The 56,669-nt window shown below is 60.3% G+C and carries 49 protein-coding genes, 1 tRNA gene and 4 pseudogenes (1 of these 54 running past the window's edge); 32 read left to right on the forward strand and 22 right to left on the reverse strand.

The window, feature by feature from the left end; all coding sequences use genetic code 11:
* Positions 1 to 213: 213 nt before the first annotated feature.
* The 5 genes from K7431_RS24565 to K7431_RS24585 form a co-directional block, all read right to left on the reverse strand.
* Positions 214 to 585: a glutathione S-transferase N-terminal domain-containing protein gene (locus tag K7431_RS24565; protein WP_015885111.1), complete on the reverse strand. Its 372-nt coding sequence runs from the start codon at positions 583 to 585 to the stop codon at positions 214 to 216.
* Positions 586 to 687: 102 nt separating this feature from the next.
* Complete coding sequence (gene folE, locus K7431_RS24570; protein WP_003442011.1) at positions 688 to 1,233, reverse strand: GTP cyclohydrolase I FolE; 546 nt, start codon at positions 1,231 to 1,233, stop codon at positions 688 to 690.
* Between the two features lie 78 nt (positions 1,234 to 1,311).
* A complete protein-coding gene (locus K7431_RS24575) occupies positions 1,312 to 1,869 on the reverse strand; it encodes a Smr/MutS family protein (RefSeq protein ID WP_015885110.1) in 558 nt (185 codons plus the stop codon).
* A 75-nt stretch (positions 1,870 to 1,944) separates the two neighbouring features.
* Entirely contained in the window at positions 1,945 to 2,265 is a 321-nt protein-coding gene (locus K7431_RS24580) for a hypothetical protein (protein WP_015885109.1), read from the reverse strand.
* A 141-nt stretch (positions 2,266 to 2,406) separates the two neighbouring features.
* Entirely contained in the window at positions 2,407 to 2,997 is a 591-nt protein-coding gene (locus K7431_RS24585) for a cysteine hydrolase family protein (protein WP_015885108.1), read from the reverse strand.
* A gap of 239 nt (positions 2,998 to 3,236) precedes the next feature.
* Here K7431_RS24585 and prmB point away from each other — a divergent pair, with 239 nt between their 5' ends.
* On the forward strand, positions 3,237 to 4,145 hold the full coding sequence (gene prmB, locus K7431_RS24590) for a 50S ribosomal protein L3 N(5)-glutamine methyltransferase (RefSeq protein ID WP_015885107.1): 909 nt from the start codon (positions 3,237 to 3,239) through the stop codon (positions 4,143 to 4,145).
* A 69-nt stretch (positions 4,146 to 4,214) separates the two neighbouring features.
* Here prmB and K7431_RS24595 read toward each other — a convergent pair whose 3' ends face one another.
* Entirely contained in the window at positions 4,215 to 5,021 is an 807-nt protein-coding gene (locus tag K7431_RS24595) for a hypothetical protein (RefSeq protein WP_015885106.1), read from the reverse strand.
* 98 nt (positions 5,022 to 5,119) lie between these two features.
* Positions 5,120 to 6,082 (reverse strand): alpha/beta hydrolase, encoded by a 963-nt coding sequence (locus K7431_RS24600; protein ID WP_015885105.1) that lies wholly within the window; start codon positions 6,080 to 6,082, stop codon positions 5,120 to 5,122.
* A 143-nt stretch (positions 6,083 to 6,225) separates the two neighbouring features.
* Between K7431_RS24600 and aroC the strand changes: the two genes are divergently transcribed.
* The 4 genes from aroC (at position 6,226) to K7431_RS24620 (ending at position 9,573) form a co-directional block, all read left to right on the forward strand.
* The gene (gene aroC / locus K7431_RS24605; RefSeq protein ID WP_015885104.1) at positions 6,226 to 7,317 is read left to right on the forward strand and encodes a chorismate synthase; all 1,092 of its coding nucleotides are present in this window, start codon (positions 6,226 to 6,228) and stop codon (positions 7,315 to 7,317) included.
* An 85-nt stretch (positions 7,318 to 7,402) separates the two neighbouring features.
* Entirely contained in the window at positions 7,403 to 8,566 is a 1,164-nt protein-coding gene (locus K7431_RS24610) for an MFS transporter (RefSeq protein WP_015885103.1), read from the forward strand.
* The gene (locus tag K7431_RS24615; protein WP_015885102.1) at positions 8,563 to 9,093 is read left to right on the forward strand and encodes a 1,2-dihydroxy-3-keto-5-methylthiopentene dioxygenase; all 531 of its coding nucleotides are present in this window, start codon (positions 8,563 to 8,565) and stop codon (positions 9,091 to 9,093) included. Before K7431_RS24610 ends, K7431_RS24615 begins: the two co-directional genes overlap by 4 nt.
* A 210-nt stretch (positions 9,094 to 9,303) precedes the next feature.
* Positions 9,304 to 9,573 carry a response regulator transcription factor gene (locus tag K7431_RS24620; protein WP_015885101.1) on the forward strand — a complete coding sequence of 90 codons (270 nt, stop codon included), beginning with the start codon at positions 9,304 to 9,306 and terminating at the stop codon, positions 9,571 to 9,573.
* Positions 9,574 to 9,631: 58 nt separating this feature from the next.
* Here K7431_RS24620 and K7431_RS24625 read toward each other — a convergent pair whose 3' ends face one another.
* The gene (locus K7431_RS24625) at positions 9,632 to 9,910 is read right to left on the reverse strand and encodes a DUF3509 domain-containing protein (protein ID WP_003172952.1); all 279 of its coding nucleotides are present in this window, start codon (positions 9,908 to 9,910) and stop codon (positions 9,632 to 9,634) included.
* A gap of 395 nt (positions 9,911 to 10,305) precedes the next feature.
* Between K7431_RS24625 and K7431_RS24630 the strand changes: the two genes are divergently transcribed.
* The 5 genes from K7431_RS24630 (at position 10,306) to K7431_RS24650 (ending at position 16,045) form a co-directional block, all read left to right on the forward strand.
* Entirely contained in the window at positions 10,306 to 12,132 is a 1,827-nt protein-coding gene (locus tag K7431_RS24630; protein ID WP_015885100.1) for a long-chain-acyl-CoA synthetase, read from the forward strand.
* Between the two features lie 113 nt (positions 12,133 to 12,245).
* Positions 12,246 to 12,761, forward strand: a complete 516-nt coding sequence (locus K7431_RS24635) for an ankyrin repeat domain-containing protein (RefSeq protein ID WP_015885099.1) — start codon at positions 12,246 to 12,248, stop codon at positions 12,759 to 12,761.
* A gap of 41 nt (positions 12,762 to 12,802) precedes the next feature.
* Positions 12,803 to 13,333, forward strand: coding sequence for a hypothetical protein (locus tag K7431_RS24640; protein ID WP_015885098.1), 531 nt, complete (start codon positions 12,803 to 12,805; stop codon positions 13,331 to 13,333).
* Positions 13,334 to 13,401: 68 nt separating this feature from the next.
* Positions 13,402 to 13,593, forward strand: a complete 192-nt coding sequence (locus K7431_RS24645) for a PLDc N-terminal domain-containing protein (protein WP_015885097.1) — start codon at positions 13,402 to 13,404, stop codon at positions 13,591 to 13,593.
* A 364-nt stretch (positions 13,594 to 13,957) separates the two neighbouring features.
* Positions 13,958 to 16,045 carry an LTA synthase family protein gene (locus K7431_RS24650; RefSeq protein ID WP_015885096.1) on the forward strand — a complete coding sequence of 696 codons (2,088 nt, stop codon included), beginning with the start codon at positions 13,958 to 13,960 and terminating at the stop codon, positions 16,043 to 16,045.
* Positions 16,046 to 16,099: 54 nt separating this feature from the next.
* Here the strand turns inward: K7431_RS24650 and K7431_RS24655 are convergent, their stop codons facing one another.
* The gene (locus K7431_RS24655) at positions 16,100 to 16,252 is read right to left on the reverse strand and encodes a DUF3309 family protein (protein WP_015885095.1); all 153 of its coding nucleotides are present in this window, start codon (positions 16,250 to 16,252) and stop codon (positions 16,100 to 16,102) included.
* A gap of 330 nt (positions 16,253 to 16,582) precedes the next feature.
* Here K7431_RS24655 and K7431_RS24660 point away from each other — a divergent pair, with 330 nt between their 5' ends.
* Both K7431_RS24660 and csrA read left to right on the forward strand, forming a co-directional pair.
* Positions 16,583 to 17,398, forward strand: coding sequence for an SDR family oxidoreductase (locus K7431_RS24660; protein ID WP_015885094.1), 816 nt, complete (start codon positions 16,583 to 16,585; stop codon positions 17,396 to 17,398).
* Between the two features lie 129 nt (positions 17,399 to 17,527).
* Positions 17,528 to 17,731, forward strand: coding sequence for a carbon storage regulator CsrA (csrA, locus tag K7431_RS24665; protein ID WP_015885093.1), 204 nt, complete (start codon positions 17,528 to 17,530; stop codon positions 17,729 to 17,731).
* A gap of 2 nt (positions 17,732 to 17,733) precedes the next feature.
* Here csrA and K7431_RS24670 read toward each other — a convergent pair whose 3' ends face one another.
* From K7431_RS24670 to K7431_RS24685, 4 genes are read right to left on the reverse strand one after another with little or no spacing between them, the layout of a single operon-like run.
* Entirely contained in the window at positions 17,734 to 17,961 is a 228-nt protein-coding gene (locus tag K7431_RS24670) for a YheU family protein (protein ID WP_003236706.1), read from the reverse strand.
* A gap of 59 nt (positions 17,962 to 18,020) precedes the next feature.
* The gene (locus K7431_RS24675) at positions 18,021 to 19,205 is read right to left on the reverse strand and encodes an osmoprotectant NAGGN system M42 family peptidase (protein WP_015885092.1); all 1,185 of its coding nucleotides are present in this window, start codon (positions 19,203 to 19,205) and stop codon (positions 18,021 to 18,023) included.
* Between the two features lie 24 nt (positions 19,206 to 19,229).
* Entirely contained in the window at positions 19,230 to 20,963 is a 1,734-nt protein-coding gene (gene ngg, locus K7431_RS24680) for an N-acetylglutaminylglutamine synthetase (protein ID WP_015885091.1), read from the reverse strand.
* A gap of 3 nt (positions 20,964 to 20,966) precedes the next feature.
* Positions 20,967 to 22,739, reverse strand: coding sequence for an N-acetylglutaminylglutamine amidotransferase (locus tag K7431_RS24685; protein WP_015885090.1), 1,773 nt, complete (start codon positions 22,737 to 22,739; stop codon positions 20,967 to 20,969).
* A gap of 231 nt (positions 22,740 to 22,970) precedes the next feature.
* Here K7431_RS24685 and K7431_RS24690 point away from each other — a divergent pair, with 231 nt between their 5' ends.
* A complete protein-coding gene (locus tag K7431_RS24690; protein ID WP_080567209.1) occupies positions 22,971 to 27,788 on the forward strand; it encodes an NEL-type E3 ubiquitin ligase domain-containing protein in 4,818 nt (1,605 codons plus the stop codon).
* Positions 27,789 to 27,793: 5 nt separating this feature from the next.
* Here K7431_RS24690 and mnmC read toward each other — a convergent pair whose 3' ends face one another.
* Entirely contained in the window at positions 27,794 to 29,773 is a 1,980-nt protein-coding gene (gene mnmC, locus K7431_RS24695) for a bifunctional tRNA (5-methylaminomethyl-2-thiouridine)(34)-methyltransferase MnmD/FAD-dependent 5-carboxymethylaminomethyl-2-thiouridine(34) oxidoreductase MnmC (protein ID WP_015885088.1), read from the reverse strand.
* A 157-nt stretch (positions 29,774 to 29,930) separates the two neighbouring features.
* Between mnmC and pap the strand changes: the two genes are divergently transcribed.
* From pap to K7431_RS24710, 3 genes are all read left to right on the forward strand, one after another.
* On the forward strand, positions 29,931 to 31,445 hold the full coding sequence (gene pap / locus K7431_RS24700) for a polyphosphate:AMP phosphotransferase (protein ID WP_015885087.1): 1,515 nt from the start codon (positions 29,931 to 29,933) through the stop codon (positions 31,443 to 31,445).
* Between the two features lie 319 nt (positions 31,446 to 31,764).
* The gene (locus K7431_RS24705; RefSeq protein ID WP_015885086.1) at positions 31,765 to 32,949 is read left to right on the forward strand and encodes a thiolase family protein; all 1,185 of its coding nucleotides are present in this window, start codon (positions 31,765 to 31,767) and stop codon (positions 32,947 to 32,949) included.
* A 265-nt stretch (positions 32,950 to 33,214) separates the two neighbouring features.
* Positions 33,215 to 34,171, forward strand: coding sequence for a DMT family transporter (locus K7431_RS24710; protein ID WP_015885085.1), 957 nt, complete (start codon positions 33,215 to 33,217; stop codon positions 34,169 to 34,171).
* Position 34,172: 1 nt separating this feature from the next.
* Here the strand turns inward: K7431_RS24710 and K7431_RS24715 are convergent, their stop codons facing one another.
* Positions 34,173 to 35,555 (reverse strand): class II fumarate hydratase, encoded by a 1,383-nt coding sequence (locus tag K7431_RS24715; RefSeq protein WP_043205696.1) that lies wholly within the window; start codon positions 35,553 to 35,555, stop codon positions 34,173 to 34,175.
* A 193-nt stretch (positions 35,556 to 35,748) separates the two neighbouring features.
* On the opposite strand from K7431_RS24715, the gene K7431_RS24720 reads away from it, so the two are divergent.
* The 7 genes from K7431_RS24720 (at position 35,749) to K7431_RS24750 (ending at position 43,511) form a co-directional block, all read left to right on the forward strand.
* Complete coding sequence (locus K7431_RS24720; RefSeq protein ID WP_015885083.1) at positions 35,749 to 36,267, forward strand: DUF2059 domain-containing protein; 519 nt, start codon at positions 35,749 to 35,751, stop codon at positions 36,265 to 36,267.
* A gap of 6 nt (positions 36,268 to 36,273) precedes the next feature.
* Positions 36,274 to 36,567: a BolA family protein gene (locus K7431_RS24725; protein WP_015885082.1), complete on the forward strand. Its 294-nt coding sequence runs from the start codon at positions 36,274 to 36,276 to the stop codon at positions 36,565 to 36,567.
* Positions 36,568 to 36,754: 187 nt separating this feature from the next.
* The gene (gene trhO, locus K7431_RS24730; protein WP_015885081.1) at positions 36,755 to 37,696 is read left to right on the forward strand and encodes an oxygen-dependent tRNA uridine(34) hydroxylase TrhO; all 942 of its coding nucleotides are present in this window, start codon (positions 36,755 to 36,757) and stop codon (positions 37,694 to 37,696) included.
* Positions 37,697 to 37,732: 36 nt separating this feature from the next.
* Positions 37,733 to 38,335 (forward strand): DsbA family protein, encoded by a 603-nt coding sequence (locus K7431_RS24735; RefSeq protein ID WP_015885080.1) that lies wholly within the window; start codon positions 37,733 to 37,735, stop codon positions 38,333 to 38,335.
* Positions 38,328 to 40,130, forward strand: a complete 1,803-nt coding sequence (locus K7431_RS24740; protein ID WP_015885079.1) for an ABC transporter ATP-binding protein — start codon at positions 38,328 to 38,330, stop codon at positions 40,128 to 40,130. Before K7431_RS24735 ends, K7431_RS24740 begins: the two co-directional genes overlap by 8 nt.
* A gap of 71 nt (positions 40,131 to 40,201) precedes the next feature.
* On the forward strand, positions 40,202 to 42,664 hold the full coding sequence (locus K7431_RS24745) for an EAL domain-containing protein (RefSeq protein ID WP_015885078.1): 2,463 nt from the start codon (positions 40,202 to 40,204) through the stop codon (positions 42,662 to 42,664).
* 79 nt (positions 42,665 to 42,743) lie between these two features.
* A complete protein-coding gene (locus tag K7431_RS24750; protein ID WP_252120936.1) occupies positions 42,744 to 43,511 on the forward strand; it encodes a TenA family transcriptional regulator in 768 nt (255 codons plus the stop codon).
* A gap of 57 nt (positions 43,512 to 43,568) precedes the next feature.
* Here the strand turns inward: K7431_RS24750 and K7431_RS24755 are convergent, their stop codons facing one another.
* Both K7431_RS24755 and lldD read right to left on the reverse strand, forming a co-directional pair.
* A complete protein-coding gene (locus K7431_RS24755) occupies positions 43,569 to 44,495 on the reverse strand; it encodes a GGDEF domain-containing protein (protein WP_043205693.1) in 927 nt (308 codons plus the stop codon).
* A gap of 302 nt (positions 44,496 to 44,797) precedes the next feature.
* Complete coding sequence (lldD, locus tag K7431_RS24760; RefSeq protein ID WP_043205692.1) at positions 44,798 to 45,940, reverse strand: FMN-dependent L-lactate dehydrogenase LldD; 1,143 nt, start codon at positions 45,938 to 45,940, stop codon at positions 44,798 to 44,800.
* Positions 45,941 to 46,040: 100 nt separating this feature from the next.
* Here lldD and K7431_RS24765 point away from each other — a divergent pair, with 100 nt between their 5' ends.
* The 6 genes and pseudogenes from K7431_RS24765 (at position 46,041) to K7431_RS24790 (ending at position 50,938) form a co-directional block, all read left to right on the forward strand.
* The gene (locus K7431_RS24765) at positions 46,041 to 46,937 is read left to right on the forward strand and encodes a LysR family transcriptional regulator (protein ID WP_015885074.1); all 897 of its coding nucleotides are present in this window, start codon (positions 46,041 to 46,043) and stop codon (positions 46,935 to 46,937) included.
* A 60-nt stretch (positions 46,938 to 46,997) separates the two neighbouring features.
* Positions 46,998 to 47,073: transfer RNA gene (locus K7431_RS24770), tRNA-Asn, on the forward strand.
* A 121-nt stretch (positions 47,074 to 47,194) separates the two neighbouring features.
* Positions 47,195 to 47,914, forward strand: a pseudogene (locus K7431_RS24775) (methyl-accepting chemotaxis protein); the annotation flags it as partial.
* Positions 47,908 to 48,069, forward strand: a pseudogene (locus tag K7431_RS24780) (POTRA domain-containing protein); the annotation flags it as partial. The pseudogenes K7431_RS24775 and K7431_RS24780, both read left to right, overlap by 7 nt.
* Positions 48,070 to 48,071: 2 nt before the next feature.
* On the forward strand, positions 48,072 to 50,483 hold the full coding sequence (locus K7431_RS24785; RefSeq protein WP_052308686.1) for a DUF637 domain-containing protein: 2,412 nt from the start codon (positions 48,072 to 48,074) through the stop codon (positions 50,481 to 50,483).
* Positions 50,480 to 50,938: a DUF4279 domain-containing protein gene (locus tag K7431_RS24790; protein ID WP_198409082.1), complete on the forward strand. Its 459-nt coding sequence runs from the start codon at positions 50,480 to 50,482 to the stop codon at positions 50,936 to 50,938. Before K7431_RS24785 ends, K7431_RS24790 begins: the two co-directional genes overlap by 4 nt.
* A gap of 486 nt (positions 50,939 to 51,424) precedes the next feature.
* On the opposite strand, the pseudogene K7431_RS24795 reads toward K7431_RS24790, so the two are convergent.
* Positions 51,425 to 51,775, reverse strand: a pseudogene (locus K7431_RS24795) (IS66 family transposase); the annotation flags it as partial.
* Between the two features lie 35 nt (positions 51,776 to 51,810).
* Here K7431_RS24795 and K7431_RS31305 point away from each other — a divergent pair.
* Both K7431_RS31305 and K7431_RS24805 read left to right on the forward strand, forming a co-directional pair.
* The gene (locus K7431_RS31305; RefSeq protein WP_232504881.1) at positions 51,811 to 51,939 is read left to right on the forward strand and encodes a hypothetical protein; all 129 of its coding nucleotides are present in this window, start codon (positions 51,811 to 51,813) and stop codon (positions 51,937 to 51,939) included.
* Positions 51,940 to 52,457: 518 nt separating this feature from the next.
* Positions 52,458 to 53,000: a hypothetical protein gene (locus tag K7431_RS24805; RefSeq protein WP_148270929.1), complete on the forward strand. Its 543-nt coding sequence runs from the start codon at positions 52,458 to 52,460 to the stop codon at positions 52,998 to 53,000.
* A 32-nt stretch (positions 53,001 to 53,032) separates the two neighbouring features.
* Here the strand turns inward: K7431_RS24805 and K7431_RS24810 are convergent.
* A pseudogene (locus K7431_RS24810) lies at positions 53,033 to 53,131 on the reverse strand (LysR family transcriptional regulator); the annotation flags it as partial.
* 222 nt (positions 53,132 to 53,353) lie between these two features.
* On the opposite strand from K7431_RS24810, the gene K7431_RS24815 reads away from it, so the two are divergent.
* The gene (locus K7431_RS24815; protein ID WP_015885070.1) at positions 53,354 to 53,812 is read left to right on the forward strand and encodes an Hsp20 family protein; all 459 of its coding nucleotides are present in this window, start codon (positions 53,354 to 53,356) and stop codon (positions 53,810 to 53,812) included.
* A 223-nt stretch (positions 53,813 to 54,035) separates the two neighbouring features.
* On the opposite strand, the gene K7431_RS24820 is transcribed toward K7431_RS24815, so the two are convergent.
* From K7431_RS24820 to K7431_RS24830, 3 genes are all read right to left on the reverse strand, one after another.
* The gene (locus K7431_RS24820; RefSeq protein ID WP_015885069.1) at positions 54,036 to 55,331 is read right to left on the reverse strand and encodes a cation:dicarboxylate symporter family transporter; all 1,296 of its coding nucleotides are present in this window, start codon (positions 55,329 to 55,331) and stop codon (positions 54,036 to 54,038) included.
* Positions 55,332 to 55,426: 95 nt separating this feature from the next.
* On the reverse strand, positions 55,427 to 56,632 hold the full coding sequence (locus tag K7431_RS24825) for a pyridoxal phosphate-dependent aminotransferase (RefSeq protein ID WP_015885068.1): 1,206 nt from the start codon (positions 56,630 to 56,632) through the stop codon (positions 55,427 to 55,429).
* A protein-coding gene (locus K7431_RS24830; protein ID WP_015885067.1) for an RraA family protein crosses the window boundary here: on the reverse strand, positions 56,629 to 56,669 show its end. Its footprint extends 625 nt past the window's final position; the window shows 41 of its 666 coding nt (coding positions 626-666); the start codon falls outside the window, past its right edge; the stop codon is at positions 56,629 to 56,631. Before K7431_RS24830 ends, K7431_RS24825 begins: the two co-directional genes overlap by 4 nt.

Consider the following 56,669-nt stretch of genomic DNA (forward strand, 5'->3'; position numbering starts at 1 on the left):
TGGGATTTGTACCTGTGTGATTATCCCTTGGGGAGGCTTGGACGAGGTATGACCCGCGTCCAAGCCTCAAATGTGTAAACGATGTCCCCGGTTTCAGATGTAAACGATGTCTACGGTTCTACACCCCGATGGCGGTGTATCAGTCAACTTATGTGTGACTGACACTCTGCTATCGGGGGCAAGCCCCCTCCCACATTGGTTATCCAGTGTCTGTCAGACCGCCGCGAAACGTTTGTCGAGGTAATCAATGATCACCTTGGAGTCATACATCCAGGTGGTCTGGCCGTTTTCTTCAATGCGCAGGCATGGCACCTTGATCTTGCCACCTTGCTCCAGCAGGGTCTGGCGGTCTTGCTCATTATTCTTCGCATCCTTCAAGGCCACCGGTACGTTCAGGCGGTGCAGGGTGCGGCGGGTCTTCACGCAGAACGGGCAGGCGTGGAACTGGTAGAGGGTCAATTCCTTGGCCGCTGCGTTCACCTGCGCCTGCTGTTCGGCGGGACGCTGTTTTTTGCGCGGGCGGGTCAGGTAGTCGCCCGCGATGATGACGTGGCCGAGGCCGACTCGAAGTGCTTTGACGAACATGGCTGAAACCTCTTGCCCATGACAGATGGGGCCGCAGCTTACCTTAATTCTGCAGGCGAAAAAAAACCGGCGATGAACGCCGGTCTTTTCCTACGCAGCCTGTTACTTGATCAGGCTGAGGAATTCGCTACGGGTGGCCGCGTTTTCGCGGAACTCACCCAGCATCACCGAGGTGATCATTGACGAATTCTGTTTTTCCACGCCGCGCATCATCATGCACATATGCTTGGCTTCAATCACCACGGCCACGCCCAGGGCACCCGTCACTTGCATCACCGCGTCGGCGATCTGGCGGCTGAGGTTTTCCTGGATCTGCAGGCGGCGCGCATACATGTCGACAATCCGCGCGACCTTCGACAGGCCCAACACTTTGCCGCTCGGGATATAGGCGACATGAGCCTTGCCGATAAACGGCAGCAGGTGGTGTTCGCACAGCGAGTACAACTCGATGTCCTTGACCAACACCATTTCGCTGTTGTCGGAGCTGAACAAGGCACCGTTGGTGACTTCTTCCAGTGTCTGCTCATAGCCGCGGCAGAGGTACTGCATGGCCTTGGCGGCACGTTTTGGCGTGTCGAGCAGGCCCTCGCGGGAAACGTCCTCGCCGAGTTGGCCGAGGATCGCGGTGTAATTCTGTTCCAGGGACATGAAACTACCTGTGGGATTTTCGCAAAGCGCAAGGTTACGGTGGCGGACACATCGCTGCAAGCCTGACGATGGCACTTGTTACTCGTCGCGCCCTTCCATCATGGTGCGCTTGAGCATCACATACACCGCACCCGCGCCGCCGTGGCGGGCCTGGCACGAGGTAAAGCCGAGCACCTGCGTGTGCTGGCGCAACCAGGTGTTGACGTGGCTCTTGATCATGGGGCGTTTGCCGTCCAGCCGCACCGCCTTGCCGTGGGTAACACGTACGCAGCGGATTTCGAACTTGGTCGCTTCGGCGAGGAAGGCCCACAGGGTTTCCCGTGCTTTCTCCACGGTCATGCCGTGCAGGTCGAGGCTGCCCTCGAACGGGATCTGGCCGACTTTGAGCTTGCGCATCTGGCTTTCCTGCACGCCGTCGCGGGCCCACATCAGCTCGTCTTCGGGGCCGACGTCGATCACGAACTGGTCCGACAGGCCGTCCACCGTGGTGGCATCGGTGCGTACGGTCGCGGCCTGGCGCAGCTTGGCGATCTGCGCACGGTCAGCCTTGGGTTTGCCCGTGTCGGCGCGGTCGTGTTTGATCGGCTTGACGCCGCGCAGCTCATTTTTGAACAGGGAAAAATCGTCGTCTTGCATGTCAGCCTCCGCGAAGGGCGGGCAGTTTACCTAAATCGCGGCGGCCAGGGCGCAGGAAACGCTATCCAAGCGCCATCAGTCGTGCTTTTTCATCAGGTGTGAAGCGATGTTCAGCGACAACGGCTGACGCATCTTCCGACGGCTACGGCGCCACAACCACACGCCCAACCACAGCACCAATAGTCCGATCACTGCAAGGATTGCCGAGCCGCCTGGGCTGGCATTCAGTTCGCCAAGGGCTGGCGAGTGACCGAACAGACCGGCGCCACCAGCGCCGGCCAACAGCACACCTACAATCGCCAGCAGCGCGGCAATGCCGGCCACCAGGCGCAGACGCCAGTTGCTCGGGCCCTTGGGGCGCAAGCGACGAGCATCAAAACCATCGGATATCTTCATTCCGACCTTTCCTCCAGGGTATCGGCCCTTCGACCGGACAATACACAGGTTGTTCCTGTACCCGAGGCAATTGCAGCAAATGACAGGCATTTGCTGATGAGCGGAGACATAAACAGGTCGCGCCGCTCATCAGAAGGACGATCAGATCAGATCTTTGGTCAGCGCCAAGGTGGCGAAGTTGTCGGCCATGATGGCCATTTCGGTCTGTTGCACATGTTCGGCGCTCAGGATGCCGCCTTTGTAAGGCAGGTCACGGGTGGCGCAGGCGTCTTCCACCAGGGTGCAGCGAAAGCCCAGGTTCTTGGCGGCGCGCACGGTGGTGCTGACGCTGGAGTGGCTCATGAAACCGCAGACGATCAGGTCCAGCGAGCCGAGGTCCTGCAGGTGCTTTTCCAGCCCGGTGCCATGGAACGCGCTGGGCAGCAGCTTGCCGATGATGGTTTCGTCGCCTTCAGGCGCGAGCCCCGGGATGAACTCGCCGCGCTCGCCCTGCGGGTCAAACAGGCCGCCAACGGTGCCCAGGTGGCGCACATGCACGATCGGGCGCCCGGCGTTGCGGGCTGCGGCGACCAGTTGCTTGATATTGCCAACCGCTGCGTCCATGCCCGAGAGGGCGAGTGGACCGCTGAGGTATTCCTTCTGGGCGTCGATGATCACGAGGGTCGCATGGCTGAGGTTCGCTGCTGCGTAACCACGACCGCTGAGTTGAAACATCGTCTTTGGAACGGACATTCTGGGGCTCCTGTGAGGGGGGCTTTTGTGACATTGTCCACTGGCTGAGCGGTTCTGTGAATCGCTACCATCGTAAGGTACGCCGTTGTTGGCGTGCAGCCATGTCAAGAGGTGTGCGTGTTTAACCCAATGATGGCAATTTGGATGAATTCCGACGGATGGCGAAGGGGTTTCGTACATCGTCGGTACCGGTGAAGACTGTTAGAATCGCCAGTCGTTTTTTCCAGGAGTTTGCCCCCGTGATCACTTCCCGCCTGCGCACCTTGCGCGACCACATCCGATGGGCTGTCAGCCGTTTCCATGGGGAAGAGCTGTTTTTCGGGCATGGTACCGACAATGCCTGGGACGAAGCCCGGCAATTGGTGCTCGGCGCCTTGCACCTGCCGTGGGAAATTGCCGACAGCTACCTGGATTGCAACCTGGAAGAAGAAGAGATTTCCCACGTTCAGCGTTTGCTGCATCGCCGTATCCACGAGCGCGTGCCCACCGCTTACCTGCTGAAAGAGGCCTGGTTCTGTGGCATGTCGTTTATCGTTGATGAGCGCGTGCTGATCCCGCGTTCGCCGATCGGCGAGCTGATCGAAAACCGCTTCGAACCCTGGCTGGCCCAACCGCCGGCACGCATCCTCGACCTGTGCACAGGCTCCGGGTGCATCGGCATCGCTTGCGCCTATGAGTTCCAGGACGCCGAAGTGGTGCTGGGGGACTTGTCCTTCGAAGCCCTGGAAGTGGCCAACCAGAACATCGAGCGCCATGGCGTCGACGAGCGCGTGTACACCGTGCAGGGTGATGGTTTCGACGGTCTGCCGGGCCAGCGCTTTGACCTGATTGTGTCCAACCCGCCGTATGTGGATGCCGAAGACTTCGCCGACATGCCGGATGAATACCAGCACGAACCGGAACTGGGCCTGGCCTGCGGTGATGATGGCTTGAACCTGGTGCGGCGCATGTTGGCCGAGGCGGCGGACCACTTGACCGAGAAGGGTTTGCTGATTGTTGAAGTGGGCAACAGCCAGGTGCATGTCGAGGCGCTGTACCCGGAAGTGGACTTCGCCTGGCTGGACTTCCAGCGCGGTGGGCACGGGGTGTTCATGTTGACGGCGGAGCAGTGCCGCCAGCATCAGGCCGTCTTCGCCGCCCGCGTTTAAACCGGTCAATGTGGGAGGGAGCAAGCCCCCTCCCACCGTTGGAACCGGTACAGTCAGGTACGCCCCGACTTACCGGTGCGTGGCAATCCAGATCAACAGCCCGGCCTGAAACACCGTAAACGCCACCAGGCACGTGATGGTAAAGCGCAGCCCGCTGTCTTCACGCTTGAACTTGGTGACCTTTTCCTCTTCCTTGCGCAGCTTCACTTCCTGCTCCATCAGGTTCTGCTCGGCCTGTTGCAGCATCTGCGCCGCTTCGAGAATCTCCACGAACTGCACTTTTTCGGTGTTCCAGCTATCCAGCACATCGCTGACCTTGCCGGGCTGCACGTTGCCCTTCAGGTGCTGCACATCGGCGTAGGCCACATCAAAACCCTGGACACGCAAGAAATGATCGCGGCGCAGGCGGGTGGCTTCGTTCAACGCGTCTTTGTTGGCCAGGTCGACACCGTCGACGCGGTAATGTGACCACTTCTTCTTCGCCCAGGCGGCGCCTTGGGCGACCAGGAAGCGCCCGATGCCTCGGTTGGCCGGTTCGATTTCCAGGCTGTTGCCGGGGCCGAAGTGCACGCGGTGTTTGTCGTGATCGACCCAAATGTCCAAGTGGTTCTGCTCACGGCGCACCCGCTGGCCCGGCAGTTGGATGACCATGCGCAACAGGCTGTGGTGTTTGTCATTACGCTCGGCATAGCCGAACTGCACGAACCGCAACGGCCGCACGCCGGTGGCGCGGTCGATGGCCAGGGGCGCCAACCGCAGCATCTTGAAATGCTCGGCCTGAACCTCCGCCCACGGCAGGGGCGCCGTGTCGACGGCCTCGGTTTTTTCAGCCGGGCTCTCGGCAGTCGGTTCCGGTGTTGCTTCAGTGGTTGTCATGCGTGCGATCCTGTCCAAACCCAGCCAGTCGACAGTCTTTTTACTGTCGACCCTGGGCTTATCGGCCGTTTTTGTCAGGACTGGAGGCAATTTGTCGTTTAACGGGGCTGAAGTCCGTCGATAAAGCGCACCAGGCGACTGCCCAGCTCGGCGGCGAGAGGCAGTTGCGGGTCATTGTAGGAGGCCAATTGTTGCTTTACGTCGTTGGGCACGATGCGCATCACGTGGTTCATGCCTTCGATCACCGTCAACTGGGCGTCGGGCTTGGCTTTTTTCAGCTGCTGGGCGTCGCCGACGCCCACCTGGATGTCGTTGGTGCCTTGGATGATCAGCGCGGGCATACGCAGCTTGGCGAAGGCTGCCGAGGGATCGGCGCGAAACAGGCTGATCAGGTAGGGCTGCACACTGGGTCGGAAAATACCTTCCAGCGGGCCAGGCACATCGGCATCCACCTGGCCGGCCTTGAGGTGATCGAGGATCTCATTACTGCGCAGCAACAGGGCCGGGGGCAAGTGATCGGCCAGTTGCTGGCGGATCACCTGGTCCACCGGGCGAGCGCTGCCGGACAATGAAATAACGCCTGCCGGATCAAGTTGCGGCGCGGCAAGGGCGGCCACCAGTGCGCCTTCGCTATGGCCCAGCACAATCAGCGGGCCCATGCGTTTGTCGGCCTTGAGCAGTTTGCCCCAGGCCACTGCATCGGACACATAGGCGTCCAGGGTCAGGTTGCGTTCATCCGGCGTGGCGGCCAGGCTCGCGGCCACACCGCGCTTGTCGTAGCGCACGCTGGCGATGTTATGCCGCGCCAGTACCCAGGCCAGGCGCTTGAGGCTGTCGTTGCGCGCGCCGTCGGCGCTGTTGCCATTGCGGTCGGTGGGGCCGGAACCGGCGATGATCAGCACCACCGGCACGGGGGTGTCGGACTGGGGCAGCAACAGCGAGCCAAACAGCTCGCCACTGCCGGTGTCCAGGCTGATGGGCCGTTGCAGCACGACAGGGGAGGCGGCGAAGCCAAGGCTGGAAAACAGAGTGAGGGTCAAAAGCAGAACTCGAAGCATCATCGCGCCATCATGAGGAAGGTGCCGGTTGGACCAAGGTCTACCGGTAAGGTTTCGAGGATGAACTAGTCGGTTAGCCTGCGTATACTGGCCGCCTTAAGTTATTACGGTTGACTTGATTCAACTGATTTCACGGAGCGCCCTGCATGTCCGGCAATACCTTCGGCAAGCTGTTCACTGTCACCACCGCGGGCGAAAGCCATGGCCCGGCGTTGGTCGCCATTGTCGACGGCTGCCCGCCCGGCCTCGAGCTGTCCTTGGAGGACTTGCAGCGTGACCTCGACCGCCGCAAGCCCGGCACCAGCCGCCACACCACCCAACGCCAGGAACCCGACGAAGTCGAAATTCTCTCTGGCGTGTTCGAAGGCCGCACCACCGGTTGCGCCATCGGCCTGCTGATTCGCAACACCGACCAGAAGTCCAAGGACTACTCAGCGATCAAGGACCTGTTCCGCCCGGCTCACGCCGACTACACCTACCACCATAAATACGGTGAACGCGACTACCGTGGCGGCGGCCGCAGCTCGGCCCGCGAAACGGCCATGCGTGTGGCCGCGGGTGCCATCGCCAAGAAATACCTGGTCACCCAGGGCATCATTATTCGCGGCTACATGAGCCAGTTGGGCCCGATCGAAATCCCGTTCAAAACCTGGGACAGCGTCGAAGACAATGCTTTCTTCAGCCCCGACCCGGACAAAGTACCGGAGCTGGAGGCCTATATGGACCAGCTGCGCCGCGACCAGGATTCCGTCGGTGCCCGAATCACGGTGGTGGCCGAAGGCGTTAAACCCGGCCTGGGCGAGCCTATCTTCGACCGCCTCGACGCTGAACTGGCTCACGCGCTGATGAGCATCAACGCGGTCAAGGGTGTAGAGATCGGCGCCGGCTTTGCCTGCGTGTCCCAGCGCGGCACCGAGCACCGCGATGAGCTGACCCCGGAAGGTTTTCTCAGCAACAACGCAGGCGGCATCCTCGGCGGTATTTCCTCCGGCCAGCCGATCGTGGCGCACCTCGCGCTCAAGGCGACGTCCAGCATCACCACGCCGGGCCGTTCGATCGATGTGCACGGCAACCCGGTGGACGTGATCACCAAGGGCCGCCATGACCCTTGCGTCGGCATCCGTGCCACGCCGATTGCCGAAGCAATGATGGCCATCGTGCTGATGGACCACCTGCTGCGCAACCGTGGGCAAAACGCCAATGTGCGCGTGAGTACGCCGGTGCTGGGCCAGCTGTGACAGCCTGTCATGGCAGGCGCGCTTGCTGTCGTTGTAGTGAGCGAGCTTGCTCGCGCTGGGCTGCGAAGCAGCCCCAAAAATCGACATGACGCCCCCACTTCCCTACTGGCGCCTCTCCAGCTTCTACCTCTTCTACTTCGCCCTCCTCGGGGCGACCGCGCCTTTCCTGGCGCTGTACTTCGATCACCTGGGGTTCTCCAGCGCGCGCATCGGCGAGCTGGTGGCCATCCCTATGCTGATGCGCTGCGTGGCGCCCAACCTGTGGGGCTGGCTGGGCGACTACACCGGTCGGCGCCTGGCGATCGTACGCTTTGGCGCGGTGTGCACCCTGGCAAGTTTTTCGCTTATCTTCGTCAGCCACACCTACGCCTGGCTGGCCCTGGTGATGGCTTTGCATGCGTTCTTCTGGCATGCGGTGTTGCCGCAGTTTGAAGTGATCACCCTCGCGCACCTGCAAAAACAGACCTCCCGCTACAGCCAGGTCCGCCTGTGGGGCTCCATCGGTTTCATCCTCACCGTGGTAATCATGGGTCGCCTGTTCGATTGGCTGAGCCTGGACATCTACCCGGTCGTCGTCGTGGTGATCATGGCCGGCATCATTGGCGCCAGCCTGTGGGTGCCGAATGCGCAGCCCACCACCCACGGCAATCGCCTGGCTGGCGATGGCTTCCTGAAACAATTGCGCAGCCCTGGCGTGCTGGCGTTTTATGCCTGTGTGGCGTTGATGCAAATGAGCCATGGCCCGTATTACACCTTTCTGACCCTGCACCTCGAACACCTGGGCTACAGCCGTGGCGTGATCGGCCTGCTGTGGGCCCTGGGCGTGGTGGCGGAAGTGCTGATGTTCCTGGCGATGAGCCGCATCCTCTCGCGCTTTTCGGTGCGCCGGGTGCTGCTGGCCAGTTTCCTGTTGGCGGCGCTGCGTTGGTTGCTGTTGGGCTCGTTTGCCGAGTTTTTCTGGGTACTGTTAGTGGCGCAGGTGATGCACGCCGCCACTTTCGGCAGTTTCCATGCCGCGGCGATTGCCTTCGTGCAACGCAGTTTTGGCGATAAGCAACAAGGCCAGGGCCAGGCGTTGTACGCCGCCTTGGCGGGTACCGGCGGTGCGCTGGGTGCCCTTTATTCCGGTTACAGCTGGAACCTGTTGGGGCCGACCCTGACCTTCAGCATCGCCAGCGTCGCGGCCCTGGCCGCCGCCGCTATCATCGGTCTTCGATTGCAAGAGCAGAACCAAGGAACCCTTCAATGAGCTATGTCGCTGTTTACTCCGCCGCTTCACCGGACACGCCGAACAAGGTCCTGACCCATTTTGACGATATCGCCGCGACCCTGGCGGAGCACGGCGTGCGCTTTGAACGCTGGCAGCCGAGCCCGATAGGGCAGGGGGCCAGTGACGCTGAAATGATTGCGGCGTACCAGATGCACATTGATGCCCTTGGCTACGAGGCTATTGAGGTGGTACGCGTGACCGGCGATCACCCGCAGAAGGCTGAACTGCGTGCGCAGTTTCTTGACGAGCGCTGCTACAGCGAAGATGAGGTGCGTTTTTTCATCGCGGGGCAGGGTTTGTTTTCCCTGCACATTGGCGACTACGTGTACGCCGTGCGCTGTGAGAAAAATGACCTGTTGGTGATCCCGGCCGGTATCAAGCACTGGTTCGATATGGGCGAGAACCCGCATTGTGTTGCCTTGCGGTGTTTCAATACCGCACAAGGGCTGGTGCCCCTATTGACGGGCGACACTATCGCCCGGCACTTCCCTGGCTTGGACGACTAACCGAGATTTATCAGAAACTACAATCCCTATAGGTTGGAAGTTGCTGTGGGAAGAAACTTAAACTTCTGTAAGGCTCGGCTGTTTATTCTGGGCCCTGCGCCTTAATACCACTCGTTATGTAACTCTCTCCGGCATCAACGTTTATGTCGCCTGTCAATAGGAGGAATCCGAATGTGACGCGGCAGAGACAGAAAATAAGGAGAGGATTGAATGAGCGCCCCAACGGAATTATTGATACCACCGTATACGGTGCCCAATGCGGTCAGACGACGTCTGAACCTGGCGGGAAAACCGCTGACCCCGGCGGAGTTAGAGATCCTGCGCTGGGCCTCGGAAGGCAAGACCGTCTGGGAGATCAGCCAGATTCGCACCACGTCCGAAGCCACGGTGAAATTTCACCTGCGCAATATCTACGGCAAGCTGGAAGTCAGTAACCGTGTGCAGGCGATGAACGAAGCGGCGCGTCAGGGACTTTGCTGAAGGCAAAAAAAGGGCCGCGACACTCAACGGTGTCACGGCCCTTTTTACTGCCTGGCGTTTAAGCCGAATGATAAGTCGGCAGGGCAAAGCGGTTCTGGCTTTGCAGCATGGAAATCTGCGGCAGCTCGCTGGCTTGTTCCGCCAGGTCGCGGCGAATGGCGCTGATCACCCAGGTCAGCTGATCGGCAGTGTGCAACTGCTGATAGGAGATCGAACGCTTGACCTGTTTACCTTCGCTGTTGCGCAGCGTCAGCAGGATACCGCCGTCTGGGCGAGGCTGGGTGGTGACGTCGTAGTTGGAGAATACTGAAGCGAATTTATCTTGGATCAGGCTCATGTCTATCAGCTCCGTTGGCTCAAGTTGGCAAGCATGGAGTGATAGGTGCAGTGATTGTGCCATCTAGCGGTTAGCTAAAATATCTTTATAAAACAATCACTTAAAAAAATAACAAATTTTCGATTTCGTGCAATTTGCATGAATGGCCATCATGCATCCTGCATTTTGCGTGGCTCAGCCGGGTTGAGCGGGCGCGCCTCATTCTTAAATGACTGCGCCAGCACCGCGAAATTCCTTTTATCAGCGGTCGCCCCTTGGGATACAAAACTTTTCAAATCCCGCGTGTACAGCCGAAGAAGGGCTGACGTATTTTCCTGCAAGGCACTCGGTCTCTCGCCTATGGGCGCACGGGTGTTACAGGATCATTCGAAGAATAAGAAAAAGGACGTTCCTCCATGAGCCACTCGCAAAATGACATGATCACCTGGCGCATGATGCTGCGTAAGGTGCCCGCGATTGTGCGTGCCCTGCCGCGCGTGGTGCGAGGGATGCGTGCTGCCAATGTCACCGACCCCGTGCAGCCCTGCGGACTGGGCTGGCACTTCGAACAAGCCACCCTGCGTAACCCGCAGGGAACCGCCTTGCTGTATGGCGACCGTGTGATCAGTTACACCGAAGCCAACCAGCAGGCCAATCGCATCGCCCGCCACCTGCAAGAAAAAGGCATCGGCAAGGGCGATGTGGTGGCGATGTTTATTGAAAACCGTCCCGAATTATTGTTGAGCGTGCTGGCCGTGGCCAAGCTGGGCGGTGTCTGCGCCATGCTCAATACCGCGCAAACCCACGGGGCGCTGGTGCACAGCCTGACGCTGGTGAGCCCGGCGGCGATTGTGGTGGGGGCGGAATTGGTGGCCGCCTATGAGGCGGTGCGCGATCAAGTGGCGATCCCTGCGCAGCGCAGCTGGTTCGTCGCCGAGCAGCAGGGCGCGGCGGTGCCCGAGGGGTACAGCGACCTGATGGCCGCCAGCGCTGAATGTTCGGTGGAGAACCTCGCCAGCGCAGCGCAGATCTTCTTTAACGATCCCTGCTTCTATATCTACACTTCCGGCACGACGGGATTGCCCAAGGCCGGCATCATGAAACATGGCCGCTGGACCAAGACCGCCATCAGCTTCGGCCGCATTGCCCTGGACATGGGGCCGGACGACGTCCTCTATTGCACCTTGCCGCTCTACCATGCCACCGGCCTATGCGTGTGCTGGGGCTCGGCAGTGGTCGGGGCGTCGGGCTTCGCCATTCGACGTAAATTCAGTGCTAGTCAGTTCTGGGGCGATGTCCGCAGATTCGAGGCGACCACCCTCGGTTATGTCGGCGAGTTGTGCCGGTACTTGCTCGATCAGCCAGCCAGCGAAAACGACCGTGATCACCGCGCGACCAAGATGGTCGGCAATGGCTTGCGTCCTGGCGTGTGGTCGCAGTTCAAGGCGCGTTATGGCGTCGAGCATGTGTGCGAGTTGTATGCCGCCAGCGACGGCAATATCGGCTTCACCAACGTATTGAATTTTGACAACACCGTCGGCTTTTGCCTGCAGCACTGGGCGCTGGTGGACTACGGCCACGACACCGGTGAGCCGCTGCGTGGCAGCGATGGTTTCATGCATAAAGTGAAGAAGGGCGGGCAGGGGCTGTTGTTGGCGAGGATCGATGAAAAATCCCCTTATGACGGCTACACCGACCCGGAAAAAAACCGCAAGGTGATCCTCACTGACGTGTTTGAGAAGGGCGACCGCTATTTCAACACCGGCGATCTGGTGCGCAGTATTGGCTTCGGCCACGCGCAATTTGTCGACCGCTTGGGGGATACCTACCGCTGGAAGGGCGAAAACGTCTCCACCACCGAAGTGGAAAACGTCCTGTTGCAGCACCCGCAGATCGCCGAAGCAGTGGCCTATGGGGTGGAAATCGAAAACACCAATGGTCGCGCCGGGATGGTTGCCATCACCCCGAGCGAATCCCTGGCCGCGCTGGACATGCGTGAGTTGCTGCAATTTGTCCACGGTCAGTTGCCGCACTATGCGGTGCCGCTGTTTCTGCGGATCAAGGTGAAGATGGAAACCACGGGCACCTTCAAGTACCAAAAGGTACGGCTCAAGGAGGAGGCCTTCGACCCGGACAAGGCGGGCAATGATCCGGTCTACGCCTGGCTGCCGGGGTCGGACTGCTACGTGCCAGTGACCGGCCAGTTGTTGGCGCAGATTCAGGGTGGGCACTTTCGTTATTAAAGGCAGCGCTATTGAATATGCCTATGGGGGCTTTTGACAAAAAAGCCATGACAGGTGGGAACTCCATCGCGACACTGGGCGCCTATAAAGGACCACACACGGAGCCGTCCCACATGTCAGACCAAGCCAAACAGATGACCGACGACGAAGCCGCAGAATTTGCCGAGCAGGTGTTTGACGTTGCCCGCAAAGGCGACGCCGCCATGCTCGCCGCGTTGCTGGCCAAAGGCTTGCCGGCCAATTTTCGTAACCACAATGGCGACACCTTGCTGATGCTCGCGGCCTACCACGGCCATGCCGAGGCGGTAAAAGTGCTGCTGGAATTCAAGGCCGATCCGCTGATCGCCAATGACAAGAACCAATTGCCGATCGCCGGTGCGGCGTTCAAGGGCAACCTGCCAGTGGTCAAGGCGCTGATCGAAGGCGGTACGCCGGTCGAGGCGGCCTCTTCCGACGGCCGTACCGCGTTGATGATGGCAGCGATGTTCAATCGCGTTGAAATGGTCGACTACCTGCTCGGCCAGGGCGCCAACCCCAAGGCCACCGATGCCCAGGGCGCGACGGCATTGGCCGCCGCGCAAACCATGGGCGCGGTGGATACGGCGGCGCAATTGCAAAAACTGGTGTAGGCTTTGCGCCCTCGAAAACCAGCCCGCTACAGGATCACCCCATGAAAGCCGCCCTCGTCGAACTTATCAGCAACATCAGCGCCGGCGTCATGGGCGAGGACGAGGTGGCGCGTATCGCCGATGAAGCGGCGCAGGCCTACGCGGACCCGGTGGCGTTTCTGGCGGCCAACCCGGATATCAACTACGACGACACATTCCCCATTCCGTTGGGGGAGTGGGTCGTGGTTGGCAGCCTGCCGGACACCGTGGTGTTCCAGGCCGACACCTACGGCGACCTGTTCGCGCAGATCGTCGCGTCGTTCGGCCCAGGCGTGGCGTTCAATCTCACGCCCAAGCAACTGGCCAAGACCGAAGCCCTGACGGCCCTGAACCGTATCCAGATCCAGATGAGCGCGCTCAGCCCGGAAGACGGCGGCTATGTGCTGCTCAACTTCAGCCAACCGTTGGATGACGAGATCCAGGCCGTGTTGGTCTACGGTAACGACCTGCCGCGCGTGCTCGAGCTGTGTGCCGAAGTCGGCATCAAGGCCGAACCCTCCCTGGAAGCGCTGAAAGTTGCCGTCCACGTCTGAAATAAAACGGAACCCCGGCCAGGGCTGGCTATCCTAAAGGTGCATGCCCTCACTTTAGGAGCAACACCATGGGTTCCACTTTTAATGGCTTGATCGGGCTGATCATCCTGGCGCTGGATATCTGGGCGATCATCAACGTATTCAAAAGCGGCGCGAGCACGGGCGCCAAGGTGCTGTGGATCCTGTTGATCCTCCTGCTGCCGGTGCTGGGCCTGATCATCTGGGCGATCGCCGGGCCACGTGGAAATGTGCGGCTCTAGAGTGAGCACAATCCATGTAGGCGCGGGCTCGCTGTGGCGACCGCGCTTGTTGTGGTGAGCGGGCTTGTTGTGGTGAGCGGGCTTGCCCCGCGCTGGGCTGCGAAGCAGCCCCATCCGATCTACAGTAAACCCTCACCACACCCCTGAGATTTGTGTATCGAAATATTCGCTGCACACAATTTTCACATCTTATCCAAGACAATTCGCCGGTTGAATCTCCCTGCCAAGGCCCTGCCTCAAGGTGTCTTAAACGCGGGACGGCGCTGCTCGTTCAGTAATTAATAGCCTTGCTGTGATTGATCGGGCACCATTCGCGCCACTGCACCACTTCGTCACTTAAACTTCCAATGGGTCCTGAAACGACATGGCAAACCCGGACGCCCTGAGTCAGCAGCGAGCTTCTAATCGCCTGCTGCAACCGACCGTCAAATCCCATCTGGCATACACGCTGCTCTGCGCACTGGTCATGATGGTGATGTTCTCCCTGCTGCGCCTGGCGCTGCTGGTCTACAACCGCGAGATGATCCTCGATACGCCGGCCTCGACCTTCCTTGAAGCGTTCGCCAACGGCCTGCGCCTGGACCTGCGTCTGGTGGTGTACCTGATCATTCCGTTGCTGCTGGCACTGTTCAGCGTACGGGCAATGGCAGCCCGCGGGTTCTTTCGTTTCTGGCTGACCGTGGCGTCCAGCATCGCCCTGTTCCTGGGCCTGATGGAAATGGACTTCTACCGTGAGTTCCACCAGCGCCTCAACGGCCTGGTCTTCCAGTACGTGAAGGAAGACCCGAAAACCGTGATGAGCATGCTCTGGTACGGTTTCCCGGTGGTGCGCTACCTGCTGGCCTGGGCCGTGGGCACGCTGATCCTCAGCATGGCGTTCAAAGGTGCCGACCGTGCGACACGCCCGCGCGGCCCCTTCAGCGGTGGCAGCATCGGCACCCGCCAGGTCGCGCCGTGGTACTCGCGCATCGCGGTGTTCGTGGTCTGCCTGCTGATCGCCGTGGTCGCCGCCCGTGGCACCCTGCGCCAGGGCCCGCCGCTGCGTTGGGGTGACGTGTACACCACCGACTCGAACTTCGCCAACCAGTTGGGCCTCAATGGCACGCTGTCGCTGATCGGCGCGGCCAAGGCTCGCTTCTCGGAACATCGGGATAACACCTGGAAAGCCACGCTGGAGCAGCCGCTGGCAACCCAGACCGTGCGCGACATGCTGGTGCTGCCGACGGAAAAACTGGTGGATACCGACACCGCCGCCGTGCGCCGCGAGTTCACGCCACCGGCCGAGAAAACCCTGCCGATCAAAAACGTCGTGGTGATCCTGATGGAAAGCTTCGCCGGTCACTCGGTGGGGGCGCTGGGTCGTCCGGGCAATATCACGCCGTACTTCGACAAACTGTCCAAGGAAGGCCTGCTGTTCGACCGCTTCTTCTCCAACGGCACCCATACCCACCAAGGTATGTTCGCGACCATGGCGTGCTTCCCGAACCTGCCGGCCTTCGAATACCTGATGCAGACCCCGGAAGGCAGCCACAAGCTGTCGGGCCTGCCGCAGTTGCTCAGCGCACGCAAGTTTGACGACGTGTATGTCTACAACGGTGACTTCGCCTGGGACAACCAGTCGGGCTTCTTCAGCAACCAGGGCATGACCAATTTCATCGGTCGCAACGACTTTGTCGACCCGGTGTTCTCTGACCCCACCTGGGGCGTGTCCGATCAGGACATGTTCAACCGTGGCCTGGAAGAGTTGAAAGCCCGTGAAGGCGGCAAGCCGTTCTACGCGTTGCTGCAAACCCTGTCCAACCACACGCCGTACGCTTTGCCGACCCCGTTGCCGGTGGACAAAGTCACTGGCCGTGGCAGCCTCGACGAGCATTTGACCGCGATGCGCTACTCCGACTGGGCCCTGGGTCAGTTCTTTGAGAAAGCCCGCAAAGAGCCGTATTTCAAGGAAACCCTGTTCGTGATCGTCGGCGACCACGGCTTCGGCAACGAGCAGCAAATCACCGAAATGGACCTGGGCCGCTTCAACGTGCCGATGCTGATGATCGCACCGGGCATGCAGGAGAAGTTCGGCGAGCGCAACCATACCGTCGGTACTCAGATCGACATCGTGCCGACCATCATGGGGCGCCTGGGCGGCGAGACCCTGCACCAGTGCTGGGGCCGTGACCTGTTGAACCTGCCGGAAGGCGATAAAGGTTTCGGCGTGATCAAGCCATCGGGCAGCGACCAGACCGTGGCATTGCTCACCGGCGACCGTGTACTGGTACTGCCCAAGGAAATGCCACCGAAGCTGTGGGAATACGAACTGGGCGCCAACCCGACCGGTAAAGTGATTGCTGAATCGCCGGACGAGGCGGCACTGAGGCAGAAACTTGAGTCGTTCCTGCAGACGGCTACCAAGAGCCTGTTGGATAACACCGCCGGTGTGATTGACGGCAAGCCGGATTAATTAACCGGCAATAAAAAAGAGGCCTTTAAAAGGCCTCTTTTTTTTGCCCGGCGTTTATATCCGACCGAGCAACAACAGCACCAGCAGGACCACCAGTACCACACCCAGGATGCCCGACGGGCCATAACCCCAGTTACGCGAGTGAGGGAACACTGGCAGACCACCGACCAGCAGGAGGATCAAGATAATGATCAGAATGAGGCTCATGGTTTTTTTTCCTTATTGGCCTTCTGCAAAGACCGGTTATTTAACGATAGGCCCGCAGTTTAATAACGAACGCCTTAACAACTCCGACTGGTGCCCCTGGTGGAAAATTCAGTATTTTTTTAAAGCATTTCGCACACTTGCTTATTTCTTTTAATGCAGTTCGCAACTGCGCCCGATTAGTTGAAAAATATTGAACTTAGGCTATACGCAACCCTCCGACCCAGCCGCTGGTTTGCCAGGGGCATTCATCAATCTGATGGTGGGTGGGTGCTGGAAAAACCTTCGCTACACTGCCGGTCACTTCTTCCGTGAACCACAAGGCAACTTTCTATGCAAAATCGCATGATGATCACTGGCGCCGGGTCCGGCCTGGGTCGTGAAATCGCGCTGCGTTGGGCCCGCGAGGGTTGGCAGTTGGCCTTGTCGGATGTCAGCGAGCCGGGGCTGCAGGAAACCCTCAAATTGGTGCGTGAAGCCGGGGGTGATGGCTTCGTCCAGCGTTGCGACGTGCGTGACTACAGCCAGCTCACTGCATTCGCCCAAGCCTGCGAGGTAAAGCTCGGCGGGGTTGATGTGATCGTCAACAATGCCGGCGTCGCCTCGGGAGGCTTCTTTGCCGAACTGTCCCTGGAGGACTGGGACTGGCAGATCGCAATCAACCTGATGGGCGTGGTCAAGGGGTGCAAGGCGTTCCTGCCGCTGCTGGAAAAGAGCAAGGGCCGTATCATCAACATCGCGTCCATGGCCGCGCTGATGCAGGGGCCGGCGATGAGCAACTACAACGTGGCCAAGGCTGGCGTGGTAGCGCTGTCGGAAAGCCTGCTGGTGGAACTCAAGCAACAGGAGGTCGGCGTGCATGTGGTCTGCCCATCGTTCTTCCAGACCAACCTGCTCGACTCGTTCCGTGGACCGACCCCAGCGATGAAGGCCCAAGTGGGCAAGCTGCTGGAGAGTTCGCCGATCTCGGCGGCGGATATCGCCGATTACATCTATCAACGCGTCGCGGCGGGTGAGTTCATGATCCTGCCCCACGAACAGGGGCGCATGGCCTGGGCGTTGAAGCAGAAGAATCCGCAGTTGCTCTATGACGAAATGACCAGCATGGCCGACAAGATGCGCGCCAAGGCTCAGGCTGCCAAGGCCTGAGCCGGTAGTGGTCTGTCAGGCAATTTACCTGCGTACGTAGGGCCTGCCTGATTTCGTCGCAAGCCATTGATGCTCCGACACCGAGCGCGCATGGTCGAGGTCCTTTCATTGCTAATAAGGACATCCGCCATGCTGGTCTTAAGCCGCGCCGTAGGCGAAGTCATCTCTATCGGTGATGACATCGCCGTACACATTCTTGAATTGAACGGCAGCCAAGTGAAATTCGGTGTGGAGGCGCCGAACGGGGTGCATGTACACCGTGCCGAGGTCTACCAGAAGATCCGCGATCGGCTGGGCGCCACGACCCATCCGGTGCCGGTGCCCAATCTCTGATCTCAGTCGAACAGATGCTTGGGCACGTCGTGCTTGAGCATCAACTGGCACTGCTCGCTGTCCGGGTCGAACACGATCAGCGCCTGCCCCTTGGTGAGCGCCTGGCGTACGCGCAGCACGCGGGTCTCCAGGGGCGTGTCGTCACCATTGTCGGTGCCGTCACGGGTGACGAAGTCTTCGATCAGGCGCGTCAGCGTGTCGACTTCAAGTGCATCGTAGGGAATCAGCATACAAGCCTCGGGTGATGGATCCCGGCGATCCTACTGCGCCGGGATCAGAGTTGCCAGCGTCAGGACTTATTGCCGACCAGGCTGTCCACCGAGGGCACGCGTGTGTCGCTCTCCATCTGCGTCTCGTGCTCGATCTGATGACTGAACCGATCCAGCGAGCCCTGGGCCGGTTGCGCATCGCTGGCGAACACCGGCGGGCTGAGAATGTAGGCGCCCAACAGGCGACTCAGCGCCGCGAGGCTGTCGATATGGGTGCGCTCATAGCCGTGGGTCGCATCGCAACCGAACGCCAGCAGTGCAGTGCGGATGTCGTGCCCGGCGGTCACGGCCGAGTGCGCATCGCTGAAGTAATAGCGGAACAGGTCGCGGCGCACCGGCAGTTCGTGGTCAGACGCCAAACGTAGCAAGTGACGGGACAGGTGATAGTCATACGGCCCGCCGGAGTCCTGCATGGCCACGCTCACCGCATGCTCGCTGGAGTGCTGGCCGGGAGCGACCGGAGCGATATCGATGCCGACAAATTCACTCACGTCCCAGGGCAGGGCGGCCGCTGCGCCACTGCCGGTCTCCTCGGTGATGGTGAACAGCGGGTGGCAGTCGATCAGCAAGGGCTCGCCACTGTCGACGATGGCCTTGAGCGCGGCGAGCAGGGCGGCGACGCCGGCCTTGTCGTCCAGGTGGCGGGCGCTGATGTGCCCGCTCTCGGTGAATTCCGGCAGCGGGTCGAAGGCCACATAGTCGCCGATACCAATGCCCAGGGAGTCGCAATCGGCACGGGTCGCGCAGTAGGCGTCGAGGCGCAACTCGACGTGGTCCCAACTCACCGGCATTTCATCCACGGCGGTGTTGAACGCGTGCCCGGAGGCCATCAACGGCAACACGCTGCCACGGATCACGCCATTATCGGTAAACAGGCTGACGCGGCTGCCTTCGGCAAACCGGCTCGACCAGCAACCTACGGGCGCCAGGCTCAGGCGGCCGTTGTCCTTGATCGCACGCACGGCGGCGCCGATGGTGTCCAAGTGGGCGGACACCGCACGGTCAGGGCTGTTTTTCTGGCCCTTGAGGGTGGCGCGGATGGTGCCGCGCCGGGTCATTTCGAAGGGAATGCCCAGTTCTTCCAGGCGCTCGGCGACATACCGCACGATGGTGTCGGTGAATCCGGTGGGGCTGGGAATGGCGAGCATTTCCAGTAGGACTTTTTGCAGGTAATTCAGATCCGGTTCTGGGATGGTTCGGCTCATAAAGACTCCTGGGGTTCGGATCGTTCAGCTATGGGGAAACAGCAAATCCACAAATTTTTCCGCGGTAGGCTGCGGTTCATGATTGGCCAGGCCGGCCCGTTCGTTAGCTTCGATAAACACGTACTCGGGCTGGTCGGCGGCAGGCACCATCAGGTCCAGGCCGACCATGGGGATGTCCAGGGCGCGGGCGGCGCGTACGGCGGCGTCCACCAGCGTGGGGTGCAGGATGGCGGTGACGTCTTCCAGGCAACCGCCGGTGTGCAGGTTGGCGGTACGGCGCACGGCCAGGGTTTTGCCACGTGGCAGGATGCTGCTGTAGTCGTAGCCGGCGGCGTGCAGGGTGCGTTCGGTTTCGGCGTCGACAGGGATTTTGCTTTCGCCATCAGTCGCCGCCTGGCGACGACGGCTCTGGGCTTCGATCAACGCGCCGATGGAATGTTGACCGTCACCGGTCACTTCCGCAGGACGACGAATCGCAGCCGCAACCACCTCGAAACCGATCACCAGGATGCGCAGGTCCAGGCCTTCATGAAAGCTTTCCAGCAGCACACGGCTGTCAAACTGGCGCGCCGCTTCAATCGCCTGCTGCACCTCTTCGATGCTCTGCAAATCCACCGCCACGCCCTGGCCTTGCTCACCGTCCAGCGGCTTGACGACGACGCGCTGGTGCTCGTCGAGGAACTCCAGGTTGTCATCGGCGCTGCCCGCCAGTTGTTGCGACGGCAGTTTCAAACCGGCCGCCTTGAGCACTTTGTGGGTCAGGCTCTTGTCCTGGCACAAGGTCATGCTGATGGCGCTGGTCAGGTCGCTCAACGACTCACGGCAACGCACACGGCGCCCCCCGTGACTGAGGGTGAATAAGCCCGCGTCGGCGTCATCCACCTGCACATCGATACCGCGCCGATGCGCTTCTTCGACGATGATCCGGGCATAAGGGTTAAAGCCTGCCTGCGGACCCGGGCCGAGAAACAGCGGCTGGTTGATGCCGTTCTTACGTTTGATCGCAAAGGTGGTCAGCGCCCTGAACCCCAGCTTGGCGTAAAGGTTCTTGGCCTGGCGGTTATCGTGCAGCACGGACAGGTCCAAGTAGCTCAGGCCACGGCTCATGAAGTGTTCCACCAAGTGGCGCACCAGCACCTCACCCACGCCAGGGCGGGTGCACTGCGGGTCCACGGCCAGGCACCACAGGCTGCAGCCGTTTTCCGGGTCATGAAAGGCTTTCTGGTGGTTGAGGCCCATGACGCTGCCGATCACCGCGCCGCTGTCTTCATCTTCCGCCAGCCAGTAGACAGGCCCACCGGCATGGCGCGGCGTAAGGCGTTCGGCGTCGACGGGCAACATGCCGCGTCCTTGGTAGAGCTGGTTGACGGCCAGCCAATCGGCTTCGGTCTGCACCCGACGAATGCGGAACCCGCGAAATACCCGGGTGGCCGGCCGATAGTCGGTGAACCACAGGCGCAGCGTGTCTGACGGGTCGAGGAACAGTTGCTGCGGATCGATCCCGAGAATCTGCTGCGGTGCAGCCACATAGAGTGCGATGTCGCGCTCGCCCGGCTGTTCATTCAGCAGTTCCTGGGCCAGGGTCGCCGGATCGGGAAAGGTGTGCCCGATCAACAAGCGGCCCCATCCGCAATGCACGGCAATCGGCTCGGCGGCCAAGGGGCTGCCATCTTCCGCCAGGCGGGCCTGCAGGCGCTCATAGGTCGGCGCCTGGCCCTTCAACAAGCGTTGGCTGTAAGCCGCTGCGAGAGGTTTCATTACTCAGATTCCTTGTTCGCTGAGCCACAGGTTCAGCGCCGCCAGTTGCCACAGCTTGGAGCCGCGCAGCGGGGTCAATTGGCCTTGCGGGTCGGTCAGCAAGCGGTCGAGCATGGCGGGATTGAACAGGCCGCGATCCTGGCTCGGGTCCAGCAACAATTCACGCACCCAGTTCAGCGTATCGCCCTGCAAGTGTTTGAGGCCTGGCACGGGGAAGTAACCTTTCTTGCGGTCGATCACTTCGCTCGGGATCACCCGGCGCGCAGCCTCTTTCAACACCTGCTTGCCGCCGTCGGGCAACTTGAATTTGCCGGGTACACGGGCCGACAGCTCAACCAAGCGGTAGTCGAGGAACGGCGTACGCGCTTCCAGGCCCCAGGCCATGGTCATGTTGTCGACGCGTTTGACCGGGTCGTCCACCAGCATGACCGTGCTATCCAGGCGCAGGGCTTTGTCCACTGCCGCATCCGCGCCGGGCATGGCGAAGTGCTCGCGCACGAAGTCACCGGCGGCGTCGTTGGCGGTCAGCCATTTTGGCGCGACGGTGGCGGCATAGTCGTCGTAGCTGCGGTCGAAAAACGCATCGCGATACGCGGCGTAGGGATCGGCGGCGCCGTCCACCTGCGGGTACCAGTGGTAACCGGCAAACAGTTCGTCGGCGCCCTGGCCGCTCTGCACCACTTTGCAATGCTTGGCCACTTCCCGTGACAACAGGTAGAAAGCGATGCAGTCATGGCTGACCATCGGCTCGCTCATGGCACGGAACGCCGCCGGGAGTTGCTCGATGATCTCGCTTTCGGCGATGCGCAATTGATGATGACGGGTGCCGTAGTGCTTGGCGATCAGGTCCGAGTACTGGAACTCGTCGCCACGCTCGCCACCGGCGTCTTCAAAGCCGATGGAGAAGGTCGACAGATCTTGCACGCCGACTTCACGCAGCAAGCCCACGAGCATGCTCGAATCGACGCCGCCGGACAGCAGCACGCCGACATCCACGGCGGCGCGTTGGCGGATGGCCACGGCTTCGCGGGTGCTGTCGAGTACGCGGTCAGTCCAGTCTTCCAGGCTCAGGTTGCGTTCGTCGTCATGCGGGCCGTAGGGCAGGGTCCACCAGGTTTTCTGCTCGGTCTTGCCGTTGGCGTCGATGCGCATCCAGCTCGCCGGCGGCAGTTTTTCGATGCCTGCCAGCAAGGTACGCGGCGCGGGCACCACGGCGTGGAAGTTCAAGTAGTGATTGAGTGCCACCGGATCGAGGATCGGGTTGATATCCCCGCCTTTGAGCAGCGCCGGCAAGGCCGACGCAAAGCGCATGCGCTGGCCGGTGCGCGACAGGTACAGCGGCTTCACGCCCAGACGGTCACGGGCAATAAACAGGCGTTGGGCATCACGTTCCCAGATGGCGAACGCGAACATGCCATTGAGCTTGGGCAGCAGCGCTTCGCCCCAGGCGTGATAACCCTTGAGCAGCACTTCGGTGTCGCCGCCGGAGTAGAAGGCGTAGCCGAGGGCTTCCAGCTCTTCTCTCAGTTCAGGGAAGTTGTAGATCGCGCCGTTGAACGCCAGGGACAGCCCCAGTTGGGCGTCGACCATCGGTTGGGCAGAGCCATCCGACAGGTCCATGATTTTCAAGCGCCGATGGCCCAGCGCCACAGGCCCCTGGGCATGAAAGCCCCAGGCGTCAGGCCCACGCGGGGCCAAGTGATGGGTGATGCGCTCAATAGCTGCCAGGTCGGCAGGTTGGGCATCGAAACGTAACTCTCCAGCTAATCCGCACATAAATTCCTTACCGGTTTTTCCGTTGGGGAGGGATGAAATACCGCACGCCAAAAAGGCCGGGCGTTGAGAAACTGACCCGTGTGGTGGATGGGAGTTTTAGAACGATCGGTTATAAGGCGATTGGGCATCAGTGCGCTAATGAGCCAAGGGAGGGGTGTTAGATAGCTAGGCGCAATAGCCTTGAGCCCGTTGATAAGGTCTGGCGAAATACCCGCCATACGGACGATTGCTATGCCTGCAGTGACCCCTGCCACTCCCCAACCCTTGAGCCCCGAGATGAAGCTGGCGGCTCTTTTACAACTGACCGGCGACTTGGACAAAGCCGACGTACTGCACCAAAAAATACCGAGCTGGATGTACAAGGCTAAACCTCAGGTATTGGCGCAAATGGAGGATAACTTTAAGAGCGCTGGCCCTTATGACGACAAGGTCAGAAGGATTTTTGCCCGGCTGAAAAGCCTGAAGCGGTTTTGTGTCGAGACGTTGACCGCTGCGTTGTTGTCCGAGTACGGCGTGTCACTGAATGTCGAGTCTGACGAGTTGTGGATCAAGCGAGCCCATGTGAAGGTGGATGCGATCTTGCCGCATCCCCAACGCTACGTGACCTACAGCGTGGAAAAACAGACGCTGCTCGAGGCAGCCATGCGCAACTTCTCGGAGGACGAGACGCGTACGGTGGTGCTTGCGCCCAATGCCAATATTCATCAAGGCGGTACCCCGACGGTTGTCGTTGATATCAGCGCGGCAGGTTTTGTGCGGTTTTGCCGGAAGTTGAACCTGGGCGATCGTTACCAGAAACACCTGAAAGCGTCGATCAACCTGTTGACGCCCCAGGCGCAGGAGTCGGTGTACAACCCGGATGCGACTGATATCAAGCGCTTGAAAGTGCATGAAATGCGCACCGACGTTTTTATCGCCTACTCCCAGGGCGTCATCGGTGTCGAGGCTTATGGCATGTTGCTGGCGCTGACCCACAATGGCGAAGACATCACGCGCGAGCAGGTGGAGGCCGTGCGTTACCGCGACACGCCGCTGGTTTGGCAGGGTTTGAAAATACTCGACGCCTGCATTTGGGGCGTCGTGGTTTTTTCCGCTGAACCGATCGACAAACACCCCCAAACCCCCTGCGTCGTCTACATGCCCGGAGACCTGTACCGGCCCCTCTATGAATACACGAGCTTTGAGGCTTTTCAGACCTACTTGTCCGATACCTTGAAAGTGCAAGCCTATGCCCAATCGTTCTCTCGTTATCTCGACGAAGAGATCCGGCTGGATTTTTACAAGGAACTTTCCAGCCGTTCGTCATTGGGCGTGATCGATGCATGCCCGATGACCAAGGGGCTGTTTCAGTTCTTTTTCGAGAGCTTGATCGGCAAGATGCAGAAAGACGCACGGATACTCGCCGTGCCGACCGAGGACATTGACGAGCAGGCGCGTGAAGAGCGGCGCCTGGGTTACTTGAGCACCGGGTTGACCATCGCCAATATCGCCGGCCTTTTCGTCCCGGTGATAGGCCAGTTGATGATGGGAGTGGCGATCGGGCAAATGCTCGGTGAAGTCTACGACGGCGTGGAGGACTGGCAGCACAAGGATAAGGTGCGGGCATTTGAACACTTGCGCGCTGTGGTGGACAGCCTCGCGGACATGGTGTTGTTTTCCGCCGGTGTGTCAGTCGGGGGTGCCGTTAAACGCAGTTTTACCCGCAGCCTGGAATTCTTCGACAGTTTTGAGGCCGTGCAGAGCGTCAATGGTCAGCGCCGTCTGTGGCGGTCGACCCTGATGCCTTACCAGCATCCCATGAGGATCGGTTCCGAACAGTTGTCCGACGCCGAGGTCGTGTACAACGTGGATGGGCTGTCCTTCATCAAGCACACCGGGCAGACGTACCGGGTGGCATTTGATCCCGAGATAGACAGTTGGCGCATCCGACATCCGGTGCGCAGCGATGCCTTTGCCCCCCCGGTGGAGCACAACGGAGCGGGTGGTTGGAAACATATCTACGAGCGTCCCGAGGACTGGGGCGCGTTGTACACCCTCGGGCGCTTGGAGCCGCGTATTGAGGCCGTCGAGCCGCGACGCCTGGAGCAGGCGTTGATTGCAACCGGTACCGAGGTCGAGCCGCTGCGCCAACTGGCCGGACGCAATCTGCGGTTGCCGGCCAGTTTCAACGATTGCGCGGAACGCTTCCGCCTGGATCACACGATCAGCGAACTGATTACCCAGTTGGAAAGTCGCAGCACCGCCACCGTTGCCAGCGATGAACTGCAGCTCAAGGCGTTGCCCCTGATGCGTGAGTGGCCAGAGGGGCGCTATATCAAAGTGTTGGATGACACCACAAACGAGGTCGTCAGGTACCCCGCCGAAGCCCGGGTGGATGAAACCCTCAGCATTCACGTCGCACGGGATCAGTTGGGCACGGGCAACCTGCTGCGTACCGTGGTCGATGGCTTGTCTGCGCAGGAACTGGACACATTGCTGGGCAACGGAGTGACGGGTGACAAGTCGCGGCTCCTGGCCGCACGCTTGGCACGGTCGCTCAAAGCCAACCGGCAACCCCTGTTTAACCGGCTCTATCAGGAATACGACCAGCCTGTCGGCGGCTGGCAGGCCCTGCTGGCGGAACAGGTGCCGGGCTTGCCGGTACGGGTCGCCCAGGCGTTGATCGAAAACGCCTCCAGTGTCGATCGCAGCTATTTGCGCTATTCCCGCAAGGTCCCCCTGAGCCTTTCGCAGGCGGCGAAGGAGGCCCAGGCCGGCATCCGCCTTGACCGCATCAATACCAGCTTTTATCTGCCGGCGCTGGCCGATGCGCAGACATGGCGCTTATCCACGCAATTATTGCCGCATATGCCCGGCTGGCCGGCCAAGGGGGCCGTACAGTTGCGAGAAGGCTCGCTCAAAGGTCCGTTGCTTGCCAGCGCAGAGGCGCCAGGCGCAGAGCCGGGTAACGTAGTCGTGCAGACCGGTACCCACTTTCAGGCGTATGGCGTCGCAGGCCAGAAACTCGGCGAGGGAGGCGAGGGGGGCGCCGGTTTCTACCAGGCCCTGCTGCAGGCCATGCCTGCCGAACAGCGCGCGGCATTGGGCGTGAGCGTGCCCAGCGGGGTAAACGCCGAATTGTTGCGCTATCGGCTATTTGACGTTTCCAGTACCCGACGCGCGGACGCCCTGTGGGCGTTTGAAGGCAAGCCACGGCGCTTGGTACCGAGCTGCGTGCAGGCCGATTCACCGCTCATTGGGACGGCCATCCACTACACCCGTAGCATGGTGCGCAAGGTCCGAAAGCTCTACCCCGAGTTCACCGACCGACAGGTCGATGAGTTTCTAAAAGGGCTGGGAAATACGGATCTGGAACGGGCCCGAGCCCTTGAGCAACGCCATCGGCAAAAGGCAATACTGGATCGCACACTCAAGGATTGGGTCAGTGAGGAGGTGACCGTCCCGCGCCAGGGCGGGTCCCCCCATGACTATCGCCAAAGCCGGCAACAGGTCGCTGATCGGCTGCGCGATTGTTGGAGCCAGATGACTCGGGCGAAAAGCTATCGGCAGATTTCGTACCCGGGGCTGGTGCTTGACGACATGCGCGTGGGGCGTTTGCCGATATGGCCGGCTGATATGGCATTCGACCATGTGCAGATTCTGTCCCTGCGCAACATGGCCCTGGAGTCTGATGTGGCCTACTTTCTCAAAGCCTTCAAAAGCGTGCGGGAGCTACGGCTCGATGGTAGCCAGATACGTTGGTTGCCGGAGGTGTTGTCCCATATGCCGAAGCTGGAGTCGTTGAGCCTGGCCAATAATCGGATCAATCTTTCCGGCCAGGCGGCGCTCAAGTTGGCAGCCATGAGCAACCTGCACACCTTGAACCTGGCAAAAAACCCGTTAGGCGAAACCCCGGATGTGAGCGCCATGAAGCAATTGCGTAAGCTGAACCTGAGCGAAACACGGGCCCGAGAGCTGCCCTCTGGGTTGCTGACGCGCCTGCATTTAGAAAGCGCCATGCTGGAGGGCAACGATATCGTCGAGCTGCCCGAGGCGCTGTTCAGTGCCCCGATTGCGGTCACCGAAAAAATTCACCTGTCGCATAACCCCGTCTCCTCGCGCAGCCTGGCAAAACTCAAGGCGTACCAGCAGCGCACGGGAGTGGGAATGGGCCTGATGGACGACGAGATCGGCATGCTCAGCGAACAGTTCGCCAGGGAAGCGCTGGTGCAAGGTGATTCAGCCGCGACCTATTTGCAGCGCCAGGACACGTGGCAAAAGTTGCGAGACGAATGGAATTCCGAAGCGTTCTTCAGCGTGATACGCCAGATGACCCGCTCCAATGAATTCCGGCAGGTGCCGGTCGAATTGCGACGCCGGGTCTGGGGGGTACTGGATGCCGCGGCAAAGGACCATAAACTGCGCGATTTTCTGTTCAGCCTTCCAGAGGGGCTGCCCAATTGCATCGATGGCGCGGCCTACTGTTTCAGTGAGATGGAGGTCGCCGTGTTGCTTGACCAGGCCGTGGGCGAGGCGGGTCTGATCCAGCCCGATCAGCTCGATGTGGCGACACAGTTGAAACTGGGGCGCCAGCTGTTTCGCATGGCGCAGTTGGACATGATTTCCGACGACTACAGCCTGCGCAATAAAGTGATCGACAAACTGCAGGTTCGGCTGGTGTACCGCAGTCGGCTGGCCGAGACGCTGGATTTGCCTGGGCAGTCCTCCAACATTGCCTATCAGCACGTGGGTGGTGTCAGCGATGAAGATATCCAGGAGGCGGTGCAGCAAGTCACCACACGGGAGATGTCATCGAGCCTGGCCACATTTATTGCGGACCAGAGCTACTGGCTGGAGTACTTGAGACGCCAATACGTCACCGAGTTCCAGGCCGTCGAAGACCGCTTCAGCACGCGCCTGGATACGCTTTCGGTGAATGACGACAGCTACCTTGATGACACCGTTGCGTTACAGGTTGAACGCAGGGCGTCGCTGGATAGCTTGGCGAACAGCTTGACGCAGGATGCCCTGGAGACCGTCGAGCGACTTGCCCAGGCGTGCAGTGTGTAAAACCCTCAGGACGTGCCCCGGATCAATCCCCGCAGGGCAAAACGGTTGGGGTGGCAGGCGTGGGCGACGCTGGAGGGGACGGGCAGCGGTTCGTCATTCAGCCAGGCGGCCAGCAGCTCTGCCGCCAGCGGGGCGGTGATGAGGCCCCGTGAGCCGTGCCCGCTGTTGATATACAGGCCATCGAGCCAGGGGCAGGCAATGTCCGGGACTTGCCGAGCATCCTTGCGCAGCGCCGCGTAGGCCAGGTGGAACGCCTCGCGGTTGGCCAGTGGCCCGACAATCGGTAGATAGTCGGGGCTGGTGCAGCGAAAGGCCGCACGGCCTTGCAGGTGCTCGGGGTCAAGGGTGTCGGCGTGCAGGCGTTGCAGCAGGTCAACGGAGATTTCCCGCAACATCTGCAGGTTACCGAGGTGTTCGGCGGTGCTGGGGGTGAGGTCTTCGCTGGCGAAGTTGAAGCTGGCGCCGAGCGTATGTTCCCCCAAGCGCGCAGGCGCGACGTAACCCTCGGCGCACACCACCGTGGCCAGTGCCTGGCTTTGCGGGGTTTGCGGCAGGCGGCTGATTTGCCCGCGAATGCGTTTGAGGGGCAGCTCGGCGCTGACCGGGAAGCGGTTGATCTCGGCGGCGCCGGCCAGCACCACCACGCTGGCGCTGGCCAGCAGGGTGTGACCGTCGTGGGCGTGCCATTGGCCATCGGCCTGGCGCAACTCAAGGGCCTCGCGATGCTGCAACAGCGTGATCAGCGGATGTGACGCTTGCCACTCACACAGTGCCGGCGGATGCACCCAGCCGCCTTCGGGGAAAAACAGCCCGCCGTGTTCCAAGGCGACGCCGGCGCGCGCCTGGGCCTGCGCCTGATCCAGCACGTGCAAAAGCTCCGGCGCGAAGGCTTGGGCCAGCTGCGCCTGGCGTTCGGCCTCCTTGGCATTAAACGCCAGTTGCAGCACGCCGCAACCGTCCCAGTCGACGCCACGGTGCAGGTGTTCGAGCAGCCGGCGGGTATGGCCGAAGCCGCTGAGGATCAATTGCGACAGCGCCGTGCCATGCGCCGAAAGCTTGAGGTACAGCACGCCCTGCGGGTTACCCGAGGCTTCCTGCGCCAGCGCCGCGTGACGCTCCAGCAGCGTCACCTGCCAGCCGCGCGCCGCCAGGCTGGCGGCGCTCGTGCAGCCGGCCAGGCCGCCGCCGATCACCAGGGCCGTGCGCGCGCCGGGCGGCGGCGCGGGGCGGGCAAACCAGGGTTTGATAGCTTCCGGCGCGGGCGTTTCGGCGGGCCAGCCGAGAAACTCGCCGCGCAGGATTTCCCACTTGTGGCCGATGCCCGGCGTGCGCTTCATCTTGAAGCCGGCGGCGTTGATCAAGCGGCGCACCCAGCCGGTACTGGTAAAGGTGCTGATGGTCGAGCCGGGGGCCGCCAGCCGCGCCAGTTCGGCAAACAGCTCGGCGGTCCACATGTCGGGGTTCTTGGCCGGGGCAAACCCGTCGAGAAACCAGGCGTCGACCTGGGCGTCCAGTTGGGGCAATTGTTCCAGGGCGTCGCCGATCAGCAGCGTCAGCGTCACGCGGCCGTGAGCCAACACCAGCCGTTGGAAGCCTTGATGAATGGCGATGTACTGCGCCAGCAACTGATCGGCAAACGGCTGCAGTTCCGGCCAAAGGGCGAGGGCACGCTGCAGGTCGGCGTGGCTCAGCGGGTACTTTTCCACGCTGACAAAATGCAGGCGGGCACCGGCCACGGCGTGTTGCTCGAACAACTGCCAGGCGCAGAGAAAATTCAACCCCGTGCCGAAACCGGTTTCGCCAATTACCAAGTGGCCCTGGGCCGGCAGGGCGGCGAAGCGCTCCTGCAAACGGTTCTGTTCGAGGAACACGTAGCGCGTTTCTTCAAGGCCCGACTTGTCGGAGAAGTACACATCGTCGAAGACCCGCGAGTGTGGGCGACCTTGCTCATCCCAGTCGAGCTGGGCGTGGGTAACGGGGTTCATGGGCGACTCATAGGCAATAGAAGCAGGCAAAGGCAAGGCGGCCATTCTAGCTGATCAACAGGCGTTGAATTGACCTACGGCAAGCACGCGTGGAATTTCCTCCCGCACGGCGTTGCCCAATCCGCTAGTCTTGAGCCATCTTGAAACGGAGCTGCCCATGTTCGAATCCGCCGAAATCGGTCACGCCATCGACAAAGACACCTTTGAGGCCGAAGTGCCGGCCCTGCGCGAAGCCTTGCTGGAGGTGCAGTACGAACTGCAGCAGCAGAAGCGCTTCCCGGTGATCATCCTGATCAACGGCATCGAAGGCGCCGGCAAGGGCGAGACGGTCAAGCTGCTGAATGAATGGATGGACCCGCGCCTGATTGAAGTGCGCACTTTCGACCAGCAGACCGACGAAGAACTCGCCCGGCCACCGGCCTGGCGCTACTGGCGCCAACTGCCGGCCAAAGGGCGCATGGGGATTTTCTTCGGCAACTGGTACAGCCAGATGCTGCAAGGCCGGGTGCATGGGCAGATCAAGGACGCGCGGCTTGACCAGGCTATTGCCGGCGCCGAACGCCTGGAAAAAATGCTCTGCGACGAAGGCGCGCTGATCTTCAAGTTCTGGTTCCACCTGTCCAAGAAGCAGATGAAGGCGCGGCTCAAGGCCCTCGCCGATGACCCGTTGCACAGCTGGCGCATCAGCCCGTTGGACTGGCAGCAGTCCGAGACCTACGACAAGTTCGTGCATTTCGGCGAGCGCGTGCTGCGGCGTACCAGTCGCGACTACGCGCCGTGGCATGTGATCGAAGGCGTCGACAGCAACTATCGCAGCCTCACCGTGGGCAAGATCCTGCTCGAAGGCCTGCAAAACGCCTTGAAACTGCCCAAGGGCAAGGCCAGCGGCATGAACCCGGCACCGTTGCCGTCGGCTGTCGACCAGATGAGCCTGCTCAACAGCCTCGACATGACGCTGCACCTGGACAAGGACGATTACGAAGAGCAGCTGATCACCGAGCAGGCGCGGTTCTCCGGCCTGATGCGCGACAAACGCATGCGCAAGCACGCCCTGGTCACGGTGTTCGAAGGCAATGATGCGGCAGGCAAGGGCGGGGCGATTCGCCGAGTGGCGGCGGCGCTTGACCCACGCCAGTACCATATCGTGCCGATCGCTGCGCCCACTGAAGACGAACGTGCCCAGCCTTACCTGTGGCGGTTCTGGCAGAAAATCCCGGCACGGGGCAAGTTCACCGTGTTTGACCGCTCCTGGTACGGCCGCGTGCTGGTGGAGCGGATCGAGGGCTTCTGTACTCCGGCCGACTGGCTGCGCGCCTATGGCGAGATCAATGACTTTGAAGAGCAACTGCGCGACGCAGGGGTGATCGTGGTCAAGTTCTGGCTGGCCATCGACAAACAGACCCAACTGGAACGCTTCCAGGCGCGTGAAGAGATCCCGTTCAAGCGCTTCAAGATCACCGAAGACGACTGGCGCAACCGCGATAAGTGGGATGACTACCGCGCCGCCGTGGGCGATATGGTCGACCGCACCAGCACCGAAGTCGCGCCCTGGACCCTGGTGGAAGCCAACGATAAGCGCTGGGCGCGCGTCAAGGTGTTGCGCACCATCAACCTGGCCTTGGAGGAGGCGTTCGCCAAGTCCGACAAGCACGATAAAAAGAAAAAGAAATAATGGCCGTCAGGCTTGCCTATTGTAGTGAGCGGGCTTGCCCCGCGCTGGGCTGCGGAGCAGCCCCAACCCAGGCCCCGCGTCCTTTCAGACAAACCTGATTGGCAGGTTTTGGGGCCGCTTCGCAGCCCAGCGCAGGGCAAGCCTGCTCACCACAACAGCCTCAATCACCACAACAAGCCCGGATCACCACCACAATAGCCCTGGTCACCGCAGGGCGAGCACGCGGGCCATGCTTTTGTATACGCCGGGTGAATGATCGTCGCGGTTGCGCAGGGCTGGCTCTATGCTCGATCCAACCACCACACGATCGAGGTAGCCCATGCGTGAAGTAGTGATTGTCGACAGCGTGCGAACCGGCCTGGCCAAATCCTTTCGCGGTAAGTTCAACCAGACCCGCCCGGATGATATGGCGGCCCATTGCGTCAATGCGCTGCTCGCCCGCAACGGCATCGACCCGGCCACGGTGGAAGATTGCATCGTCGGTGCCGGTTCCAACGAAGGCGCGCAGGGCTACAACATCGGCCGCAACGTGGCGGTGCTCTCGCAACTGGGCACGGGGACGGCGGGCATGACCCTCAACCGTTTCTGCTCGTCGGGGTTGCAGGCGATTGCCATCGCCGCCAACCAGATCGCCTCGGGCTGCAGCGATATCATCGTCGCCGGGGGTGTCGAATCCATCAGCCTGACCCTGAAAAGCGTCAACACCGACAACCTGATCAACCCGCTGTTGAAAGAGCAGGTGCCGGGCCTCTACTTCCCCATGGGCCAGACCGCCGAGATCGTTGCGCGTCGCTACAACGTCAGCCGCGAAGAACAGGACCTGTATGCCCTGCAAAGCCAGCAGCGTACTGCCCAGGCCCAGGCCGATGGGCTGTTCAACGATGAAATCGTGCCGATGGCGGTCAAGTACAAGGTCGAGGACAAGAACACCGGCGAAGTACAGGTGCTTGACGGCGTCGTTGATCGCGATGACTGCAACCGCCCCGACACTACGCTGGCCAGCTTGCAGGGCTTGAAACCGGTGTTCGCCGAGGACGGCTCGGTGACGGCGGGCAACTCCTCGCAGCTCTCCGACGGTGCGTCGATGACCCTGGTGATGAGCCTGGAAAAAGCCCTGGCCCTGGGGCTCAAGCCCAAGGCGTTTTTCCGTGGGTTTACCGTGGCGGGCTGCGAACCGGACGAGATGGGCATCGGCCCGGTGTTCTCGGTGCCTAAGCTGCTCAAGGCCAAGGGTTTGCAGGTGGCGGATATCGACCTGTGGGAACTCAACGAAGCGTTCGCCTCCCAGTGCCTGTATGCGCGCAATCGCCTGGAAATCGACAATGCCCGGTACAACGTCAACGGCGGCTCGATCTCCATCGGGCACCCGTTCGGCATGACCGGTTCACGGCAGGTCGGGCATTTGGTGCGTGAGTTGCAGCGGCGTAATCTGCGCTACGGCATCGTCACCATGTGCGTGGGCGGCGGCATGGGCGCGACGGGGCTCTTCGAAGCCGTGCGCTAGAACCGGAAGCGGACTTGTGTAGTGAGCAGGCTTGGTGTGGTGAGCAGGCTTGCCCTGCGCTGGGGCGCGAAGCGGCCCTAAAACCTGCCAACCAGTTCTGCCTGAAAGAACGCGGCGCCTGGGTCGGGGCCGCTTCGCAGCCCAGCGCAGGGCAAGCCTGCTCACTACACCCACCCTGCTTCCCTATTTTGAACTGCGGCGTATCTACAATTGTGCGCTTGCCCCTAGAATGCCCGCTCCACTTCCTCTGGCTTCTGGGGCGCTCATGCACATCTCTTCCGGCCGCTGGGTCTATGGTTTTCTCCTGACCCTGCTGACCGCGCTGCTCTGGGGCATTCTGCCGATCAAACTCAAACAGGTCCTGCAGGTGATGGACCCGATCACCGTCACCTGGTTTCGCCTGACCGTGGCCGGTGGTTGCCTGTTCATCTACCTGGCGCTTACCAAACGCCTGCCCAGCCGCAAGGTGCTGGGCCCCAAGGGCGGCTGGCTGGTGGGAATGGCAGTGTGTGGCCTGGTGGGCAACTATGTGTTGTACCTGGTGGGCCTGAAAATGCTCAGCCCCGGCACCGCGCAGTTGGTGGTGCAGATGGGGCCGATCTTTTTGATGATCGCCAGTGTGTTTGTGTTCAAGGAGCGCTTCAGTCGCGGACAGGTGCTGGGGCTGTTTGTGTTGATCGCAGGCTTTGGCCTGTTCTTCAATCAGCGCCTGGAAGAGTTGCTGACGTCCCTCGGCGCCTACACGGCCGGGGTATTGACGATCCTGCTCGCCACCTCTATTTGGGTGTTCTACGCCCTGGGTCAGAAACAGCTGCTGACGGTGTGGAATTCGTTGCAGGTCATGATGGTGATCTACCTCACCTGCGCCTTGTTGCTCACGCCCTGGGCACATCCCTTGGAGGCACTGGACCTGAGCCCGCTGCAAGGCTGGCTGTTGCTGGCGTGCTGCATGAATACCCTGGTGGCCTATGGCGCCTTTGCCGAAGCGCTCGCCCACTGGGAAGCCTCGCGGGTCAGTGCGACGCTGTCGCTCACGCCGCTGGTGACGTTTGTGGCGGTGGCCTTGGCGGCGTGGCTGTGGCCCGAATATGTGCAGGCCGAAGAAATCAACGCCCTGGGGTATGCCGGGGCGTTGGTGGTGGTACTGGGCTCGGCGACCGTGGCGCTGGCGCCGTCGTTGCTCGCCGGGCTCAAGGCCCGGCGGTTGCGGGTGACGTCCTAGGCTAGGCGCCCAGCATGTCTTGCGGTCGAACCCATTGGTCGAATTCCGCATCGGTGAGGTAGCCCAGGTCCAGCGCCGCCTCCCGAAGCGTCAACCCTTCGGCGTAAGCCTTCTTGGCGATCTCTGCGGACTTGTCGTAGCCGATGTGCGGGTTGAGCGCTGTGACCAGCATCAATCCACGTTCCAGGTGTGCGGCCATCTGCACGGGGTCAGGTTCGAGCCCGGCCACGCAGTGTTCCTGGAAGTTATTACAACCGTCGGCCAGCAGGCGGATCGATTCCAGCAGGTTGTGAATGATCACCGGCTTGTACACGTTCAACTGCAAGTGCCCTTGGCTGGCGGCGATGCCGATGGTCACGTCGTTGCCCAAGACCTGGCAGGCCAGCATCGACAGCGCTTCGCACTGGGTAGGGTTGACCTTGCCGGGCATGATCGAGCTGCCCGGTTCGTTGGCCGGCAACTTCACCTCCGCCAGCCCGGCGCGCGGGCCGGAGCCCAGCAGGCGCAGGTCGTTGGCGATTTTCATCAGGGCCACGGCCAGGGTTTTCAGCGCGCCATGCAGGGTCACCAGCGGCTCGTGGCCGGAGAGGGCGGCGAATTTGTTCGGTGCCGTGACAAACGGCAGTCCCGACAGCGCCGCCAGTTCGGCGGCAATCGCCTCGCCAAACCCATGGGGCGCATTCAGCCCGGTGCCGACGGCGGTGCCGCCCTGGGCCAGCTCGCACACCGCGGGAAGGGCGCTGCGAATCGCGCGTTCGGCGTAATCGAGCTGGGCGATAAAGGCTGAGAGTTCCTGGCCAAAGGTGATCGGCGTGGCATCCATCATGTGGGTGCGACCGGTCTTCACCAGCTTCATATGCCGCGCGGCCAACTCGGCCAGCCCGCCGGACAGTGTCGCGATCGCCGGCAACAAGCGCTGATGCACTGCTTGTACGGTCGCAATGCTCATGGCGGTCGGGAAGCAGTCATTGGAACTCTGGGAGCGGTTGACATGATCGTTGGGGTGCACCGGGCTCTTGCCGCCGCGCGGGTTGCCCGCCAGCTCATTGGCGCGGCCGGCGATCACTTCGTTGGCGTTCATGTTGCTCTGGGTGCCGCTGCCGGTCTGCCAGACCACTAGGGGGAACTGGTCGTCGTGTTGACCCGCCAGCACTTCGTCGGCGGCCTGTTCGATCAGGCGGGCGATGTCGGCAGGCAGGTCGCCATTGCGGTCGTTGACGCGTGCCGCGGCTTTCTTGACCAGGGCCAGGGCGTGCAGTACCGCGAGGGGCATGCGTTGTTCGCCGATGGCGAAGTTCACCCGCGAGCGTTGGGTCTGCGCGCCCCAGTAAGCGTCATCCGGGACATGGACTTCTCCCAGGCTGTCGGTTTCGATACGGCTCATCGGGCACACTCCTTCAGGTTCGTTTGCGCAGTTTAGGCTGTGATGAGCCCTGGGGGTTCCCCTAAAAGACTTTTCATCGGATTGGGCGCCGCAAATCCAGGCCCTACAAGGCGTGGGGTTGAGCCATGGCGTTTTTTAGGCGCAGAATGGGCGCCCTTGGGGTCTTACCTCGCCTGCTAGAAAAGGAAACTCGATGACTCGTCTTCGTGCCATCTGTACCGCGGTTGCTCTGGTTTGCGCCAGCGGCCAGGTTTTTGCCGATACCGCCAGCCACAACGCCAGTGCCGAAGCCTTCCTTACCCTGGCCCATGCCGACAAGCTGGGTACCCCGGTATACATGCAAGTGCAGCAAATGTTCGCCCAGCGTTTCGAACAGACCAAGGCGCCTGCCGCCAAGCAGTCCGTACTGGACAGCTACCAGGCCAAGGCCAACGCCGCCCTGGACCAGGCTATCGGCTGGCCAAAACTGAAGCCTGACATGGTCAAGCTCTACACCACCAACTTCAGCGAATCCGAACTCAAGGACCTGGTTGCCTTCTACCAGTCGCCACTGGGCAAGAAAGTCCTGGAAAAAATGCCGCAACTGACCCAGCAATCGGCCCAGATGACCCAGCAAAAGCTGGAAAGCGCCGTGCCAGTGGTGAACAAGCTGTTGGAAGACATGACCAACGAGCTGACGCCAAAAGCCGCCGCACCGGCCAAGAAGAAGTAAGCAGGAATGACCATGCAACAGCGTATCGAAACGGCGCTTGCCGCCCTGGGCACCGACCACTTGAGCGTGCTGGATGAAAGCCATATGCACAGCCGTGGGTTGCAGACCCACTTCAAGGCCGTGCTGGTCAGCCCGCAGTTCGAGGGGCTCAACCGCGTCAAGCGCCACCAGAAGGTCTACGCCACCCTGGGTGACCTGATGAGCGAGTTTCATGCGCTGGCGCTGCATACCTACACGCCTGATGAATGGGCGAAAATCGACGCAGCCCCGGCCTCGCCGACCTGCGCCGGCGGGCACTGACACTCTGGCGCATGGGCTAGTTGGGGCTGCTTCGCCGCCCAGCGGGAGCAAGCTCCCTCGCCACAGTAAAGAGGCGGTCCATAAACGTCGCCAATTTTGTTAGAATCCGCAACGCGCCGCTTAGCCGGCGCGTTTTTTTTGCATCCGGTTCACCCCTTACGAGGGTAGCCACCTGGAGAGAACACCCATGACTCAACCGATCGTCGTGGCGGCACTGTATAAGTTCGTCACTCTCGAAGATTACGTCGCCCTGCGCGAGCCACTGTTGCAGGCGATGGTCGACAACGGCATCAAAGGCACCTTGCTGATCGCCGAAGAAGGCATCAACGGCACCGTTTCCGGCAGCCGTGAAGGCATTGATGGCCTGATGGCCTGGCTGAAGACCGACCCCCGCATGGTCGACATCGACCATAAAGAATCCTACTGCGACGACCAGCCGTTCTACCGCACCAAGGTCAAGCTCAAGAAAGAGATCGTGACCCTGGGCGTCGAGGGCGTCGACCCGAACAAGAAAGTTGGCACCTACGTCGAGCCGCAGGACTGGAACGCGCTGATCAGCGACCCGGAAGTGCTGTTGATCGACACCCGTAACGACTATGAAGTGTCCATCGGCACGTTTGAGGGCGCGATCGACCCGAAAACCACCAGCTTTCGCGAATTTCCCGATTACATCAAAGCCAACTTCGACCCGGCCAAGCATAAGAAAGTCGCCATGTTCTGCACCGGTGGCATTCGCTGTGAGAAGGCCTCGAGCTACATGCTCAGCGAAGGCTTCGATGAGGTTTATCATCTCAAGGGCGGCATCCTGAAGTACCTCGAAGAGGTGCCCCAGGAGGAAACCAAGTGGCAGGGCGACTGCTTTGTTTTCGATAATCGCGTGACCGTACGCCACGACCTGAGCGAAGGCGACTACGATCAATGTCATGCTTGCCGCACACCGGTGAGCGTTGAAGACCGCGCCTCCGAGCACTACGTGGCTGGCATCAGTTGCCCGCATTGCTGGGATAAGCTGCCGGAGAAAACCCGTCGCAGCGCGATCGACCGGCAAAAGCAGATCGAGCTGGCCAAGGCCCGCAACATGCCGCACCCGATTGGTTTCAACTACAAGCAAACCCCTTCCGAGGCCTGAGCCATGTCCGCGCGCCTGCTCTACGTAATGGACCCGATGTGTTCCTGGTGCTGGGGCTTTGCCCCGGTGGCCGAGGCGTTGGTGGAGCAGGCCCAGGCGGCCGGCGTGGAACTGCACCTGGTGGTGGGCGGCTTGCGCACCGGCAGCGGTGCGGCGCTGGAGCCAACCACTCGGCGCTACATCCTGGAGCACTGGCAGGCGGTCACCGAGGCCACCGGCCAGCCGTTCAAGCGTGAAGGCGCGTTGCCCGATGGTTTTGTCTACGACACCGAGCCGGCGTGCCGCGCCATCGTCACCGCCCGCAGCCTGGCGCCGGACTGTGCCTGGACGCTGCTGGGGCTGATCCAGCGCGCATTTTATGTCGAGGGTCGCGACGTGACCTTGGCCAGTGTGCTGGTGGAGTTGGCCGAGCAAGCGGGCATCCCGCGTATCGAGTTTGCGGGCGCCTTCGACCGTGCCGAGCAACACGCCGCCACCGCTGCCGACTTTACGTGGGTGCAGGATCTGGGCATCGCTGGTTTTCCGACGCTGCTGGCCGAGCGCAATGGCCAGTTGGCCCTGCTGACCAATGGTTACCAGCCGTTGTCCGAGCTGTCGCCGTTATTGGGCCGATGGCTGGAGCGGGCAACCTGTGCATGAACGCCCTCAACGCACCGATCGCCTGACCTGGGCAGAAATCCGCCGGCTGGCCCTGCGCCACAAGAAATCCCTGTGGATCGCCAACGGCGTTGCCGTGCTGGCGACCCTGTGCAGCGTTCCTATCCCTTTGCTGTTGCCGTTATTGGTGGACGAAGTGCTGCTGGGCCACGGCGATGCGGCCCTGAACGTGATGAACCACGCGCTGCCTCTGGGTTGGCAGAAGGCGGCCGGCTATATCGGCCTGATGCTGCTGGTGACCCTGCTGCTGCGCTGCGGTGCGCTGGTATTCAACGTGGTGCAGGCGCGGCTGTTTGCGCGGCTGGCCAAGGACATCGTGTACCGCATCCGCGTGCGCCTGATCGAACGGCTCAAGCGTATTTCCCTGGGCGAATATGAAAGCCTGGGCAGCGGCACGGTCACCACGCACCTGGTCACCGACCTGGACACCCTGGATAAATTCGTCGGTGAAACCCTCAGCCGCTTCCTGGTGGCCATGCTCACGCTGGTGGGCACCTCGGCCATTCTGGTGTGGATGCATTGGCAACTGGCCTTGCTGATCCTGCTGTTCAACCCGCTGGTGATCTACGCCACGGTGCAGTTGGGCAAGCGCGTCAAACACCTTAAGAAGCTGGAGAACGACAGCACCTCGCGCTTTACCCAGGCGCTGACCGAAACCCTGGACGCCATTCAGGAAGTGCGCGCCGGCAACCGCCAGGGTTTCTTCCTCGGGCGTCTCGGCCAGCGTGCCCAGGAGGTGCGTGACTACGCGATCCATTCCCAGTGGAAAACCGACGCTTCCAGCCGCGCCAGCGGTTTGCTGTTCCAGTTTGGTATCGACATCTTCCGCGCCGCCGCGATGCTCACGGTGCTGTTCTCCGACCTGTCCATTGGCCAGATGCTCGCGGTGTTCAGTTACCTGTGGTTCATGATCGGCCCGGTGGAACAGCTGCTGAACCTGCAATACGCCTACTACGCGGCGGGCGGGGCGCTGACGCGGATCAACGAACTGCTGGCGCGTGCCGATGAGCCGCAGTACGCCGGGGGCCAAGACCCGTTTGCCGGGCGTGAGACCGTGGGCATCGAGGTGCGCGGCCTCAGTTTCGGCTATGGCGAAGACCGGGTGCTCGACCAGTTGAACCTGGCCATCGCGCCCGGTGAAAAGGTGGCGATCGTCGGCGCCAGCGGTGGCGGCAAAAGCACCCTGGTGCAGCTGCTGCTCGGGCTCTACACGCCCCAGGCCGGAACGATCCGATTTGGCGGCGCCACCCAGCAGGAAATTGGCCTGGAGACCATTCGCGAGCACGTCGCCGTGGTGCTGCAACACCCGGCGCTGTTCAACGACACCGTGCGCGCCAACCTGACCATGGGCCGCGAGCGCAGTGACCAAGCCTGCTGGCAGGCACTGGAAATTGCGCAGTTGGAGGCTACCGTCAAGGCATTGCCGATGGGCCTGGATAGTGTGGTGGGGCGTTCCGGGGTGCGGTTTTCCGGCGGGCAGCGTCAGCGCCTGGCGATTGCGCGCATGGTGTTGGCTGAGCCGAAAGTGGTGATCCTCGACGAAGCGACTTCCGCCCTGGACGCCGCCACCGAGTACAACCTGCACCAGGCGCTCGCGCGCTTCCTCAGCGGGCGTACTACACTGATTATTGCCCACCGCCTGTCGGCGGTTAAGCAGGCCGATCGAGTATTAGTCTTCGACGGCGGTCACATTGCTGAAGATGGTGATCATCAACAGTTGATTGCCGACGGCGGCCTGTACGCCAAACTCTATGGACACCTGCAACAAGTGCGTTGATTTAGCCTAGGCTGAGCTATCAGAAGCGGATTTTCGCGTGCGTATCCAGCAGTGCATGTGCAAGGGACTTCATGAAGCAAAAGCGGACTCTCGGAACGCCAAGGCTGTTGGGCATTGTCTGGCCCTTTATAGCCGTCGTACTGTTCCAGGCATTGTTAGGCTGCGTCAGTCTTTACGTGCTTTCGGCAGTACGTGGCTATGTGGCCGGCGAAAGCCTGTGGTCCAAGGGCCAGAAAGACGCCATCTATTACCTGACGCTGTACGCCGATAACCGCGACGAAACCACTTACCTCAAATACCAGCAGGCCATTGCCGTGCCCCAGGGTGGGCATGAACTGCGCATTGCCTTGGACCGTTCCACGCCCGACCTGAGCGCTGCACGCCTGGGCATTCTCAAAGGCGGCAACCACCCGGATGACGTTTCCAGCCTGATCTGGTTGTACCTCAATTTTCGCCATTTCAGCTACCTGGAAAAAGCCATCGAGCTGTGGACCGTCGGCGATGGCTACCTGGTGCAATTGGATGAACTGGCGCGTGAGATGCACAGCTCGATCACCCGCGACCAGGTCAGCGCCAACGATGTGCAGCAATGGAAGGCGCATATCATCGCCATCAACGAAGGCGTGACGCCCGCTGCCAAGGCCTTTAGTGATGCGTTGGGCGAAGGCTCGCGGATGATCCTGGGGTTGCTGCTGATCACCAACCTGGCCACGGCGCTCGGCCTGATTGTGCTGGCGCTGTTGCGTACGCATAAGTTACTGGCTCAGCGCCACGCCTTTGCCGATGCCCTGCAACAGGAGAAAGAGCGGGCGCAGATCACCCTGGAGTCGATTGGCGATGGGGTGATCACGACCGACGTCGACGGCGCCATCAGCTATATGAACCCGGCGGCCGAGGCGCTGACCCACTGGAATTCGGCCCAGGCGCAAGGATTACCCCTGGCAGCGCTGTTCAACTTGCTGGATGACAATGCCCAGCCCGACGGCTTTACCCTGATCGAACATATCGTTAAGGGCCAATTGAGCGGCGGCAGCGAGCATTCGAAAACCATCCAACGCCTGGATGGCAGTACGGTGTCGGTGACCCTGGTGGGCGCGCCGATCCGCAGCGGGGGTAAAGTCACCGGGGCGGTGCTGGTGTTGCATGATATGACCCAGGAGCGTCAATACATTGCCAACCTGTCCTGGCAGGCGACTCACGACGCCCTGACCGGCCTGGCCAACCGTCGTGAATTCGAGTTCCGCCTGGAACAGGTGCTGCACCCTGCCGCTCAGCAGTACGGCGGGCGACATGCCTTGATGTTTCTTGACCTGGACCAGTTCAAGCTGGTCAACGACACCTGTGGCCACGCGGCGGGTGATGAGCTGCTGCGGCATATCTGCGCGCTGCTGCAATCGGACCTGCGCGAAGGCGACACCCTGGCGCGCCTGGGCGGGGATGAATTCGGCATCCTGCTGGAGAATTGCCCGGCGGCGGTGGCGGAGAAAATCGCCGAGAGCCTGCGCCATACCGTGCAAAGCCTGCACTTTGTGTGGAAGGGCCGGCCGTTCATGACCACCGTCAGCATCGGCCTGGTGCACTTGGGGCACACCCCGACCACCCTGGAAACCTCACTGCGCGCCGCCGACATGGCGTGCTACATGGCCAAGGAAAAGGGCCGCAACCGTGTGCAGGTGTACCACGCCGACGACTCGGAACTGTCGCTGCGCTTTGGCGAAATGGCCTGGGTGCAGCGTCTGCACATGGCCCTGGAAGAGAACCGGTTCTGCCTGTATGCCCAGGAAATCTCACCCCTGGGGCAGACCGACGGTGGTGATGGGCATATCGAGATCCTGCTGCGCCTGCACGACGAAGCCGGGCGCATCATCTTGCCCGACAGCTTTATCCCGGCCGCCGAGCGCTACGGTCTGATGACATCCCTGGACCGTTGGGTGGTGGAGAATGTGTTCAAGATCATCGCCCGTTGCCTGCACGAGCGTCCAGGTCGCCCTATGGCCATGTGTGCGATCAATCTGTCAGGCATAACTATTGGTGATGATGACTTTCTCGGATTTTTGCGTGAGAAATTTCATACTTACGCAATTCCGCCCGGCATGATCTGTTTTGAAATAACCGAAACCAGCGCTATTGCAAACTTGGGCAGTGCGATCCGCTTTATTAATGAACTCAAAGCCTTAGGCTGTCAGTTTTCGTTGGATGACTTTTGTGCCGGAATGTCCTCATTCGCCTATCTCAAACATTTACCTGTAGACTTCCTGAAGATCGATGGAAGTTTCGTAAAGGATATGCTGGACGACCCGATTAACCGCGCGATGGTCGAAGTGATCAACCACATCGGCCACGTCATGGGTAAGCGCACAATTGCAGAGTTTGTCGAGACACCGCAAATCGAACAGGCGTTACTCGAAATTGGTGTGGATTACGCTCAGGGCTACCTGATTGAACGACCGCAATTGTTTACCTTTGATAGCTTGCAGTGTCGACCTGTGCGGCCGCAGCCTCTGTTATTCAAGGCGCCCGGCACATTCCGCTGAAACATTTGCTGGTCTGTACAATCACACTTAAAAAGGAGCCTTAACAGTGATCGACACATTCAACAGAACCGGCCCGCTTATGGAAGCCTCGAGTTACCCCGCCTGGGCTCAGAAACTGATCCTGGACTGTAGCGAGAGCAAGCGTCGAGTTGTCGAACACGAACTGTACCAGCGCATGCGCGATAACACGCTCAGCGCCAAAACCATGCGCCATTACCTGATCGGTGGCTGGCCAGTGGTGGAACAGTTTGCCTTGTACATGGCACAGAACCTCACCAAGACCAAATTTGCCCGCCATCCTGGGGAAGACATGGCGCGCCGCTGGCTGATGCGCAATATTCGCGTGGAACTCAACCACGCCGACTATTGGGTGCACTGGGCCCGTGCCCATGGTGTGAGCCTGGAGGAGTTGCAGGCCCAGAACGTACCGCCGGAGTTGCATGCACTGAGCCATTGGTGCTGGCACACCAGCTCCGCCGATTCGCTGATTGTGGCCATCGCCGCGACCAACTACGCGATCGAAGGGGCGACCGGGGAATGGTCCGCCGTGGTGTGTTCCACCGGCGTCTATGCGGCGGCTTTTCCCGAGGAAGAGCGCAAACGTGCGATGAAGTGGCTGAAAATGCACGCCCAGTACGATGATGCCCACCCGTGGGAAGCGCTGGAAATCATCTGCACCCTGGCCGGCATGAACCCGACCAAGGAACTGCAGGCAGAACTGCGCCAAGCCGTGTGCAAGAGCTACGACTACATGTTCCTGTTCCTGGAAAGCTGCATGCGCCTGGAGAAAGAGAAAGCCCCCGCAGTGATGCGTGAGCGCCAGGCGCGGGTCGCCAGCGAAGCTTGACCTGTGGTGAGGGAGCTTGCTCCCTCGCCAGCATTGAAGTGTCGCGCGTTGGCGGGGTTACCCCGCCATCGCCAGGCGGTTACGGCCTTCGCGCTTGGCCACGTATAACGCGGTGTCGGCTCGGCGCAGCAGGCTTTCGGCAGACTCGGCGGCCAGCAAGGTCGAGCAACCGAGGCTTACCGTCAATTCGATCCGCGTGTCATCCGCCCAGTAGTCTTGGGCCTGTGCCGCCTGGCGCAGGCGCTCCCCGACCATCGCCGCCGCGTCTCGGCCGGTGTTGGACAGCAGGATCAGAAACTCTTCCCCGCCAAACCGGAACACCATGTCCACGTTACGCAACTGGCCCTTGATCGCCGCGGCGACGGCGCGCAATACATTATCGCCCGCAGCGTGGCCATGGGTGTCGTTGATGCGCTTGAAGTGATCGATGTCGATCATCAACAAGGACAGCGGGTTCAGGTGCCGGCGCGCCATGTCGATTTCCCGTTGCAGGGTCTGGTCCATGGCGATGCGGTTGCCGGTCTCGGTCAACGGGTCGCGCAGGGCACTGCGGGTGGCGGCGCGATACAGCAGGGCGTTGCGCATCGGGTAGAGCAGGGGGGCCAGCAGCGATTCGAGCTGGCCGAGTTCCTCTTCCGACAACCGTTGGTTACGCCGAAAGATCAGCTCGCCCAGGTGTTCGCCTTCATGGCTCAGGCTGTAGCTCACCGAATGGTGGCCGCGATGGCCGAATTCCAGGCGCAGGTCGCTGGCTTGATGACGGTATTGCAGGGCGTCCAGGGGTACCAGGCGCTGGATCTCGCGGAAGAACACGCCGAGGATACGCTCCGGCTCCAGGCTGGTTTGCAATTGCTGGCCGAGCTGTTGGCGAAGTTGAGCAAGGGTCGTGGGGCGGCGTGGAAGGAGGGATGGCTGACCAAACCCCAGGCGTTGCAATTTGGCACTGTCGAAGTCAATTGCGTTGGTCTGGGTAGGTGTTTTCATAAGCGATCGGCCTCTAAGCACTAAGCTGTCTTACAGGCTCGATGAGAGTGGCAAGTGCCAAGCGTCTTACTGTTCCTTCAGTTCCGTAAAACATTAGTAACAGTTTAGACCGCTTTGCAGTGGGTTATAACCCCTGGGCACCGCCGCACGTCTTGTCATCGCTTAACCTGCTTGGGATTGGTTAGAGCGATATTCATGCCAATTTGTTTAACATTATTAAATGTTCTTATAAAACAACGACTACTCCCTAATCAGAAAGCAGTCGTTGAATCAGCGCGCCGGTTATTTGGCTGATGTCCGTCTTACTGCCGCTGGCCTACCAGGGTGGTGTGGTCAATCTGCTCAATCGACGTTACACCGGTCAAGGTCATCGCCACGCGCATTTCTTTGGCGAAAATGTCCAGCAGGTTTTCCACGCCGTTTTGGCCATCGGCAGCCAGGGCATAGGCGCTGGCGCGACCCAGCAGGCACGCCTTGGCCCCCAGGGCAAGCATGCGCACCACGTCCAGCCCGGAACGGATGCCGGAGTCCACCAACACCGTGAGGTCATCGCCCACCGCATCGGCAATCGGTGGCAGGGCCTTGGCGGTGGACAGCACGCCGTCCAGTTGGCGGCCGCCATGGTTGGACACCACGATGCCATCGGCGCCGAAACTCACTGCGTCCTTTGCGTCCTGGGGATCGAGGATGCCTTTGATGATCATCGGGCCTTTCCAGAATTCGCGGATCCACTCCAGGTCTTTCCAACTGATCGACGGGTCGAAGTTGTTGGCGAGCCAGCCGATGTAGTCTTCCAGATGCGTGGGTTTGCCCAGGTACTTGGAGATATTGCCCAGGTCGTGCGGGCGGCCCATCAAGCCGACGTCGAAAGCCCACTGCGGCTTGGTCATGGCCTGCAGCATACGTCTCTGCGCGGCGAACGGGCCGGACATGCCCGAGTGCGCATCGCGATAGCGGGCGCCGGGCGTGGGCATGTCCACGGTAAAGACCAGTGTGGTGACCCCCGCGGCTTGTGCGCGCTCCAGCGCGTTGCGCATAAAACCCCGGTCCTTGAGCACATAGAGTTGGAACCAGATCGCCCGCGCGCTTTGTGACGCGACTTCTTCAATCGGGCACACCGACACCGTCGACAGGCAGAACGGAACGCCTTTGTTCGCCGCCGCTTTAGCCGCCTGAACTTCACCACGCCGCGCATACATGCCGGTCAGGCCCACCGGGCTGAGGATCACCGGCATGTCCAGTTCCTGGCCGAACACGGTGGTTTTCAGGCTCAGGTTATCCACGTTGCGCAGGATGCGCTGGCGCAGGCTGATCTCGGCCAGGTCCGAACTGTTCGCACGCATCGTGTGTTCGGCGTAGGCGCCGCCGTCGATGTAGTCGAACAGGAAGCGCGGCAGCTTGCGCTGGGCGGCTGCGCGGTAGTCGGAGGCGGACGAGATGATCATGAACGGTGTCTCCACGAGGCAGGGCGGATCAGGATAGGTAAATTTCTGTCATGATAAAAACAACTTTTATCACTGGTATCCAGTCGCCAAGGGAATACTGATGAACTTGAGAACATTGCGTGCCTTTGTCGAAGTGGTGCGCCAGGGTGGTTTCTCCCAGGCCGCCGAGGTGGTGTCCCTGACCCAATCCACCGTGAGTAAGGCGGTCAAGACCCTGGAAGAGGAATTGGGCACGCCGCTGCTCAATCGTCTTGGCCACCGCAACGAACTCACCGCCGCCGGAGAAATCGCCTACCGCCGTGCCTTGGTGCTGCTCGCGGAGCACAACGACCTGGTGGCCGAGATCAACGACCTGCGTGGCCTCAAGCGTGGCGTGCTGCGTATCGGTTTGCCGCCGGTTGGCTGCGGTGTGCTGTTCGCGACGATGTTCGCCACCTACCGCAGCCGCTACCCGGACATCGACATCGAACTCACCGAATACGGCAGCAAAAAACTACGCGAGTGCCTGGAAGCAGGAGAGGTCGACCTGGCGGCCCTGCTGTTGCCGGTCGACGAAGACTTTAACTACCAACCGGTGCGCAATGAACCGCTGATGGCCGTGCTGCCCATCAGCCATCCACTGGCTTCGCACACACGCATCGACTTCACCGACCTGGCGGACTCGCCGTTCATCTTGTTCGAAGCGGGCTTCGCCCTGAACGCCAAGATCCTGGCCGCCTGCGAGCACAAAGGCGTCACCCCCAAGGTGACCGCCCGCAGCGGGCAGATCGACTTCATCGTCGACCTGGTCGCCGCCGGCCTGGGCGTGGCCTTCCTGCCGCGAATGCTGGCGCACAAACATCAACACGCCGGCATCGCCCTAGTCCCCTTGGACGAACCCCACACCGACTGGCACATCGCCCTGGCCTGGCGCGCCAGCGCCCACCTGCCACCCGCCGCCTTGGCCTGGCTGGAGTTGGCCAAGGAGCACGCCGATTCAACCGGCTATCCGGTTTAATGCCACCGAATGCCAGGCAACGCTTGACTTCTCCTTTTTAATCAGTAACATACGGCGCATTCCGCGATAGCTCAGTTGGTAGAGCAAATGACTGTTAATCATTGGGTCCCTGGTTCGAGTCCAGGTCGTGGAGCCAGATAGAGAAAGCCTGCAGAGATGCAGGCTTTTTTTTGCCTTGGATTTCTCCGGGGTGATCAAAGCGCACAGCGTGACCAGCATGAAGCCGTCTCAAATCCTACGATTATGAGGGAAGCTCCATGAAAGTCGCTGCAGTCGTTTCAACCAAAGGCGGGCCGGGTAAGACCACGGTTGGCGCCAATTTAGGTGCGTTCTGCGCCGATGCAGGGATCCGCATCCTGCCCATCGATCTGGATAATCAGCCGTCGCTGTCGTCGTTTTATGCGCTATCGCATGAGGCGCTTGAAAGGATCGACTACCACTTCAATGCCCAGGTCGAGCGCAGTTCACAATCGGTCTCCGATGCGGCGGAGCGCATTGGGCTGTCGATTGACCGGGCTAAACGCGCGATGAGCGTCCAGCAAAGCGAAACCGAACAAGTCGCTACGGCTATCAACGAGATGACCACCAGCGTTGCGGACGTGGCGCAAAACACCGAGGGTGCTGCCCACGCCGCTGGTCACGCCAGCCAGTCCTCAAACACCGGCCTGGCGAAGATGCAGGAAACCCGCGTGACTATCGAAGCCTTGGCCGATGAGGTAGAGCGCAGTGCGCAAAAGGTTTCGGCACTCGCGCAACACAGCCAGCAGATTGGCGGCGTTATTGAGGTGATCCGTAACATTGCTGATCAAACCAACCTGCTGGCGTTGAACGCGGCCATTGAGGCGGCCCGCGCCGGTGAGCAGGGTCGAGGATTCGCGGTGGTCGCCGACGAGGTCAGAACTCTGGCCTCGCGCACACAAAACTCAACCGAAGAGATCCGCCGGATTATCCAAGAGCTGCAACTGGCGACAAGGGCCTGGTCACCAGTCGCGCCTACCTGCCGCAACAAAACCTCGGCAGCGGCAACCTCAAAGTGCAGGTGGTGGAAGGCCGCTTGGAAGGCATGAAGGGCGCGGAGGGCAGCGGGATCACTGACCGCCAGCTCGCCATGAGCTTCGCGAAGAGACCGGGTCTATGCGTCAGGACAAACGGCATTTTTGGGAACAAAGCCAGACGGTGCAGCATGCCAGTGAGATCAAGGTCGGTGGGGATCTCGATGTTGTGGCGACGAATGAGCTGACGATGGTCGCCAGCCATGTAAAGGCGGGGAGCGACGTCAACCTGTCTGGCAAGGATGTGAACCTCCTGGCGGCTGCCAACGAAGAATCAACTGAGTATCGCTATAAACGCAGCGGCAAGAAGGTCAATCAGGAGGAAGACCATATTCGGCAGCAGGGTACGACGATTGATGCCGGTGGAGATGTAAACGTCGCTGCGCTGAACGACGTGACGATGGTCGCCAGCAAAATCAACGCCGGTAATGAAGCGTATCTTGTTGCCGGTAACCAGATGAATTTACTGGCTGAGCTCAATCGCGACTACTCCCTTTATGACATGACCAAGAAGGGCAGTTGGGGGAGTAACGCTGCTAAACGGGATGAGGTAACACAGCACACGAACGTCGGGAGTGAAATCAAGACGGGCGGCGATCTCACGCTCAAGAGCGGCGGCGATCAACGTTATCAAGTGGCAACCCTGGACAGCGGAAAGGACCTGACACTGGATAGCGGTGGCCGCATCGTGTTTGAGGGCGTGAAGGACTTCCACGATGAGAGCCATACCAAGAGCAAGGGTGACTTGGCTTGGTACAAGATGAAAGGCGAAGGGAAAACGGATGAGACCCTTCGGCAAAGCGCTCTGATCGCTCAAGGCAAGCTTGTCATTAAAGCGGCCGAAGGCATTCGTATTGACATCAAACAGGTCGATCAACAGAGCGTTAGCCAAACCATCGACGCGATGGTTCAAGCTGATCCGAACCTTGCTTGGATGAAGCAGGCGGAAGCTCGGGGCGATATCGATTGGCGCCAAGTAAAAGAAATTCACGATAGCTTCAAATACGAGTCTTCTGGGTTGGGGGCGGGGGCAAAGATTGCCATCGCAATCTTGATGTCGTTCATCATGGGCCCAGCAGGTTTCGGGTTGCAGGGCGCCAACTTGGCCGTTGCAACGAGCTTAAGCACCACTGCCGTCACCAGCACCATTGATAACAAGGGCAACCTGGGGCTGGCAATCAAAGAAACGTTCAGTGCGGGCAGCTTGAAAAACGCTGCTGTTGCGGGCGTGACGGCGGGTCTAATCGACTATGCAGACACCAAGTGGTTTTCCGATGCGAGTGGAGCGACTAATGGCGGCTCAACAGTTGTCTCCAGCGGGCCGATACAGAATCCTGGCTATGCCTCAAGCATGCTCAAACCGGAAAACTGGGCCAATACTCTCCTGAGAAGTGGCACCCATGCACTCATCAACGGCAGTGTTTCTACGGTCATTACCGGCGGAAGTTTAGGTTCGAATCTTGGAGAGGCGTTCATTGGTGAAGGCATTGAGCTAGGTGCCGCAATCGGGAACAAGAAGATTGGTGACTTGGCGGCGAATCTGGACGTTGCCCCCAAGATAGCTGAGAAGCTGGTACTGCATGCGGCATTGGGTGGCCTGATCGCCAAGGCTCGCGGAGAGAGTTTTGCCAGTGGAGCCATTGCAGGCGGTGTGGCTCAAGGGCTGACGCCTATTGCGAATGGCTTGTTGGCGGAGTATGTCAGCTCACGCTTTGAGGCGGCCGACCTAAGTGCCGCAGGAAGCCAGTTGAAGATCGGAACAGCGCAGATCATTGGTTTGATTGCTGCGGGAGCCGCAGGTGGGAACCCGGAGACAGGTAGCCTGATTGGCGGCACGGCGGAAAAGTACAATGATCAGGGGTTTCACCTTGACCCTACCGATCAGTTTAATGACGATGGCTTGCCACCGCAGAATACGCCGTCTGACGTCGATAAGCTCAAAGCGGAAATATCGTTATTCATCCTGATGGGGCTTGTCCCTGAATTGCTGGGCGGGGCTGCCGAGGGGTTCATAGCTAGAATCACTGGGATGTTCAGTAAGTCTTCAAGTGAAGCATTAGCTGGAGCGGGGACCAGGGCCGGTGCGGGTGGCGCGTCAGAGATTGGTGCGAAAGCTGGAGGTGCAGTCGCCGAGGGGGCAGGAGCTGCGGCAGAGGAGATAGTAGCCGGTGCAAAAGGCAATCAGCTAATAAATGGGACGTGGGTTGATGCTGAAGGGCTTCCATTACCTGTTCCTTCCAGTGTAGGTGCATCTGGGCGAGTCCCGAATGTTTTGCAAACTGGGGGTAATACTCTCAATAAGAGTACAGCTAACGCACTGAATGAGCATTTTGGTGAAAGTTTAGCTCCGCGTGAATGGGGCAGAGCACTTGAGGCATTAAAAGCTGACGCTGGAAAGCTTCCTAATAATTTTCATGGCAGAATACTAGACAATGGGGATTATGTAGGTAAAGCTGGCGAGGTTATTGGAAATATTAGAGATTATCTGCCATGAGTAAAAACTCTAGGATTACTCCTGTTTCGTCGGACTATGAAACATGTGCTGAGTGCTACGTAAGGTTGATGATTTACCCTGGGGAGAGGCACCCCGATGAAATCACTAATATCATGCAGGTTCGGCCAACATTAATTAATGTCGCTGGTGAGAAAATTACAAATAGTCGTGGGCTAACAAGAGAGGTAAAAAACTCTGGTTGGTTTTTGTCTACCGAAGGATATGTATTGTCAAAAGATCTTAGAGAGCACATTGACTGGATAGTTGAAAAAATTTCTCCGCATCGTGAATCGCTGAGAACAGTTCAAAAAATTGATGGAGTTAAAATTACGTTGAAATGTGTGTGGTTTTCCTTGCTAGGTCATAGTGGTCCTGTGCTTTGGCCGGAGCAAATGAGAGCTCTGGCGGATTTGGATTTAGAATGCTCTTTTGATGTTTACTTTGTCGAAAGTTAGTTGGTGCAAAAGAGGTAGCAGATACAGCTGCGACGGGCGGGGGAAAGTTTTTGTAAATGAAGGAACGTTTCCAGGCGAGGTATTTACCGGAAAGAAACCGTTTCAGACGACTCCTGGAACAGGGAGTGTGACACAGGAGAGGTACAACCCAGCGACTGGGAAACTGGAAGAATCTGTGATCGAGTACGACCAGTATGGCCGGCAGGTTGAAAGAACGTATTACACTAACCACGGGTATAGGAACCAAGGTAAGCCTGCGGAATATCATTCCGACCCGCACACGCATACCGAGGTCGTGGTCAGGGTCGTTAGAGCTTCGTGATTTTTGGCTCTTTGGTTGGTCCGAAAGCAACTGCTAACGCTCCAAATACACACAGGTTCATTACGGACTCTGCTGGTAATACTATTGATTTAGATTATACGAAGGGACTCAGGGAAACGAATGTGACGGTCACGGGAACGCGTGGTGGTGTTCAGTATGCGTTGCAGGGCCTTGGCCGTAGCAGATCCCTCGGGCACGAGTTCGCGTTGGGCCAGCATCTACTCATGCAGTTTTCAGCTATGGGCACCGCCGTTTCCTAGCGCAATTGCCAATGGTCTTCGTGGCTCATTTCCTTGGAGTGTGGCTCGACTTCGTACAGCCCGCCAATCGATTGAAGCACCTGCTCCGCCAACTGGCTTTTTATTCGCGACGTGCAGGTCGAAGAACTTGCGGCGCGCGGGGCCCATTCAGCCGATTTCAGTGATGCCCAACTCGAAGCTTGTCTTATAGCCGGCGAAGTCGTTACAGACCAGCTTGCCGTTCCACGTGCCTAGGAATTGACGCCCATGTGAGCCCACACCGATTCAGGCATACGATTGCCACCGATTTGATGAGGCAGCCCAAGTGTAATTTGCACATCGTCAAGGATCTCTTGGGACATCGGAGCATCAGTACCACCCTGAAATACGTGCACGTGGATGTCGACCAGGTGCGGTATGCGCTGGAGGAGATGCGGTGACTGGCTGCAGCTATCCACTTTTCCTACAGGCCAAGAAATTTTGCTGCTTTGACTTCGCGCTGACTCGCGACTATTTTTGACGCGTGGCAGTTTTTATTTTTGTTGAGCTATAGATTCGATGTACGCCTCCACCACGTTTTTCGTGGCACCGCTGTGATTTCTCAGTAGCAAATGACTGTTAATCATTGGCTCCCTGGTTCGAATCCAGCTCATGGAGCGCAAATAGCGACATAAAGAGAAACCTGCACAGATGCAGGCTTTTTTTGCCTTGGATTTGACCCGGCCCTCCCTGGCCAACGCACAGGTCGTTGCCTTAGACAACGATCCTCAATGCCATAGCGTTGAGTCCGTAAAGCGGGCGTTTGTCCGACTCCTGAAAAATAAAGTCATGGATCCATTTTGGATGCGGTGGAACTGGCCTTATCTGCCAACCCACCACTGGCTTGCCTGCTGGCAAACGTCATCCCAGCAGTTATTCATCCGTAACCACCCATTTATTGTTCAGGAATCCAACAACCGTGAAAGCCAGCGCCGCACTGCCTTATTCCGCACCTCTACCCTTTTTGCAGCGAGAGCAACCCACCACTTCGCCAATGGCGTCGCACCCACCTACCGTCCCATCACTGAATGAATCACAAACACCTGTGTACAAGCCCTTCGTCTTAACGGGCGATGCTTCCAACTACTACCTCAAAGACTCTGCCAACCCCCGTCAATCGCACTCGCTCTATCTTCTGGATACCAAGAAGGGGGTCTATAAGCAGAGCGCCACGCTCGTCGTATCCGATGGGAATGGAGGCTGGCAGAGGGATGTCGGTTTGAAGGGCGGCAAGGAAGATCCGAGAGTGACACAACAAGCCACTCTTAGACGAGAGTTGCAGCAAAACTTGGTTCAGGCCAGGTCTACGGCGGTCCAGACGGCTTCAGCGGTGAACGCAGAAGGTGCTGCTAACGGCGGCTATGTTTCGAACGCAACGCTTACCGCCAACGCTGAGGCTCAGAACGCAGTGCGGCTGCTTGAAGCAGCCCTGCGTAACTTAGGGTTAGGAGGAGGGAGGTAAGTGTCCGAGCACTACGTCTTGCGTGATTATCACCCCCCGGCGCGCACCAGCACGCCGCGCTCCAGTTCATCCACCACCGCACTCTGCGGCAACCAGGCAACGCCATAGCCCTCGATAGCCATGCGCATCAACCTGAAATGTTTGAGATAGGGGCTCACAGTGTCGCTTTGGTCGATCCCACAACGACCCTTGCGCGCCGGTGCCTCAGCCTTTCTTCAGGGGATCATGACCCCGGATAAAAAATTTTACGGACCCCGCTTGAAATTTTTCCGCCTGAACCTACTTAGGCTTTACGCGATGCCGAATCCGGGTCGCGTACTTAATCACTTGGAGAAAACTCAGGAGATTTTGCAATGGCTACTACTCTTTCGTTGGCCCCACTGTTCCGCCACTCCGTCGGCTTTGACCGGTTCAATGACCTTTTCGAATCGGCGCTTCGCAGCGAGGCCGGTACCACCTATCCACCTCACAACGTCGAAAAGCACGGCGATGACCACTACCGAATCGTCATCGCGGCCGCAGGCCTGGTGGAGGATGACCTGGATATCCAGGTGGAAAAAGGTGTGCTGACCGTCGCCGGCGGCAAGCGCGAACACAATGAAGGCATCACCTACCTGCACCAGGGCATCGCCCAGCGCGCGTTTCGCCTGTCGTTCCGCCTGGTCGACCACATTGAAGTGCAGGGTGCGCAGCTTTCCAATGGTTTGCTGAGCATTGACCTGCTCAGGGTCGTACCGGAGGAAGCCAAGCCTAAGCGTATTGCGATTGGTGGTGCTGCGAAGGCGGATGTGAAGTCCATCAGCGAGCAGTGACTGAAATGAATAAAGGCGCTCTTTGGAGCGCCTTTATTTGTGGTCTTCATACACGATGTCGCGGTGCCCAAACGGTGCAAAGTAACCTGTGGCGAGGGAGCTTGCTCCCGTTGGGGCGCGAAGCGGCCCCCGTTGTTGCATGACAGACCTGGGGCTCTGCGCAGTCCAACGGGAGCAAGCTCCCTCGCCACTGGCACAGTGGTTCTCCCTTAGCTGAACGGGATCAGGGCTTGTTCTGCACACCACAATCCGGGAGTGTTTGGGCTGTTTGCTGCTGCGCAGCCCGTGCCTCCCGGCTCTCCCACTTGGCAATCACCAACGGCGCCAGCGCATTGCCCAACACGTTCAGGGCGGTCGTCGGCATTTCCATCAAGCGATACACCCCCGCGATGAACGCGATCCCTTCCAATGGCAACCCGGCACTGGCCAGGGTCGCCGACAGAATCACGAACATAAACCCTGGCACCCCCGCAGCGCCTTTCGAGGTGAGCACCATCGTCACCACCAGCAGCGCCTGGTCCCCAAAGCTCAGGTCGATACCGTACAACTGCGCCACGAACAAGGTGCCGATGCCGAGGAACAGCGAGGCACCGTCGAGGTTGAACGAATACCCCACCGGTACCACAAAGCTCACCAGTGAAGGCGGGACGCCGTAGGTTTCGAGCTTCTTCATCAGTTGCGGCATCACCGCCGCCGAGCTGGCGGTGGAGAAGGCCAATACCAGTTCATCCTTGATATGCCGCATCAGCGCGAACAGGTTGATGCCGCACAGGCGTGCCACCAGGTTCAGCACCACCAGTACAAAAAAGGCGATGGCCACGTAGCTGACCATGATCAACTTGGCCAGCGGCATCAGTGAGCCGAAACCGAAGTTGGCCACGGTCACCGCGATCATGCCGAACACGCCGATGGGCGAGTAGGCCATGATCATCGAGGTGACCTTGAACATCGCATCCGAGACGCCCCGTAGCAGGGCAATCACTGGGTCTTTGCGCTCGGCGGGCAAGCGCGCCACACCCAACCCGAACATCACCGCAAAAAACAGCACCGACAACAGGCTGCCCTGGGCCATGGCGTTGATCACGTTGTCCGGGATGATGCCGACGATGATTTGCCCCAGGCTGTGGCCGCCACCATTGCTGGTGGGCAGAGTGATAGTCGCCGCGTGCAGGCTGGACAATTCCGTGCCGGCGCCCGGCTTGAGCAGGTTGCCCAGCACCAGCCCGACGATGATCGCCAAGGTGGTGATGCAGAAAAAATACCCCAGTGAGCGCGCCCCGATCCGGCCCAGGGATTTGCCGTCACCGTGGCCCGCAATGCCCACCACCATGCAGGAGAATACGATAGGCACCACGATCATCTTCATCAGCTTGATAAAGATGTCGCCCGCCGGTTGCAAGAGATTGTCCACCAGCCACGGCCGGGATTCGGGAAAGCGGTGCAGCAGGGCACCCAGGGCGATGCCGGCGAGCAAGCCGATCATGATTTGCCATACCAGCGCGATACGGGGCGTGTGCATAGGAATGCCTCATTTGAGATCAATGATTTTAAGTTGTTGTTCTAGGCAGTCAAAACAGCGGCCGTCCGTGGGTCGCCGGGTGCAGCGGGAAACCGTCAGCGCAGGTCGCGGCAAGCGTCCTTGAGACGACGGCACCCTTCTTCGATCACTTCTAACGAGCTTGCGAAGGACAGGCGCACATAGGGCGACATGCCATACGCTGCGCCGCTCACGGTGGCCAGGCCGTAGTCACGCAGCAGGTAGTCCACCAGTTGGGTGTCGCTGTCGAGGCGATCGCCTTGTGGGGTGAGCTTGCCCATCAGTGCGCTGACGTTGGCGAACACGTAGAACGCGCCGTCCGGCGGGGTGCAGCTCACGCCGGGGATGCCCGCCAGCAGGGTCAGCATGCGTGCGCGGCGTTGCTGGTATTCCTCGCGCATCGCGGCGATGGGCGCCTGGTCTCCGGCAAACGCAGCCACGGCAGCCGCCTGGCTCAACGAGCTGGGGCACGTGGTGGTTTGCGACAGCAGCTTGGCGATGGCCGCGATCAGCCAGGTGGGGCCGGCACCAAAACCCAGGCGCCAGCCGGTCATGGCGTAGCCTTTGGAGGCACCGTTGACGATCAGCGTGCGCGGCTTGAGGTCGGGCGCCAGGCGCGTCAATGGCACGTGCCGGGCTTCGCCATACACGAAGTGCTCGTAGATTTCGTCGGCCATGATCAGCACGTGAGGATGACGCCGCAGCACCTGTGCCAGCGCCTGCAGGTCGGCCTCACTGTAGACCGCGCCGCTGGGGTTGTTCGGGCTGTTGAGGATCACCCATTTGGTCCGCGGGGTGATCGCCTGTTCCAAGGCGTCGGGCGACAGCTTGAACCCCAGGCTTTCGTCGCCGGGAATAATCACCGGCGTTGCATCGTTGAGGCGTGCGATATCGGGGTACGACACCCAGTAAGGCGTGTGCACGATGACTTCATCACCTCGATTCAGCGTGGCGGCCAGCGCGTGATAGATGATGTGCTTGCCGCCGCAACCGGCCACCACTTCATCCAGCCCGTAGGCCAGGTCGTTGTCCCGTTGCAGCTTGAGGCAGATGGCCTGGCGCAGGGCGAGGGTGCCGGTGGTTGGTGTGTAATGGGTGTCGCCGCTGTGCATCGCCTGGCCGGCGGCTGCAAGGATATGCGCCGGGGTGTCGAAGTCCGGCTCGCCTACGGTGAAGTTGACGATATCGCGGCCCTGGGCGCGCAACTCGGTCACCAGCGCATTGGCGGCAATGCTGGGGGAGGGCGCGATGCCCAGGACGCGGTCAGACAAAAAGTGCTTCATGGCGCCAACCCTGCATTGTCCAGGACCTTGTCGATCC

It is taken from the genome of Pseudomonas fluorescens group sp., from assembly GCF_020093335.1.
GTDB classification, from domain to species: domain Bacteria; phylum Pseudomonadota; class Gammaproteobacteria; order Pseudomonadales; family Pseudomonadaceae; genus Aquipseudomonas; species Aquipseudomonas petroselini.

Excerpts from the sequence above, each read along its gene's own strand:
- K7431_RS24655 (WP_015885095.1), bottom strand. The coding sequence starts at position 16,252 with ATGAGCCTCATTCTGATCATTATCTTGATCCTCCTGCTGGTCGGTGGT.
- K7431_RS24630 (WP_015885100.1), top strand. The coding sequence starts at position 10,306 with ATGAGCCACTCGCAAAATGACATGATCACCTGGCGCATGATGCTGCGT.
- K7431_RS24685 (WP_015885090.1), bottom strand. The coding sequence starts at position 22,739 with ATGTGCGGATTAGCTGGAGAGTTACGTTTCGATGCCCAACCTGCCGAC.
- K7431_RS24825 (WP_015885068.1), bottom strand. The coding sequence starts at position 56,632 with ATGAAGCACTTTTTGTCTGACCGCGTCCTGGGCATCGCGCCCTCCCCC.
- K7431_RS24815 (WP_015885070.1), top strand. The coding sequence starts at position 53,354 with ATGGCTACTACTCTTTCGTTGGCCCCACTGTTCCGCCACTCCGTCGGC.
- lldD (WP_043205692.1), bottom strand. The coding sequence starts at position 45,940 with ATGATCATCTCGTCCGCCTCCGACTACCGCGCAGCCGCCCAGCGCAAG.
- K7431_RS24745 (WP_015885078.1), top strand. The coding sequence starts at position 40,202 with ATGAAGCAAAAGCGGACTCTCGGAACGCCAAGGCTGTTGGGCATTGTC.
- K7431_RS24585 (WP_015885108.1), bottom strand. The coding sequence starts at position 2,997 with ATGTCCGTTCCAAAGACGATGTTTCAACTCAGCGGTCGTGGTTACGCA.
- trhO (WP_015885081.1), top strand. The coding sequence starts at position 36,755 with ATGACTCAACCGATCGTCGTGGCGGCACTGTATAAGTTCGTCACTCTC.
- K7431_RS24620 (WP_015885101.1), top strand. The coding sequence starts at position 9,304 with ATGAGCGCCCCAACGGAATTATTGATACCACCGTATACGGTGCCCAAT.
- K7431_RS24600 (WP_015885105.1), bottom strand. The coding sequence starts at position 6,082 with ATGATGCTTCGAGTTCTGCTTTTGACCCTCACTCTGTTTTCCAGCCTT.
- K7431_RS24565 (WP_015885111.1), bottom strand. The coding sequence starts at position 585 with ATGTTCGTCAAAGCACTTCGAGTCGGCCTCGGCCACGTCATCATCGCG.
- K7431_RS24675 (WP_015885092.1), bottom strand. The coding sequence starts at position 19,205 with ATGAGCCGAACCATCCCAGAACCGGATCTGAATTACCTGCAAAAAGTC.
- K7431_RS24735 (WP_015885080.1), top strand. The coding sequence starts at position 37,733 with ATGTGTTCCTGGTGCTGGGGCTTTGCCCCGGTGGCCGAGGCGTTGGTG.
- csrA (WP_015885093.1), top strand. The coding sequence starts at position 17,528 with ATGCTGGTCTTAAGCCGCGCCGTAGGCGAAGTCATCTCTATCGGTGAT.
- K7431_RS24765 (WP_015885074.1), top strand. The coding sequence starts at position 46,041 with ATGAACTTGAGAACATTGCGTGCCTTTGTCGAAGTGGTGCGCCAGGGT.
- K7431_RS24705 (WP_015885086.1), top strand. The coding sequence starts at position 31,765 with ATGCGTGAAGTAGTGATTGTCGACAGCGTGCGAACCGGCCTGGCCAAA.
- K7431_RS24715 (WP_043205696.1), bottom strand. The coding sequence starts at position 35,555 with ATGAGCCGTATCGAAACCGACAGCCTGGGAGAAGTCCATGTCCCGGAT.
- K7431_RS24635 (WP_015885099.1), top strand. The coding sequence starts at position 12,246 with ATGTCAGACCAAGCCAAACAGATGACCGACGACGAAGCCGCAGAATTT.
- K7431_RS24725 (WP_015885082.1), top strand. The coding sequence starts at position 36,274 with ATGACCATGCAACAGCGTATCGAAACGGCGCTTGCCGCCCTGGGCACC.
- K7431_RS24645 (WP_015885097.1), top strand. The coding sequence starts at position 13,402 with ATGGGTTCCACTTTTAATGGCTTGATCGGGCTGATCATCCTGGCGCTG.
- K7431_RS24690 (WP_080567209.1), top strand. The coding sequence starts at position 22,971 with ATGCCTGCAGTGACCCCTGCCACTCCCCAACCCTTGAGCCCCGAGATG.
- K7431_RS24610 (WP_015885103.1), top strand. The coding sequence starts at position 7,403 with ATGACGCCCCCACTTCCCTACTGGCGCCTCTCCAGCTTCTACCTCTTC.
- K7431_RS24625 (WP_003172952.1), bottom strand. The coding sequence starts at position 9,910 with ATGAGCCTGATCCAAGATAAATTCGCTTCAGTATTCTCCAACTACGAC.
- K7431_RS24575 (WP_015885110.1), bottom strand. The coding sequence starts at position 1,869 with ATGCAAGACGACGATTTTTCCCTGTTCAAAAATGAGCTGCGCGGCGTC.
- K7431_RS24790 (WP_198409082.1), top strand. The coding sequence starts at position 50,480 with ATGAGTAAAAACTCTAGGATTACTCCTGTTTCGTCGGACTATGAAACA.
- folE (WP_003442011.1), bottom strand. The coding sequence starts at position 1,233 with ATGTCCCTGGAACAGAATTACACCGCGATCCTCGGCCAACTCGGCGAG.
- K7431_RS24615 (WP_015885102.1), top strand. The coding sequence starts at position 8,563 with ATGAGCTATGTCGCTGTTTACTCCGCCGCTTCACCGGACACGCCGAAC.
- K7431_RS24720 (WP_015885083.1), top strand. The coding sequence starts at position 35,749 with ATGACTCGTCTTCGTGCCATCTGTACCGCGGTTGCTCTGGTTTGCGCC.
- K7431_RS24755 (WP_043205693.1), bottom strand. The coding sequence starts at position 44,495 with ATGAAAACACCTACCCAGACCAACGCAATTGACTTCGACAGTGCCAAA.
- ngg (WP_015885091.1), bottom strand. The coding sequence starts at position 20,963 with ATGAAACCTCTCGCAGCGGCTTACAGCCAACGCTTGTTGAAGGGCCAG.
- K7431_RS24750 (WP_252120936.1), top strand. The coding sequence starts at position 42,744 with ATGGAAGCCTCGAGTTACCCCGCCTGGGCTCAGAAACTGATCCTGGAC.
- aroC (WP_015885104.1), top strand. The coding sequence starts at position 6,226 with ATGTCCGGCAATACCTTCGGCAAGCTGTTCACTGTCACCACCGCGGGC.
- mnmC (WP_015885088.1), bottom strand. The coding sequence starts at position 29,773 with ATGAACCCCGTTACCCACGCCCAGCTCGACTGGGATGAGCAAGGTCGC.
- K7431_RS24660 (WP_015885094.1), top strand. The coding sequence starts at position 16,583 with ATGCAAAATCGCATGATGATCACTGGCGCCGGGTCCGGCCTGGGTCGT.
- K7431_RS24710 (WP_015885085.1), top strand. The coding sequence starts at position 33,215 with ATGCACATCTCTTCCGGCCGCTGGGTCTATGGTTTTCTCCTGACCCTG.
- K7431_RS24785 (WP_052308686.1), top strand. The coding sequence starts at position 48,072 with ATGCGTCAGGACAAACGGCATTTTTGGGAACAAAGCCAGACGGTGCAG.
- K7431_RS24640 (WP_015885098.1), top strand. The coding sequence starts at position 12,803 with ATGAAAGCCGCCCTCGTCGAACTTATCAGCAACATCAGCGCCGGCGTC.
- pap (WP_015885087.1), top strand. The coding sequence starts at position 29,931 with ATGTTCGAATCCGCCGAAATCGGTCACGCCATCGACAAAGACACCTTT.
- K7431_RS24595 (WP_015885106.1), bottom strand. The coding sequence starts at position 5,021 with ATGACAACCACTGAAGCAACACCGGAACCGACTGCCGAGAGCCCGGCT.
- K7431_RS24670 (WP_003236706.1), bottom strand. The coding sequence starts at position 17,961 with ATGCTGATTCCCTACGATGCACTTGAAGTCGACACGCTGACGCGCCTG.
- K7431_RS31305 (WP_232504881.1), top strand. The coding sequence starts at position 51,811 with ATGAGGCAGCCCAAGTGTAATTTGCACATCGTCAAGGATCTCTTGGGA.
- K7431_RS24580 (WP_015885109.1), bottom strand. The coding sequence starts at position 2,265 with ATGAAGATATCCGATGGTTTTGATGCTCGTCGCTTGCGCCCCAAGGGC.
- K7431_RS24820 (WP_015885069.1), bottom strand. The coding sequence starts at position 55,331 with ATGCACACGCCCCGTATCGCGCTGGTATGGCAAATCATGATCGGCTTG.
- K7431_RS24650 (WP_015885096.1), top strand. The coding sequence starts at position 13,958 with ATGGCAAACCCGGACGCCCTGAGTCAGCAGCGAGCTTCTAATCGCCTG.